This is a genomic window from Streptomyces sp. (assembly GCF_019510245.1).
GTDB lineage: Bacteria > Actinomycetota > Actinomycetes > Streptomycetales > Streptomycetaceae > Streptomyces.
Genome location: NZ_JAEKKT010000209.1, coordinates 1 through 55,645 on the forward strand (window position 1 = coordinate 1; position 55,645 = coordinate 55,645).

General features: G+C 68.5%; 41 protein-coding genes and 5 pseudogenes. 33 read left to right on the top strand and 13 right to left on the bottom strand.

The genetic code is table 11. The features are described 5' to 3' along the window. Nucleotides 1-45: 45 nt before the first annotated feature. A protein-coding gene (locus JF597_RS42175) for an IS3 family transposase (RefSeq protein WP_294009215.1) occupies nucleotides 46-1,286 on the top strand; the annotation gives its coding sequence in 2 pieces (ribosomal slippage) (nucleotides 46-328 and nucleotides 328-1,286; 1,242 coding nt in all). 24 nt (nucleotides 1,287-1,310) lie between these two features. Here JF597_RS42175 and JF597_RS42180 read toward each other — a convergent pair. Next, nucleotides 1,311-1,856: a transposase gene (locus JF597_RS42180; RefSeq protein ID WP_366916518.1), complete on the bottom strand. Its 546-nt coding sequence runs from the start codon at nucleotides 1,854-1,856 to the stop codon at nucleotides 1,311-1,313. Nucleotides 1,857-2,064: 208 nt separating this feature from the next. Continuing rightward, nucleotides 2,065-2,478: pseudogene (locus tag JF597_RS42185) on the bottom strand (transposase); the annotation flags it as partial. A gap of 307 nt (nucleotides 2,479-2,785) precedes the next feature. Between JF597_RS42185 and JF597_RS42190 the strand changes: the two are divergent. Beyond that, on the top strand, nucleotides 2,786-3,064 hold the full coding sequence (locus JF597_RS42190) for a hypothetical protein (protein WP_294009219.1): 279 nt from the start codon (nucleotides 2,786-2,788) through the stop codon (nucleotides 3,062-3,064). Between the two features lie 108 nt (nucleotides 3,065-3,172). Here JF597_RS42190 and gap read toward each other — a convergent pair whose 3' ends face one another. Beyond that, nucleotides 3,173-4,183 (bottom strand): type I glyceraldehyde-3-phosphate dehydrogenase, encoded by a 1,011-nt coding sequence (gene gap, locus JF597_RS42195; RefSeq protein ID WP_294009221.1) that lies wholly within the window; start codon nucleotides 4,181-4,183, stop codon nucleotides 3,173-3,175. A gap of 234 nt (nucleotides 4,184-4,417) precedes the next feature. Between gap and JF597_RS42200 the strand changes: the two genes are divergently transcribed. Continuing rightward, on the top strand, nucleotides 4,418-4,990 hold the full coding sequence (locus JF597_RS42200) for a helix-turn-helix domain-containing protein (RefSeq protein WP_366916519.1): 573 nt from the start codon (nucleotides 4,418-4,420) through the stop codon (nucleotides 4,988-4,990). Nucleotides 4,991-5,589: 599 nt separating this feature from the next. Here the strand turns inward: JF597_RS42200 and JF597_RS42205 are convergent. Beyond that, nucleotides 5,590-7,098 (bottom strand): amino acid adenylation domain-containing protein, encoded by a 1,509-nt coding sequence (locus JF597_RS42205; protein ID WP_294009225.1) that lies wholly within the window; start codon nucleotides 7,096-7,098, stop codon nucleotides 5,590-5,592. Nucleotides 7,099-7,134: 36 nt separating this feature from the next. Beyond that, nucleotides 7,135-8,244: a capreomycidine synthase gene (vioD, locus tag JF597_RS42210; protein WP_294009227.1), complete on the bottom strand. Its 1,110-nt coding sequence runs from the start codon at nucleotides 8,242-8,244 to the stop codon at nucleotides 7,135-7,137. A gap of 131 nt (nucleotides 8,245-8,375) precedes the next feature. Here vioD and JF597_RS42215 point away from each other — a divergent pair, with 131 nt between their 5' ends. The 13 genes and pseudogenes from JF597_RS42215 (at nucleotide 8,376) to JF597_RS42275 (ending at nucleotide 26,256) form a co-directional block, all read left to right on the top strand. Then, nucleotides 8,376-8,927, top strand: coding sequence for a winged helix-turn-helix domain-containing protein (locus JF597_RS42215; protein WP_294009230.1), 552 nt, complete (start codon nucleotides 8,376-8,378; stop codon nucleotides 8,925-8,927). Next, on the top strand, nucleotides 8,924-10,213 hold the full coding sequence (locus tag JF597_RS42220; protein ID WP_294009232.1) for an MFS transporter: 1,290 nt from the start codon (nucleotides 8,924-8,926) through the stop codon (nucleotides 10,211-10,213). Before JF597_RS42215 ends, JF597_RS42220 begins: the two co-directional genes overlap by 4 nt. A 208-nt stretch (nucleotides 10,214-10,421) precedes the next feature. Further along, nucleotides 10,422-11,195, top strand: a complete 774-nt coding sequence (locus JF597_RS42225) for an ArpA protein (protein WP_294009234.1) — start codon at nucleotides 10,422-10,424, stop codon at nucleotides 11,193-11,195. A gap of 124 nt (nucleotides 11,196-11,319) precedes the next feature. Then, entirely contained in the window at nucleotides 11,320-12,363 is a 1,044-nt protein-coding gene (gene gntD / locus JF597_RS42230; protein WP_294009236.1) for a guanitoxin biosynthesis L-enduracididine beta-hydroxylase GntD, read from the top strand. Nucleotides 12,364-12,367: 4 nt separating this feature from the next. After that, nucleotides 12,368-15,127, top strand: a pseudogene (locus tag JF597_RS42235) (amino acid adenylation domain-containing protein); the annotation flags it as partial. Further along, nucleotides 15,122-15,469, top strand: coding sequence for a phosphopantetheine-binding protein (locus tag JF597_RS42240; protein ID WP_294009294.1), 348 nt, complete (start codon nucleotides 15,122-15,124; stop codon nucleotides 15,467-15,469). The pseudogene JF597_RS42235 and the gene JF597_RS42240, both read left to right, overlap by 6 nt. After that, nucleotides 15,466-21,795 (top strand): condensation domain-containing protein, encoded by a 6,330-nt coding sequence (locus JF597_RS42245; RefSeq protein WP_294009238.1) that lies wholly within the window; start codon nucleotides 15,466-15,468, stop codon nucleotides 21,793-21,795. The genes JF597_RS42240 and JF597_RS42245 overlap by 4 nt, the downstream gene beginning before the upstream one ends. A 23-nt stretch (nucleotides 21,796-21,818) precedes the next feature. Continuing rightward, nucleotides 21,819-22,058 carry an MbtH family protein gene (locus tag JF597_RS42250; protein ID WP_294009240.1) on the top strand — a complete coding sequence of 80 codons (240 nt, stop codon included), beginning with the start codon at nucleotides 21,819-21,821 and terminating at the stop codon, nucleotides 22,056-22,058. Continuing rightward, nucleotides 22,045-22,962, top strand: a complete 918-nt coding sequence (locus tag JF597_RS42255) for a 3-hydroxyacyl-CoA dehydrogenase family protein (RefSeq protein WP_294009242.1) — start codon at nucleotides 22,045-22,047, stop codon at nucleotides 22,960-22,962. The genes JF597_RS42250 and JF597_RS42255 overlap by 14 nt, the downstream gene beginning before the upstream one ends. Continuing rightward, entirely contained in the window at nucleotides 22,959-23,228 is a 270-nt protein-coding gene (locus tag JF597_RS42260) for an acyl carrier protein (RefSeq protein ID WP_294009244.1), read from the top strand. Before JF597_RS42255 ends, JF597_RS42260 begins: the two co-directional genes overlap by 4 nt. Then, nucleotides 23,225-24,271 carry an acyl-CoA dehydrogenase family protein gene (locus tag JF597_RS42265; RefSeq protein ID WP_294009247.1) on the top strand — a complete coding sequence of 349 codons (1,047 nt, stop codon included), beginning with the start codon at nucleotides 23,225-23,227 and terminating at the stop codon, nucleotides 24,269-24,271. Before JF597_RS42260 ends, JF597_RS42265 begins: the two co-directional genes overlap by 4 nt. Then, nucleotides 24,268-25,230 carry a hypothetical protein gene (locus JF597_RS42270; RefSeq protein WP_294009249.1) on the top strand — a complete coding sequence of 321 codons (963 nt, stop codon included), beginning with the start codon at nucleotides 24,268-24,270 and terminating at the stop codon, nucleotides 25,228-25,230. Before JF597_RS42265 ends, JF597_RS42270 begins: the two co-directional genes overlap by 4 nt. 6 nt (nucleotides 25,231-25,236) lie before the next feature. After that, on the top strand, nucleotides 25,237-26,256 hold the full coding sequence (locus JF597_RS42275) for an HAD family hydrolase (RefSeq protein WP_294009296.1): 1,020 nt from the start codon (nucleotides 25,237-25,239) through the stop codon (nucleotides 26,254-26,256). A gap of 10 nt (nucleotides 26,257-26,266) precedes the next feature. Here the strand turns inward: JF597_RS42275 and JF597_RS42280 are convergent, their stop codons facing one another. Beyond that, on the bottom strand, nucleotides 26,267-26,497 hold the full coding sequence (locus JF597_RS42280; protein WP_294009251.1) for a phosphopantetheine-binding protein: 231 nt from the start codon (nucleotides 26,495-26,497) through the stop codon (nucleotides 26,267-26,269). A gap of 79 nt (nucleotides 26,498-26,576) precedes the next feature. Between JF597_RS42280 and JF597_RS42285 the strand changes: the two genes are divergently transcribed. The 11 genes and pseudogenes from JF597_RS42285 (at nucleotide 26,577) to JF597_RS42325 (ending at nucleotide 38,664) form a co-directional block, all read left to right on the top strand. Further along, complete coding sequence (locus JF597_RS42285) at nucleotides 26,577-27,812, top strand: condensation domain-containing protein (RefSeq protein WP_294009253.1); 1,236 nt, start codon at nucleotides 26,577-26,579, stop codon at nucleotides 27,810-27,812. After that, nucleotides 27,809-29,482, top strand: coding sequence for a condensation domain-containing protein (locus tag JF597_RS42290; protein ID WP_294009255.1), 1,674 nt, complete (start codon nucleotides 27,809-27,811; stop codon nucleotides 29,480-29,482). Before JF597_RS42285 ends, JF597_RS42290 begins: the two co-directional genes overlap by 4 nt. Further along, the gene (locus JF597_RS42295) at nucleotides 29,469-30,812 is read left to right on the top strand and encodes a non-ribosomal peptide synthetase (protein ID WP_294009257.1); all 1,344 of its coding nucleotides are present in this window, start codon (nucleotides 29,469-29,471) and stop codon (nucleotides 30,810-30,812) included. The genes JF597_RS42290 and JF597_RS42295 overlap by 14 nt, the downstream gene beginning before the upstream one ends. Next, nucleotides 30,809-31,372, top strand: a complete 564-nt coding sequence (locus JF597_RS42300) for a hypothetical protein (protein ID WP_294009259.1) — start codon at nucleotides 30,809-30,811, stop codon at nucleotides 31,370-31,372. The genes JF597_RS42295 and JF597_RS42300 overlap by 4 nt, the downstream gene beginning before the upstream one ends. Beyond that, nucleotides 31,369-32,202 (top strand): TauD/TfdA family dioxygenase, encoded by an 834-nt coding sequence (locus JF597_RS42305; protein ID WP_294009261.1) that lies wholly within the window; start codon nucleotides 31,369-31,371, stop codon nucleotides 32,200-32,202. The genes JF597_RS42300 and JF597_RS42305 overlap by 4 nt, the downstream gene beginning before the upstream one ends. Nucleotides 32,203-32,424: 222 nt before the next feature. Continuing rightward, nucleotides 32,425-32,751, top strand: a pseudogene (locus tag JF597_RS55795) (transposase); the annotation flags it as partial. Between the two features lie 260 nt (nucleotides 32,752-33,011). Continuing rightward, nucleotides 33,012-34,115, top strand: a complete 1,104-nt coding sequence (locus tag JF597_RS42310; RefSeq protein ID WP_294009263.1) for a class I SAM-dependent methyltransferase — start codon at nucleotides 33,012-33,014, stop codon at nucleotides 34,113-34,115. Between the two features lie 605 nt (nucleotides 34,116-34,720). After that, nucleotides 34,721-35,710, top strand: coding sequence for an AMP-binding protein (locus JF597_RS42315; protein WP_294009265.1), 990 nt, complete (start codon nucleotides 34,721-34,723; stop codon nucleotides 35,708-35,710). Continuing rightward, the gene (locus JF597_RS42320; protein WP_294009267.1) at nucleotides 35,704-37,986 is read left to right on the top strand and encodes a lantibiotic dehydratase; all 2,283 of its coding nucleotides are present in this window, start codon (nucleotides 35,704-35,706) and stop codon (nucleotides 37,984-37,986) included. The genes JF597_RS42315 and JF597_RS42320 overlap by 7 nt, the downstream gene beginning before the upstream one ends. Before the next feature lie 74 nt (nucleotides 37,987-38,060). Beyond that, nucleotides 38,061-38,234, top strand: a pseudogene (locus JF597_RS55800) (phosphopantetheine-binding protein); the annotation flags it as partial. A gap of 160 nt (nucleotides 38,235-38,394) precedes the next feature. After that, the gene (locus JF597_RS42325; RefSeq protein WP_294009269.1) at nucleotides 38,395-38,664 is read left to right on the top strand and encodes a hypothetical protein; all 270 of its coding nucleotides are present in this window, start codon (nucleotides 38,395-38,397) and stop codon (nucleotides 38,662-38,664) included. A gap of 915 nt (nucleotides 38,665-39,579) precedes the next feature. Here JF597_RS42325 and JF597_RS42330 read toward each other — a convergent pair. Beyond that, complete coding sequence (locus JF597_RS42330; protein WP_294009271.1) at nucleotides 39,580-40,656, bottom strand: LacI family DNA-binding transcriptional regulator; 1,077 nt, start codon at nucleotides 40,654-40,656, stop codon at nucleotides 39,580-39,582. Between the two features lie 299 nt (nucleotides 40,657-40,955). On the opposite strand from JF597_RS42330, the gene JF597_RS42335 reads away from it, so the two are divergent. Next, the gene (locus JF597_RS42335) at nucleotides 40,956-43,931 is read left to right on the top strand and encodes a Tat pathway signal sequence domain protein (RefSeq protein ID WP_294009273.1); all 2,976 of its coding nucleotides are present in this window, start codon (nucleotides 40,956-40,958) and stop codon (nucleotides 43,929-43,931) included. A gap of 137 nt (nucleotides 43,932-44,068) precedes the next feature. Here JF597_RS42335 and JF597_RS42340 read toward each other — a convergent pair whose 3' ends face one another. The 4 genes from JF597_RS42340 to JF597_RS42355 are packed head-to-tail and all read right to left on the bottom strand — an operon-like array spanning nucleotide 44,069 to nucleotide 48,846. Beyond that, nucleotides 44,069-45,667 carry a family 43 glycosylhydrolase gene (locus tag JF597_RS42340; protein WP_294009275.1) on the bottom strand — a complete coding sequence of 533 codons (1,599 nt, stop codon included), beginning with the start codon at nucleotides 45,665-45,667 and terminating at the stop codon, nucleotides 44,069-44,071. Continuing rightward, on the bottom strand, nucleotides 45,664-46,620 hold the full coding sequence (locus tag JF597_RS42345; RefSeq protein ID WP_294009277.1) for a carbohydrate ABC transporter permease: 957 nt from the start codon (nucleotides 46,618-46,620) through the stop codon (nucleotides 45,664-45,666). The genes JF597_RS42340 and JF597_RS42345 overlap by 4 nt, the downstream gene beginning before the upstream one ends. Further along, nucleotides 46,620-47,504 (bottom strand): carbohydrate ABC transporter permease, encoded by an 885-nt coding sequence (locus JF597_RS42350; RefSeq protein ID WP_294009279.1) that lies wholly within the window; start codon nucleotides 47,502-47,504, stop codon nucleotides 46,620-46,622. Before JF597_RS42350 ends, JF597_RS42345 begins: the two co-directional genes overlap by 1 nt. Nucleotides 47,505-47,520: 16 nt before the next feature. Next, the gene (locus JF597_RS42355) at nucleotides 47,521-48,846 is read right to left on the bottom strand and encodes an extracellular solute-binding protein (RefSeq protein ID WP_294009281.1); all 1,326 of its coding nucleotides are present in this window, start codon (nucleotides 48,844-48,846) and stop codon (nucleotides 47,521-47,523) included. A gap of 265 nt (nucleotides 48,847-49,111) precedes the next feature. Here JF597_RS42355 and JF597_RS42360 point away from each other — a divergent pair, with 265 nt between their 5' ends. Genes JF597_RS42360 through JF597_RS42370 form a run of 3 tightly spaced genes read left to right on the top strand, consistent with a single transcriptional unit; the run spans nucleotide 49,112 to nucleotide 51,416 of the window. Then, a complete protein-coding gene (locus tag JF597_RS42360; RefSeq protein WP_294009283.1) occupies nucleotides 49,112-50,119 on the top strand; it encodes a hydroxyacid dehydrogenase in 1,008 nt (335 codons plus the stop codon). After that, nucleotides 50,116-50,367, top strand: a complete 252-nt coding sequence (locus JF597_RS42365) for a hypothetical protein (RefSeq protein ID WP_294009285.1) — start codon at nucleotides 50,116-50,118, stop codon at nucleotides 50,365-50,367. The genes JF597_RS42360 and JF597_RS42365 overlap by 4 nt, the downstream gene beginning before the upstream one ends. A 5-nt stretch (nucleotides 50,368-50,372) precedes the next feature. Next, the gene (locus JF597_RS42370) at nucleotides 50,373-51,416 is read left to right on the top strand and encodes a LacI family DNA-binding transcriptional regulator (RefSeq protein ID WP_294009288.1); all 1,044 of its coding nucleotides are present in this window, start codon (nucleotides 50,373-50,375) and stop codon (nucleotides 51,414-51,416) included. Between the two features lie 314 nt (nucleotides 51,417-51,730). On the opposite strand, the gene JF597_RS42375 is transcribed toward JF597_RS42370, so the two are convergent. Beyond that, nucleotides 51,731-53,044: an alginate lyase family protein gene (locus tag JF597_RS42375; protein ID WP_294009290.1), complete on the bottom strand. Its 1,314-nt coding sequence runs from the start codon at nucleotides 53,042-53,044 to the stop codon at nucleotides 51,731-51,733. A gap of 134 nt (nucleotides 53,045-53,178) precedes the next feature. Continuing rightward, a complete protein-coding gene (locus tag JF597_RS42380; protein ID WP_294009291.1) occupies nucleotides 53,179-53,448 on the bottom strand; it encodes a hypothetical protein in 270 nt (89 codons plus the stop codon). 229 nt (nucleotides 53,449-53,677) lie between these two features. Here JF597_RS42380 and JF597_RS42385 point away from each other — a divergent pair, with 229 nt between their 5' ends. Both JF597_RS42385 and JF597_RS42390 read left to right on the top strand, forming a co-directional pair. Beyond that, entirely contained in the window at nucleotides 53,678-54,742 is a 1,065-nt protein-coding gene (locus tag JF597_RS42385) for a LacI family DNA-binding transcriptional regulator (RefSeq protein ID WP_294009292.1), read from the top strand. Nucleotides 54,743-55,314: 572 nt separating this feature from the next. Continuing rightward, nucleotides 55,315-55,645, top strand: a pseudogene (locus tag JF597_RS42390) (hypothetical protein); the annotation flags it as partial.

Sequence of the window (55,645 nt, forward strand, 5' to 3'; positions counted from 1 at the left end):
CCGGGTTTGGTCCAGGCTCGATCTTTTTGGAAGGATCGAGTCGTTATGTCGAACAGGAAGCCATACCCCGCTGATCTGCGGGATCGGGCGGTGCGCCTGGTATTGGAGACCGAGGACCAGTACCCGTCCCGGGATGCGGCGGTGAAGTCCATCGCGGCCAAGCTCGGGATCGGGACGGCCCAGAGCTTGCGGAACTGGGTGCGTCAGGCCGAGGTCGATGCCGGTGCCCGGCCCGGGGTCAGTACCGAGGAAGCTGCCCGGATCAAGGCGTTGGAGCGGGAAAACGCCGAGCTGCGGCGGGCCAATGAGATCCTCAAGGCAGCAGCAAGTTTCTTCGCGGCCGAGCTCGACCGGCCACATCGACGCTCGTGAGATTCATCGACGAGCACCGGGACCGCTTCGGCGGCGTCGAGCCGATATGCACCAGGCTGACCACGCACGGTTGCCCCATCGACCCGTCCACCTACTACAAGATCAAGAAATGGCCGGTCTCGGCCCGGACGGTCCGCGACGCCGAGCTGACCGCCCTGATCAAGCAGATCCACGCCGCCAACTACGGCGTCTACGGGGCCCGCAAGGTATGGCACGAGCTGCGCCGGCAGGGCTACGCGGTGGCCCGCTGCACCGTGGAACGCCTGATGCGCGCTGCCGGGCTGGCCGGAGCGGTGCGCGGACGCAAAATCCGCACCACCGTGCCCGATCCCAGCGCCGAACGCGCCCCAGACCTCCTCAAGCGTGCCTTCGTGGCTTCGGCCCCGAACCGGGTCTGGGTCGCGGACTTCACCTACGTCGGCACCTTCTCCGGCATCGTCTACGTGGCCTTCGTCGTGGACACCTTCTCCCGACGGATCGTCGGCTGGTCAGCCGCGACCAGTAAGCGCACACCACTGGTGCTCGCCGCGCTGGAGATGGGCCTGTGGCAGCGCGACCGCGCCGGCCAGGAGCGGGACGGGCTCATCCATCACTCGGACGCAGGATCGCAATACACCAGCTTCCGGCTTGCCGCTCACCTAGCCGGCGAGGGCATCGCCGCCAGTATCGGCACCGTTGGCGACGCCCTGGACAACGCGCTCATGGAATCGGAAATCGGGCTCTACAAGACCGAGCTGATCAAACGCCTCGGCCCCTGGCGAACCCTCGCCGACGTGGAACTGGCCACCGCCGAATGGACCGACTGGTACAACAACCGCCGCCTACACGGTGAGATAGGCCACGTCCCACCAGCCGAATACGAGACAGCCTTCTACCAAAACCAGCCAACACCCCAGCTCACAACCCAACCCTAGAGTCTGGACCGAAACCGGGGCGGTTCAGTCTGTCAAGCGGCGCGGGTCGTAGGCTTGGTGGTGGCGGATCCGGGTAGTGACTTGTCCGAAGAGTCGGCTGTCGGAGTTGAGCCGGCCGCGCTGGATATGACTGTCGCCTCCGCGTGTCCACCCGGATCCGCCGCTCGTACTGTGCGACGTTCGTCGGCGATCATGACGCCAAATGTGGTCGGCCAAGCGGCGCTTGAGGCAGCGTTTGGCTTCCCTCGCGCTTTTGCCTTCAGCCACCTTCCGGTCGTAGTACGCGCGTCCAGGGCTGGCCGGCATGCGGATCTGGATCACGGCGATGGTGTGCAGTGCTGAGTTGAGCTGGCGGTCGCCTTTGCGGGAGAGACGATGGCGTGCCTTGTCTGCACTGGCGACCTCGATCGGCGCGGTGCCGCAGTAGTTCGCGTACACAGCCGCGGTCTGGAACCGCCCGATGCGCCCGGTGCGCGCGATCAGCCGGGCGGCCATGACCGGCCCGATTCCCGGTGTGGCCATCAGTGTGCTGCCGGAGTGCCTCGACATGCGTGCGCAATGTCTCGGCATTCGCCGCCAGCTGTGCGTCCAGGGTGCGAAGTTCGGCTACGAGGTCTTTGGCCAGCTGCTTGCGTACCTGCTCGACCGGCCCGGCAGGTCGGATCCGGCCGAGCATCGCCGCCGCGGTGGAGGCTGTGAGCTGAAGCGGTGCGCCACCGGGCAGCAGGTCGCGCAGCACCGCGTGCAACTGGTTGACCGTGCCCACCCGAGACTGGGCCAGATTCACCCGCTGCCCATCGAGCAGGGCAAGCACCGTAGCGTGGCCCTCAGCTGCCACTTGGCGGGACTCGCCCTGCAACGCGGCGATGGTCGCGGCCGCGGCGGCGTCGATCGCGTCGCTCTTGCGGCCGCCGCCGCGCGAGAGCTGCCGAACGCGGGCGGTGGCGGAGGCGTGCACGTCCACGACACTCTCGCCGCGAGCCAGAAGCCACTGCGCGAGATGGCGTCCCAGGCCGGTGGCACCCTCCACAGCCCAACGTCGCTCAGGCCACCGCCTGGCCCAGGTCAGCAGCCGGCGGTACTCCGGCAGCGTGGCCTCGATACGGATCGAGGCGATCGGCCGGTTGCTCATCGGCTCCACCGCTGTGGCGGTGTGGGTCGACTTGTGCGGGTCGAGACCGAGCAGGATCATCGCGAAATTCCTCTGGGCTAGCCGGCTAGGGACGATCCACGGTCGACATGCCGACTTCCGGAACCGGTCAAATGCCCGGGTCACGCCTCTGTTAAGTCAGGCCGTGGACAGGTCCCGGCCGGAGAACACACTCCGGGAGAGTCAAGGTTCGACAAGCGGTTCACGAGTCACCTCGGCCAGCACCCTACGGCACGCTACGGGCAGCCAACCCGACCACGAACCGCTACCCCTATATAAGTCAGCGGTTCACTCTGATCGGCAACCACGGGAGCTACGGCAGCGGCGGGTCCTGGCCGACGGGTACCAGGTGCACCAGATCGTCGCGCCGTTCGGCTGCGGGAACGTGTGGAAGAGCGATGACTCGGACCTCGGGGGCGTCGGCGGGTACGCCGTCAACGTCACCGGCCAGTCGCGGTACACGGCGGACCCGAACGTGGTCTACAGCAGCAACACCGTGACGCGGGCGGTGACGGGGCTGAGCAACATCGCCGTGACTGCTGGGGGACGATCGGGCCGCGGGAGTCGGGGCCGGCCGGTGGTGCGACGCCACGGCAGGCAACGGCCCAGGTCGGCACCGCGCCGATAGTACGCAAGAGCGCCGGGATCTTCTTCCCGACGCTCCTCCACGCGACAGCCGACAGCTACCAGCCTGTCAGCCACCCACTCTCAGCGACCACCCAGCCCGGCAACCCGGTCAGACGACCGCTCCCCCCACCAGCAACGTCGCGTCCACCAGCCGGTTCGAGAATCCCCACTCGTTGTCGTACCACCCGAACACGTGCACATGGCGCCCATCGATCACCTGCGTCAGCAACGAGTCGAAGATGCAGGACGCCGGGTCCCGCACGATGTCCGCCGAGACGAGCGGGTCCGCCGTGTAGCGCAGGATCGGCGACAGCTCGCCGTCCGCGGCCTTGCGGAACAGCGAGTTCACCTCCTCCGCGGTCGTGTCGCGGGCGACCCGGACGGTCAGGTCGGTCAGGGAGCCGACCGGGACCGGCACGCGGACCGAGTAGCCGTCGAGCTTGCCCTGCAGGTTCGGCAGGACCAGGCCGATGGCGCTGGCGGCGTTGGTGGTTGTCGGGATGGTGCTGAGGTTGGCCGCGCGGGCGCGGCGTGGGTCGGCGTGCGGGCCGTCCTGGAGGTTCTGGTCCTGCGTGTAGGCGTGGATCGTGGTCATGGTGCCGTGCTCGATGCCGAGCCCGCTGTCGAGGACCCGGGCCATCGGGGCCAGGCAGTTCGTCGTGCACGACGCGTTGGAGACGATCGTGTGCCGCTCCGGGTCGTAGAGGTCGTCGTTGATGCCGATGACCAGGGTGAGGTCGGCGTTCTTCGCTGCGGCGGAGACGACGACCTTCTTGGCGCCCGCCTTGATGTGCGCGCGGGCCTTGGCGGCGTCGTTGAAGACTCCGGTCGACTCGATGACGACGTCGACGCCGAGCCGGGCCCACGGCAGCTGCGCCGGGTCGCGCTCGCTGAGCGCCTCGACGACGATGTCGCCGACGCGGATGGTGGAGCCCTCCACCGCGACCGGCTTCTGCAGCGGGCCGTACACGCTGTCGTACTTGAGCAGGTCGGCCAGGCTCTTCGCGCTGGTCAGGTCGTTGACGGCGGCGACACGGACGTCGGCGCCGGATTCGAGCAGGGCTCGGAAGTAGCTGCGGCCGATGCGACCGAAGCAGTTGATTCCCACAGTGATCGTCATGATTCCCGTTCTGATGGTGGGGAGCCTCGTAGCACTGTCTGAGCGGTATGTAGTGCTTCGCAAGCGATGATGTATTCGTTATGAACAGGATATCCACGACCACCGCGCCGGGCATGGAGGTCTCACGGATCAGGACTCTGCCAGCCAAACCGGGCGTCTCAGGCTGTCCTGGTCGAATACTCGGATACCATCCTTGACCTGGGCGATCGGCGCATACGATCATTGCCCGTGGCTATGCGACTGCTGTACCGGATCCTAGTCCAGATGTTGTCCTGGCTGGTGTTGTTGGCCCGGTCCTCAGCGTCAAAGGATGTCGAGATACTCGCGCTGCGTCAGGAGGTCTCGGTACTGCGCCGAGCGAACCCGAAGCCGCGGATCGGCTGGAGTGACCGGGCTGTGCTGGCCGCGCTGTCCCGCCTGCTGCCCAAGGCGCTGCGTGCACACCGAATCGTGACCCCCGGCACACTTCTACGCTGGCACCGTTCTCTGCTTGCCGCGAAGTGGCGCCAGCCCAAGCCGGTAGGACGCCCGCCGATCTCTGACGATGTGGTGGCGTTGATCATCCGGCTCGCCACCGAGAACACCACCTGGGGTGTCGTTCGCGTCCAGGGCGAGTTGCGCAGGCTCGGACACCGCGTGGCCGCCTCCACCATCCGCAAGATCCTGCGGGCACACCGGATCCCGCCGCCGTCCCAGCGCGACGACACCTGGCGCACGTTCCTGCGCTCCCAGGCTGAGACGATCCTGACGATCGACTTCCTGCACGTAGACACCGTCATGCTGAAACGACTCTACGCGGCTGTCTGACGGTCCCCCGAGTTGCCGGAGGCTCAAGATCGTGTGGTGATTGATCCACGTGAGAGGAGCCGGACTGATGGCAGCGCATATGAAGTATCCGCCGGAGTTGCGGGAGCGCGCGATCAAGCTGTATCGCACCTCCCGGGTGTTCACCCGCTCCGCTCTTCCTGTTTCAGGAGCCGGGAGAGTTCGACCCTTGAGGTGATGTTCAGTTTGACGAACGCACGTCGGAGGTGGGTGCTCACCGCGGCCGAGGTGGCCTCCGCGACGGCAGCCGCTGTCGGGCGCACTCGCCGGGCGCGCAGGTCCCGGCGACCGTGGCCGTGGCCGCCAGCGGGTACGCCGGGTCGATCGGACGGTAGTCGCAGCCCTGGACACGTGCCCCCTGAGCGCGTCGTCGGGCCAGCGCGATCCTGGCCGAGCTGCACGACGAATGGAAGGGACGCCGACCGCCGCTTCCTCTGGCGAAGGCTCCATGGACGTGCAGTGCGACCACCGGTCATAGTGGACAATCGCGTTCCCGGCAACCAGCCCGGATCACCCAGTCGGCCCCGGATCCGGGACGCCGTGGCGGCGCGCAGCGTCTTGAGGTGAGATTCGGGCAGCCGTCAGCCCGCCGCACCAAGCAGCCGCTCGAGCGCTGCGCGATCGATCTTCCCGTTCGGCACACGGGGCATCTCGCTGACGACGATCACCTTGTTGGGGATCATGTATCTCGGGAGTCGGTCGACCAGGCGGGCAAGTATCTGCTCCCCGACGGAGGCCGTACTCGTTTCCCCGGCGACGACGAATGCCGTCATGCCCGCAACCGCGGTCACAATGCATGCCGCAGAACGAACGACGGGATCGATGCAAATGGCATGCTCGACTTCACCGAGTTCGACCCGGTTGCCACGTATCTTCACCTGGCGGTCCGTACGGCCCCGGATGGTTAGACCGCCTTCTTCCTCCACGACGCCCAAGTCCCCGGTGTCGTACATACGGGAACCGCTTGTTCCGGTCGGATCAGGAAGGAAGGCCGCCGCTGTGCGGCCGCCTTGCCTCCAGTAGCCGAAAGCGATGCCGGGGCCGGACAGGAACACCGTACCCTCAGACGATGCCTGGAGCGGGGACAGATCGTCGTCCAGTACGTGGAAGGCCGCAGGGGCGACGCTGTTCCCGGCGAATCCGGGCGGCGCCGACGAGGTCGACACCTCCGTACGCGTGATCCACACCGTCGCTTCCGTGGGGCCGTAGACGTTGATCAGCCGGGGACCCGCGTCATCGGGTCGAAGCAGGTCTACAAGTTCGCTCGGGAAGGGTTCCCCGCCGATCATCAGTACCCGGGCTCGCCGCAGGCCGGCGAGCGTCGCCGGGTCGTGGCACAGCAACCGGGCAGTCGACGGTGTCAGGACCGCGTGGGTGACGTGCCCGGCCGGGGTGCCGTCGGCGAATCCGGACTCGAACAGACCCGTGGGGTCGTTGGGCCCGATGACTACGGTATGTCCCCGCGACGTCGCCCAGAGGAAGTCGATGACGGACAGATCGAAGCCGACGCTGCAGACCGACTGCCATATCTGCCGCTCGCCCACACGCTCCGGCGCCTCCTCCCTCACCTCGGCATCCATCATGGCAAGAAATGCCTGGAGCGAGCGCTGCCCCACCGCGACCCCTTTGGGGGCACCCGTCGATCCGGAGGTGTACATGATGTAGGCCACACGGTCGCCGTCCGGCGCCGGAGACCACTCGCGCTTCGGGCCGGGCTGGTCGGCCGCCACGGTCTTCCATGGTCCGGCTCCCAGCAATCCGGCCGACCCCGAGGTCGTCACCAGCAAGTCGGCACCGCTGTCGAGGAGGAAGGCCCGAAGCCGGGACCGCGGCACAGCAGGGTCCAGGGGGAGGAATGCCGCACCGACGGCCTCGACAGCGAGCAGCGCCGCCACCAGGAGCCGTCCGCGTTCGAGGTGGACGCCGACGAGCCGGTCGGCTGGTCTATGACGCGACAACTCAGCCGCGAGCCTGTTCACCTCGTCGAGGAGCCCTCGGCGATCGATGAGGCCCTGCGCGTCCACGACAGCCGGCTGACCTGGGTCTTCGACGGTGTGTGAAGCCAACAGCGCATAAACGGATTCGGTCACTATTCGTCGTCCTCCGGGCACGGTTTACGAAACGTCTCAGCCCCCGAGCCTGAGAGAAAGAAGATCGAGCGCCTCGGTGAACTCGTCGACCGGCCCGCCGAAACCCAGCCGTACCCGGTCGGGATGCCCGAAGGCGGCGCCCGGAACGAGCAGTACCCCATCTGCGGCGCCCAAGAGGCGGCACACGTTCCGAGTGTCGGAGTGGTTGCGCAGACGGGGAAACGTGGTGACGCCGCCTTGGGCCGGTATGTAGTCGACGTGCTCGACATGGCCGGCCGCCCATCGGGTGAGCGACGACCGGTTTGCCGCGGCCTGGAGCAGCCGCGGTCCGATGAACTTCTCCGTGTTCTGCACGACACCGGTAGCGATGCGTTCCAGCAGCGGAGACAGGCTCAGGACATACACGTCCCGGGACGGGATCATCCGGGCGATGACATCCGGGTGGGCCAGACACCAGCCGAACCGCATCCCGGGCAGTCCGAATGCCTTGGAGAAAGTCCCGATCGAGATCGTCTTCGGGTACACCAGGACGGGATCGGGCAGCGGTGCCGACTCGTAGGTCAAGTCCGCCAACGACGCGTCCCAGACGAGGTAGGCGTCAGCGGTGCGAGCGATCTCGACGATTCGGTGCAGTTGGTCCGCGGTGACGGTGGCGCCGGTCGGGTTGTGCGGGAAGTTGAGGATGATCGCCGCCGTCCGCTGCTTCGAGACGAGCGCTGCCAATTCCTCGACGTGTGGGGCGAAGCCCGACTCCGGACGCAATGTCCAAGCCGAAACCTCGCAGCCCAGAACTCGCGGTATCGATGAGTGCGAGTGATACGAGGGTTCGAGGACCACCACATGATCGTCCGGTCGTAACACGGCAAGCAGTGCCGAATAGATCGCCTCGCTCGCGCCGTGCGTGGTGACCACCCAGTCAGGTTCTCCTGCACCCCAGCGGTCGGCGATGGCCTGCCGAAGCGTACGGTCCCCGGTGCAGGGGCTGTCCTTGAAGATCACCGAATCGAGTTCTGCGGAAGTGATGCCGGCCAGTTCCCGGACCGTCCGGAGGGCGTAATCCTGCACGCCGCTGGACCCGATGTCGAACTTGGCCTCGAAGTAGTAGTCCCGCATCCAGTCTTCGAGGAAGGCTGGTTCGAAGCCCATCCGGCACCCCCGTGGCGGTTCATCAGGAATCGAATCTCAACGTGCCAACGTTCCGGCGAGGTGTCAAGGGCGCCGCGGGCGTCACGAGCGGTGGGGTTGCCAAAGTGTCGGTTTTTCCCGATACTTAATGTGTGGCCGACGACCCGTCCGGAAAGCATCCCCAACCACTCGAGCTGACGGACATCATGCAGTTCAAGGCACTGAGCAGCTTGGCCCGGCAGCGCATCCTCGGCGTCCTCGTCCATCGAAGCGCGACCATCGGCGCGCTCTCGACCGAGCTCGCAATGCCGCGCGGAAGCGTCGGATACCACCTCCGCGTGCTCTCCGACGCCGGCCTGATCGTGCCCGCTCAGACCGTTCAAGTGCGCGGCGGGACGGAGATCCACTGGGCTGCGATCGCGACCGGTTTCGACCTGACGGCGTTCGCCGAGCTGGCAGCCCCGGCCGAGCTTCTCAGGAGGGCCGCGCAGGAGCTCGCGCAGGCTGATCACGGCGGCATGGAGTACGCACGGGTCAAGCGCATACGGCTTCGGCCGGAGACCTTCGCGGCATTCGTCGACCAGTTGCAGGGCGCCTTCGACGACCTCGACGCGAACTCGGCCGAGCCCGACGACCAGGAGGGCACGGGCGTGACGCTCGCGATCGCCCTCTATCGGAACCAGCCCAAGGAGGATCGCTCGTGAGCGCCGTCGACAAGCCGGCTGACGTGGTCGCCGAGACCGCCGTCGGGAAGCGTCTTCCGGCGAACTATTGGCGGCTGTGGGGATCCTCCACCTCGTCCAACCTCGGCGACGGGGTCCGCGCGACCGCCATCCCACTGCTCGCGGCGGCGCTGGATCCGCGGCCGATCGTCGTCGCGGCCCTCAGTGCGGTGGGCTACCTTCCCTGGCTGGTGTTCTCCCTCATCGCCGGCGGAGTGGCCGACCGAGTCGACCGCAGACGGCTGATGATCCGTCTGCAACTGGTGCGGATCGCGGTGATGGGTTCGTTCTCGGTGCTGGTGACGGTCGGGCGAGGCGAGATCGTCGTCCTGTTCGCCGTCGCGCTCGTCATCGGTGTCACCGAGGTCTTCTTCGACACCACGGCGGCGACGGCGGTTCCGTCCGTGCTGCCGAGCACCCAGCTCGAACAGGGCAACTCGCGCCTGTACGCCGCAGAGATCACCGCGAACGAGTTCGTGGGATCGCCCCTCGGCGCCGGTCTGTTCGCACTACGGCCAGCGGCGCCTTTCTGGTTCGGCCTGCTCGGGAGCTCGACGAGCGGGCTGCTGCTGTCGCGCATCACGGTGCCGTTCAATCCGCCGAGTGCCGATGACGACACGGCCGAGCAGGACTCGTTCGCCGCGTCGATCCGGGACGGCGTGCGTATGGCTCTGGCCTCGCCGTTCCTGCGTGCCTGGACCGTCGTCCTCTCGATGGCCAATCTGGCCCGGGCCATGACGATCTCCGTGTTCGTCCTCTACGTGCTCGACCTGCTGCATGGCGGGAAACTGACGTTCGGCGTCCTCACCGCGATGTCGGCGGTGGGAGGGCTCGCCGGCGGCTGGCGGGCCGACCTGCTCATCGAGCGTCTCGGCCGAAGGGCCGCGGCCGTGCTCGGCACCACCCTGATGATCAGTTCCAACCTGATCCTGGGCTTGGTGGTGCAGACCGAGATGGCCGCGCTGGCTGGGTTCATGTTCGGTGCGGGTGTCGGCCTGAACAACGTCCTGTTCATTTCGATGCGCCAGCGGATGGTGCCCCCCGAGTACCTCGGTCGGGTCGCCAGCGTCCAGAGATTCGTCTCCTGGGGCTTGCTTCCGCTCGGCGCGCTGCTGGGAGGCTGGCTGGCCGCTTCCTGGAACCTCCGGGCACCGTATCTTGTCGCCGGAGTGCTGGTGGCGGTTTTCGCGTTGCTGTTCGGACGTTCCCTGATGGCGTTCCCCGAGGTGCCGACACCGTCGTGTGACGAGCCTGTCATCGACTCCTGACCCGCGTATTGACAACCCCCCAGAAGTCCGTGCATGGTGAATCGCAGGGGCCTTACTTGCCCATTGCCGAGTCCGCCCGAATGTCTGGGGTGGTGATGGTCCGGTTTGCCGACCGAACCATCACCGGTTGCTCCACTTCGCAATCACTGTGAGCGTCCAAGCCATCCAGTGTCACGAACAGAGAGCAGTATTCAGTATGTCATCACTCTTGAACGTCGCCAACCAGGCTGGAAGTCCTGAGAACGAACTTGCGCAACATCTTGCGCAGTGGCCGGCCCCTGATACGCTTGCTCTGCTTCGCAACCGATTCCGCAGAGACGGGTTCGTCCAACTCAGGGAGCTGATCAACGACCGCATCAGGGACTTGATTCGAGGCGAAGTCCTGGAGCTTCTCGACGGCAATTCCGAGCGGCGTGACCTGTATCTCCAGACGACCGGCGGTACTCCGCGCCACATGAGTGTGGTGCGCAGCGAGACCATCGCCAAGACCAACGGCTTCATCACAGGGCTTTACCGCAGCGAGAGACTGCGGTCCGTTCTCGGCGCGATCGCCGGCGAGCCATTGCACGGCTGCCCGTCGGAAGACGAGGAGTTCCTGATCACGCGCCAGGAACGAAAGGGAGATACCCACGGCTGGCACTGGGGCGACTTCAGCTTCGCGCTGATCTGGATCGTCGAAACGCCGCCGATAGATGTCGGAGGCATGCTGCAATGCGTGCCCCATACGGCGTGGGACAAGCAGGATCCGCGGATCCACCAGTACTTGTGCGATAACAACATCGCGACCTACGGCTTCACCACAGGCGATTTGTATTTCCTCCGCACCGACACGACGCTCCACCGCACCGTGCCGCTGTCTCAGGACGCGGTACGCATCATCCTGAACATGACGTGGGCGGCAGCCAAGGACTTGGCGGCGGCACCCCAGGGCGATGACCGATGGTGGGAAGACGCTGCGGCGAAGGCCAACGTCACCGATTGACCGGCGATTGCCGCGGGGTTCTGCGCGGCGGTTTCCCAGGTCGGCACTGTTCTCCCGCCTGGTATCGGAGTTCAGCCTCTCGCGCCGCGCGTTCCGCCGATCAGGCCCTGCACCTGAGGGTACCGTGACCACCTCCAAGGGTTACTTCATGCCTGTCATCACGCATCAACTCGCGTCAGAGGACGTATCCATCCTCCGCGGCCTGACCGCTGCCGCAGCGGAAGCCGAGGGCCTTACCGTGGAGCAGCGCCTGCGGACCATGGCGCTCCTGGCCCACGCCGCACCGGCGCGACTGCGGCGGGCGATGGTCGAGTTCCGGATGCTCGAGCCGGCAGGAGCCATGATCGTCAGCGGACTGCCGGTCGAGGAATCGGCGCTCGGCCCCACTCCCGGCCACTGGCGGCACGCCGCCATGGAGTGGAGCGATGAGGACCTACTCCTCCTGCTGCTGGGCTCCTTGCTGGGCGACCCGTTCGCCTGGAGCACTCAGCAGGACGGTCGATTCGTCCACAACATCCTGCCCATCAAGGACCACGCCGACGAGCAGCTCGGCTCCGGGACCAGCCAGGTTCTCTGGTGGCACACGGAGGACGCCTTTCATGAGGCGCGGCCGGACTATCTCCTGCTGTTCTGTCTGCGGAATCCGAATGACGTCGCCACAACGTACGCCGACGTGTCGTCACTCGACCTGGAACCGGAGTTGTTCGCACTGCTCAGCGAGCCGGAATTTCTGATCCGGCCGGACAACTCACACAAGCCGGAGCACAACTCGGCGCCGCTGGATTCCAACGCCGAGGCAGTGTCGTCGGCCTTCGACTCGATCGGCAGGAGACAGGCGGATCCGAGGCGGATTCCGGTGCTGTTCGGTGATCCCCGGAGTCCGTATGCCCGGCTCGACCCGTATTTCATGGAAGACCCATTGTCGGTCAGTCATGCCGAAGCGTTCGCATCGCTGTGCGCCCGGATCAACGAGAGCCTGGAGCACATCGTGCTCCGGCCCGGCGACTGCCTGGTCCTCGACAACTATCGCGCGGTCCACGGCCGGGACGCCTACGAGGCGCGGTTCGACGGTACCGACCGTTGGCTGAAACGGGTCAACGTCACTCGTGACCTGCGCTCTTCCCGCGCGCTGCGAGGCGGGGCCGACTCCGCGACGATTTTCGGGTGACGCCGTGGCTGCCTCCTCCATTCCCGCCTCGCCGGGTGTACAGCGACTGTGGCTGCTGGATCAGTTGGGTCTGCGGTCCGCATATAACATTGCGGCGGCATGGCGCGTCGGGCACCCGGTCGAGCCGGATCGGATCCGGATCGCGTTGGACACCCTCGCCGACCGGCATGCCATGCTTCGCGCCGGACTCCACCACTCTCCGGCGGGGCTGCGATTCGAAGTGTCGTCCTCGGCTCGGATCCCGATCGAGGTCGCCGTAGCAGGCGACGGCACTCCCGCGCTAGCCGACGTCATGGCTGAGTTCGCCCTGCGACCCTTCGATCTCACCAGCCCGCCGCTCGCCCGAGCGCTGCTGGTTCCGGACGCGCCCGACGGCGCAGTCCTAGCCCTGACCCTCCACCACAGCGTCACGGACGGGCGTTCCCTGGAGGTACTGGAGAGCGACCTCGCCGAGAGCCTGTCCGGTGCATCGGAACGAATCGTGGTCACAGGCTCGGACCTGTAGTCGCTGCGAGCGGTCGCCGAACGCCTGCTGGTCGTCGGAGCCAGTAGCGAAGGCATCAAGTGGTGGACATCGCTGCTGGCCGGGCTGCCGCACTGCGCGTTGCCCGTGGACCGCCCGCGGTCCGCTCGGCGAGACGGAACGGGCCGCAGGATTTCCGCGCCGTTGCCGAGCCGGTCCGTCGCGGCCGTTCGGAAACTGGCCGAAGTCCACCGCTGTCCACCGTTCGCCATCGGCCTGGCCGTGACCCATGCGCTGGTCGCCAGGTTCACTGGCAACCTACGGCCGGTCGTGGGCACCGTCGTCGCCAACCGGCCCGACCGGGAGACCGCCGGCTTGGTCGGATTCCTCGCCAACACCGTCGTTCTGCCGGGGGACCTGACTGATCCGGCCTTGTCGTTCTCCGACCTGGTGAGGTCGGTACGGCGCACGGTGTTCGACGCGCTCGAGCACCAGGATGTCCCCTTCGACCGGATCGTCGCGGCGCTGCCAGGCGATGTCGATACGAGCCGGAACCCGCTGACCGAGGTCGTCTTCATGGCGCAGGAGCAGCGCCCGGCCATCGCACCGCTTTCGCACCTGGCGATCGAGTACGCGCCCGCCAAGTTCGATCTGGCCCTCGCGCTCTCTCTCCCTGCCGGACCCGCCTCCGACGGGGAAGTCTCCGCGCTGTTCTCCGCGGACGTCCTGGACGAGGCGTCCGTCCGGACTATTCTCGAAGCCTTCGGGACGCTGGTGACCGCGGCGGCCGCCGATCCCGGACGCCGGGTCGCGGCCCTGCCCATGGCCGCGACACTCGATGCGATCAGTATCCTCACACCCACGTCGGGAGCCGGTTCGACCGGTACGCCGGCACCGGTCCACCGGTTGTTCTCCCGACAGGCGGCGCGGACTCCCGGCAAGACGGCAGTCGTCGATCACGTCGAATCGGTCACGTACGGCGAGCTCGACCGGCGCTCAGACGACCTGGCCCAGGCCCTGACCGGCAGCGGAGTCGGCCTCGGTGACGTCGTCGGGGTGCACCTGCCGCTCGGAGTGAAACAGACGGCCGCGATGCTGGCGGTGTGGAAGGCGGGTGGCGCAGCGCTCCCGCTCGATCCCGACCTGCCTGCCGCGCGGGTCGAGGCGATGGTGGCGGACAGCGACGCAAAGCAGATCATCGATGAACACTGGCTCGCAGGGCTCACGTCTTCCGGTGTGAGCGGCTCTGTTCCGCCGCTCTGCGCAGATTTGCCAGACGTGGCGTATGTGCTGTTCACCTCCGGTTCCAGCGGCCGACCCAAAGGCGTCGCCGTCTCCCACTCCGCCCTGACGGGATTCTGCGTCGCGGCGCTACACGCGGTGCCACAGCAAGACGTCGTCGGGGCGGTGGCGTCGCCCTCGTTCGACATCTCGCTCGTCGAGACCATCGCGCCGCTGACCGTCGGCCGAACGGTCGTGGCCGCCGATCGCCGAAAGGACTGGTTCGCCGGGTTCGATGCGGTGCGCTGGCTTCAACTCACCCCGTCCCACGCGCGCCTGCTGCTGCGGGACGACCGGGCCCGCTCCGTGCTCAGCCGGTTGGACACCCTGGCCCTGATCGGCGAGCGGCTGACCCCGGAGCTGGCCGACCAGCTGACGCGGCTGGTCCCAGGGCAGGTCGTCAACTGCTACGGCCCGACCGAGGCGACGGTCTGGGCGACCACACACGCCCTGGCTGCGGACGGCGCCGTCGTCGTTCCCATCGGCCGGCCCCTGGCCAACACGACGGCGATGGTCCTCGACAGCCGCGGTGATCCGGTGCCCCGAGGCGCGATCGGCGAGCTGTATCTGGGCGGGACGGGCATCGCTCTGGGCTACCTGGGGCGGCCTGGACTCACAGCGGAGCGTTTCCTGCCAGATCCCTTCGGCGCTCCGGGAGCACGCCGGTACGGCACCGGCGACAAGGTGCGGGTCCGTGCCGATGGAACGTTGGAATACCTGGGTCGGGACGATACGCAGTTGAAGGTTCGGGGGCACCGCATCGAGGCGGGTGAACTGGAATCTCTGCTCCTGGCCCAGGACGGCGTGGCGGCGGTCGCGGTCGACCTGCGCACCATCGCTGACGGCGACGAAATCCTGTTGGCCTACCTGGTCCAGAACCATGCGACGGCCGAGTCCGTCATCTCCGATCGGCCGGGGACGGCAGCTCTTGAGCGGCGGCTCAGGAGCGAGCTGGCGCGCAGGGTGCCCGTCGCGCTCATTCCGGCCGCTTTCGTCTTCCTGCCTGCGCTCCCCATGACCGCGAGCCGCAAGGTGGACAGGGCTGCCTTGCGGGAGACACCGCTGCCGACTCAGGAACGGCGTTCGCCCAGACAGACCGGAAACGCTTGGGAACAGGAACTGGTCCGGCTGTGGGCAGAGTTGACCGGCGCCGCCCCCGACTTGGACGGGCACTTCTTCGACATCGGAGGCAGCTCGCTGCTTCTGGCCCGGTTCCACGCGGTCCTGGAGGCACGGTTCCCCGACGTCGGGCTGACGATGATCGACCTCTTCGTCGCCACGACGCTCGCGGCTACGGCCGACCTCATCGCCGACCGCAGCGGCGGTCTTGAGAAGGAGCCCACCTTGGACTACGCAGTATGAACGCCGTTGCGACGTCTCCAGTCGAGGATCGTGCCGGCGATCCGATCGCCATCGTCGGCATCGGCGCGGTGTTTCCGGACGCTTCGACGCTCGACGACTTCGGCACCAATCTGAGCGCCGGCCATTGTGCGATCCGCCCCGTCTCCGAGGACCGAAGGCGGTTCACCGGCGCACCTGTCGACGGGCGCTACCCCATGGCCGCGCTGGACCGGGTCGACCTGTTCGACCGCGGCTTCTTCGCGATCTCCCCGGCCGAGTCCACAGCTATGGACCCGCATCACCGCATCGCGTTGCAGCTGGCATGGCACGCGGCCGAGTCCGCGGCGGTCCGGCCGTCCCGACTGCAATCCGAGACGACGGGGGTGTTCCTCTCGTCCGGGGCGTCCCGGTATGGGAACTTCCTTGACCGGCAGTCGTCTCTGGCGTTCGTCGGCACGGCCCCCAGCGGCGCGGCCGGCCGGATCTCCCATCACCTCGGGCTGGCCGGCCCCTGTCTGGCCGTGGACACCGGATGCTCGGGGTCCCTGGTCGCGGTGGGGCTGGCGGTCGACGCGCTCCGATGCCGACGCTGCCGATTCGCACTGGCGGGCGGGGTATCGGTCCGCGTCGACTTCCCCCCTCCGGACGCGAGTCGCCTGTCCGAGGTCATGTCGCGTGACGGCTACTGTCGGGCCTTCGACGCGGCGGCGGACGGGACCGCGGACGGCGAAGGAGGTGCCATTCTCCTGCTCGAACGGCTTTCCGACGCGCTGGCCGACGGGCACCGGGTGCTGGCCGTGATCCGATCTGTCTCGGTGAACCACAACGGCGACCGGTCGGTCGGCATGACCGCGCCCTCGGTGGATGCCCAGATCGAGCTGTTGACGGACGCGTGGCGGAACGCGGCCTTGGACTTGTCTGCGGTGCGTTTCATCGAGGCGCACGGCTCCGGAACCCGACTCGGCGACGCGATCGAACTGACAGCGCTCGACCGAGCGCTGAGATCCTACGGACCGGGGGCCGCCTCGATCCCGGTCGGCTCGGTCAAGTCGAACATCGGGCATCTGGACCATGCGGCTGGGATGGCCGGCCTCTGCAAGGCGGTCATCGGGCTGAGAACTGGCACCGTGTTCCCCACGCTCCACTTCGAGCAGCTGAACCCTGCTGCCGACGTCTCCGGCGATACGGTGCGGATCGCCCACTCGCTCGAGCGATATCCCGCGGCCTCAGGACAGGTCGCGCTCGTGAGCTCGTTCGGCATCACCGGAGTCAACGCCCATGCGGTCATCGAGGCGGCTCCGAAAGCTGCGGCAATCCATCGCACCGACCCCGAGGGCCCGACGGTCGTGACGCTGTCCGCACGCAGCAGCCAAGCGCTCGGCCGGTATCGGTCGGCCGTCGCGCAAGCGCTCGACGAACCGGACCGGACATGGGATCTCGTCGATGTCGCGGCCACGTTGAACCGGGGCCGTGAGGACCTGCCGGTACGCTGGGCCGCAGTGGCCGACAGCGTCGTCGAGCTCGTGGAGCTCTTGCGCTCCGAGGACGGCGCGGACGGGTGGATGCCGCCGGTGTTCAAGGCGCGTCCAGTGGTTGCCGTCTTCCCCCATTTCGAGCCCGCAGACCCGGCCCTCATGGCCTCCTGGTACCGCGCCCTGGCCGGATTCGGTGTCGTTGCGCAGATGCATGTGGCGACAGGCAACGGCCACCATGCGCTGTCCGAACTGGGACGTGCGGTGCCCGGGGCCGACCCCGAATCCCCGTTCGATCCTGCGGCGTTGCGTGCGCTCGCTGCCCAGCTGTCGGAGAAGGAACCCATCTATCTGGTATTCGGTGAGGAGTCACCGCTTGGCGGGGTTCTCGTCGACACAGGCTGCGACATCGTGACGGTTACCGGCAGGCCCGACTCCCGCAGGGATTGCGCTGCCATCGCCGCACGGCTGTACCGGCTCGGGGCGAATCCGGCATGGCCCGATGGCGAGGGCCGTCCGGGATCGGTCGACCTCCCCTTCCATCCGTTCATCGGTGAACGCTGCTGGCCGACGCCTCCCGGTGTCGTGGCGCCGTTTCCCGTCCCCGCCGCGGTTGACGCCATCGGTCCGGCCACCCCGGAGGACGTGCTCGCCTCAGTCGAGGAGTCGGTCCGTTCCCTGCTGGATCTGCAGGACCTCGGACCGGACCCCGACTATTTCGCGCTCGGGGGCAACTCACTGCTCGCCTTGGAGCTCCTCACCCGGATCGAGCGACAGTTCGGCACCACGATCAGCCTGCCCGACCTGTATCAGCACGCCGGGCTCGCCGACTTGGCCGGCTTGGTCATCTCCCGCGCCGGTGCCGGGGATTCCCATACGGACGACGGGATCCGGGCTTGCGACGACCTCGAATGGCCGTTGTCGTTCGGCCAGGAGAGCCTGCTGTTCTTCAACGAACTCGACGCCGACACCGCCGTCTACAACGTCACCGCCGACCTGCGGCTGACCGGGACACTCCACGTCGATGCGCTGCGGCGGGCCCTGGAGCGCCTCGTCCACCGGCACGTGGTGCTCGCGGGCCGCTACGAGAAGCGCGCCGACGGCACTTTCATGGTCGTCGATCCGCGGATGCGCGTGGAACTGCCGATCCACCAGGTACCGCCGGGGACTCCCGAGGAGCGGGACGCGTGGGTCGCGGCCGAGACGCAGAGGATCGCCCTGAGGCCCTACGACCTGGCTGCCGGACCGCTCCATCGCTTCGCCCTGCTCCGCTTCGACGATAACGACAATGTTCTGATCTTCGGTTCGCATCACTCGGTCGACGACGGCTGGAGCCCGGCGATCGTCGATCGCGAACTCACGGAGCTATACGCCGCGGAAGTCAGCGGTCTGCCCGTCGACCTTCCCGACTTGCCGATCTCGTACGGAGACTTCGCCCGCTGGCAGCGCAACAGCGTGGTCGGCCCGCAGTATGAGGCCGGGATCGCGTTCTGGCGTGACTATCTCGCCGGTTGCCAGGCCGCGGACCTGGCTGCGGACCGGCCCCGTCCGGCCCGCCTGTCCGACCGGGGCGAACATGTGGAGCTCCGCCTGACCGCGGCTCAGGCGATGGGGCTCCGCGCCATGGCCAGGAAGCGGCGCTGCACGACCTTCGTCGTCGCCTTGGCGGTCCTGGAGGCGGCGCTGTTCCGTTATTCCAGAACTGGGGACTTCGCCGTGGGCGTGGTCGTCTCCGGGCGGGAGCGCCCGGAGACCCGGGGTCTGATCGGCTATTTCAACAACATGGTCCCGATCCGCGCGGTCGCGGAGCCGGACGCTTCCTTCCATGACCTCATCGACCGGGTCCGTGACAGCTTCCTGACCACCGTCCCGTACCACGGCGTCCCGTTCGTGAAGATCGTCGAAGCGCTCAATCCGCTCCGGGATCTGGGCAGCCACCCTCTCTTCCAGGTCGGCTTCACCTACCAGAACATCCCGCGGCTCGAGGGCCGACTCGGCGGAGTGGCCGGCCGACCAGACGTCACCAAGCCGTACCTGACGGGGCTGCCGCCTGCGCGAGCGCCGTGGGATCTGAACCTCACTCTGTGGGAAATCGAGGGCCTGGACGATTTCAAGCTGGTCTTCGAATTCGCGTCGGATCTCTTCGACCGGGCCACCGGACGGCACTTCGCGGATGAGTTCGTCGCGCTGCTGGACGAGCTGTTGAGGTGCCCTGACACGCGGATGAGCGTCTTGATGCCCGTGCCGACCGGCGGCGGCGAGGCCGCGAGCGAGGTGTCGGGCGCCTGTTTCCCCTATAAGGGCGACGACGAGGAAGGGGTGCTCGAAACCATCGCCCGGATCGCGGCGACCGATCCGGGCCGGGTGGCGGTGCTTTCCCCGGACGGAGGGCTGGACTACCGGGAATTGGTGAGCAAGGTCCGCTCCTTCCGATCCGGGCTGCGTCGATGCGGAGTGCGTGCGGGAGACACCGTCGCCCTGCTCGCGGGCCGCCGCCTGGAGACCGTGGTGGCCATGCTGGGCACGTGGGCGGCGGGCGCGGCGTTCGCGCCGATCGACCCCGCCTACCCTTCGGTCCGGATCCGGGCGATGCTCGACATCGCACAACCGGTGATCGTGGTGGCGGACGAAGGCCCGGTCCCCGAGACCGCCTCGCCGACGATGAAGATCGCCGACATCCCGGTGGCGGCCGAGGACGGCGAACCGATCTCCGACGGCGGCGACGTTGTGCCGAAGTGGCTCATCTTCACCTCGGGGTCGACGGGCAGGCCCAAGGGCGTCATGGTGGGCGGCGCGGCGATCGGACCGTTCGTCTCCGCCTGGCGCGGCCTGGCCGAGAGGGCCGGTGTTCCGCTGCGGGTCCTGTCGACCGCGAGCCCAGCCTTCGACGTCTTCACCGGCGACCTGATCCGGGCGTTCGCAACCGGCGGAGCGCTCGTCGTGGTGCCGCCGGAGCAGACGGGAACGGGTGCCGACCTGGGCAAGGCGATCCTGCAGTACGAAGTGAACACCGCCGAACTGATCCCGGCGCAGCTCTGTTCCGAGCTCGTCGGCTGGCTGACAGACCACGACGCGGCGGCCGGGTCCCTGCGGCTCGTCATCAATGGTTTGTCGTCGTGGACGGGACGGGACAAGGCCCGGCTACTCGAACGCTGCGGGGCCGGCGCGTCCGCCGTGACGATCTTCGGGATCACGGAGGCGGTCATCGACGACGTCGCCGACCTCACCCCGTTCTCGCCAGCCCTCGAAGACGACGCGGCACCCGGTCCGGTCGGCCTGCCGTTCGCCGGGAACGCCGCGTATGTGCTCGACCCGACCATGCGGCCCGTCCCGAGGGGTGCCGTCGGCGAGCTCTACCTCGGTGGGCGGGGTCTCGCGTTCGGCTACCTGGGCGATGGTTCCGGGACCGCGGCGCGGTTCGTGCCGGATCCCTTCTCTGGCGAACCGGGCGCGCGGATGTACGCGACAGGCGACCGGATGCGACGGCGTTCGGACAACCGCTTGGACTTCCTCGGTCGCATGGACCGTCAGCTCAAGGTGAACGGTGCCCGAGTCGAACCCGGTGATGTCGAGGCGGCGCTGCGGACCCACCCGGCGGTAAAGGCCGCCCACGTCGGACTCTCCGGCGACAGCGGATCATCCCAGCTGACCGCTTGGGCGGCGACCGGCGAGTCGATCGCGCCCACACCGCTGGATCTGCGCAAATTCCTCCTGGGCCTCCTTCCCCGCTATGCGATTCCCAGCCGTTACGTCCTGCTGCCGGAGCTTCCGCTGACCGGGAACGGCAAGATCGACGTGGCTGCGCTGCCCGCCGTGACGGAGGACGGAGAGAAGGGACTGCGCTCCGGGCCGCGCACCGACACCGAGTTCGAACTCGCCGTCCTGTTCGGCGAAACCTTGCAGAGCGGTCCGCTCGGCATCCACGACGACTTCTTCCAGGTCGGAGGAAGTTCGCTGGACGCGGTCCGGGTCGTGGCAGCCATCAAGAACCAGTGGGGGGTGCGCGTGCCGCTCAGCAAGCTGTTCCAGACGCCGACCGTCGCGGAGATCGCCGCACTCGTCGACCGCGGCCAGACGATTCGGCCGACGGCGCTGCTGAAGCTTGCGTCCGGTTCCGGTACGCCGCTGGTGCTGTGCGAACCGTCCGGCGGGACCTCGTTCTGCTACGCGCCGCTGGCTCGGTCCCTGAGCCCGGCCCGACCGGTCGTCGGGCTCCAGTCGGCCGGGATCGGCGGCGACCAGCCACCCCAGGCGACGATGGACGAGATCGTGGACCACCACCTGGCCGCGCTGGCGGCGGCGGGCGTCGACGGGCCGCTGGTCGTCTCCGGCTGGTCCCACGGCGGCGTCGTGGCCCACGCCCTGGCCGCCCGGCTGATCAGCGTCGGCGTGCCGGTGGCGCTCACGGTCCTGCTCGACGCGGCCCCGCGGGTCATCGTCCCCCGGCGGCTGCCGCGGGACGACTTCGGGTTCCTGTCCCACCTACTCAGGACGAACTTCGGGTTCAGCGCACCGGCCGGCGTCGCCGAGTCCGGCGATCCGTTCGCCGCCTTGTTGGCCGCGGCGCAGGCCGCCGGACTCTATCCGGCGGAGTTCAGGAGCGACGACGTCTCCGTCATGCTGGCGGTCCATCACGCGAACGAGGACGCGGCAGACGCCTACCGCCCCGGCCCGCTGCCGGGCGAACTCCTGCTGCTGCGCACCGCCGAAGGTCCGGAACCGGAGCACAACCGTCGTGAGGACCTGGGCTGGTCCGAGTTCACATCGGACCTGTCCGTGCGCATGGTGCCCGGCGACCACGCCACTGTCGTGCCCGTCGAATACGCAGAGCTGGGCCGTCAACTCAGCGCCGAACTCCTGGCCCGAGGCCTGTGACCCGACAACGAAGGGATCGGAAGATGTCACCCATGTCCGACACGCCGTTCCTGGTCGTGATCAACGACGAGGAGCAGTACTCGATCTGGCCGGACGATGGCCGCGCTGTGCCGGCCGGCTGGCAACCCACCGGCTACTCGGGCGCCAGGCAGCAGTGCCTGGACCACATCGACGACGTCTGGACCGACATCCGGCCGCTGAGCGTCCGGCGGCGGATCGACCAGGCGCGGGCCGGCCGAGACGCCGCGCATGCCGGCGACTGACGCGGACGTCGTCGGCGTGGTCGGGGCCGGCCAGATCGGGCGCAGCGTCGCCCACGCGTTCGCCGAGCGTTCGCCGGTCGTGCTCGTCGACCGGGATCCGGCCGCGGTCGACGACGCGATCGCCGCGATCCGCCGGGCACACATGGGCCGAGTGCTGCGAGGGGCCACGACGGTGAGTCTGGACACGGTCATGGGAAACCTCCGGTGCGCGACCGGGATCAGGGAGCTGGGCAAGGCGACCCTGATGATCGAGAACATCACCGAGTCGCCCGACGACAAACTCGAACTGCACCGCGAGCTGCATCGCGTCGCGGCCGCGGAGGCAGTGATCGCGGCCAATACCTCGGCGGTGCCTCTCGCCTTCCTCGCCGGGGCCCACGGGGATCGGACCGACCGGCTGCTGGGGCTGCACTTCATGATGCCGGTAGTCGAGATCCGCTGTCTGGAGCTGATCCGGCATCCCGCCACGAGCCCGGCCGCGCTGACGGCGACCAGGGATGTGCTCGAACGGCACGGGCTGAGCGCGGTCGAGGTCGGCGACGCTCCGGGTTTCGTCTCCAATCGCCTCCTGATGCTGCTGGTGAATGAGGCCGCGGCGGTGGTCCGGGAAGGCGTGGCCGGTGCGCGGGAGGTCGACGCCGTGCTGCAGGGCTGCTTCGGCCACCGTCTCGGGCCGCTGGCCACGGCGGATCTGATCGGGCTGGACACCGTCGTCCGCTCGCTCCAGGTGCTCCAACGGTTCGGCGACCCCGTGAAATACGCCCCCGACGCGGCGCTGCTCGACCTCGTGGCAGCCGGCCGTCTCGGTCGCAAGTCCGGCATCGGCTTCTTCGCCTACGGTGCCGGAGCGTCGCCCCCGACCACACACCGATCCGAGTCGGACCAGGGAGCACACAGCAGATGACTGATACAGCCGAGACATCGACGGCTGCGGGACGCGAGACAGCGCTCGTCCGGTCGTTCGTCCACGCGCGCACGGGCGAGGAGTGCCTGGACGACGACGACGACTTCTTCGAGCTCGGCGCCGTCAGCTCGCTGTTCGCGATGGAGCTCATCACGTTCCTGGAACGTGAGTTTTCCCTCACGATCGACGTCGACGACCTGGTCGCGGACAACTTCCGGTCGATCAGCGCCTGCGCGGCGTTCGTGGGGCGGAGACGCCGGCCGTGAGGCGGGAACCGCCGGAGGTCGCCGAACTCGGCGGCAAGCGGCTGCTGGCCCCGATGATCCCACCCCGCTACGGCGGCCTGGGCTGGACCCACGCGCAATTGGGCGACCTGTGCTGCGACCTCGGCTCGGTCGACAGCGCGCTGCGGGCCGCGGTGACGGTGCAGAGCATGACCGCCGCAGCCGTCGTCCGTTGGGGTTCGGCCGGGCTCCGGGACCGGGTGCTGCCGGGGTTGTCTGACGGGTCGCTGCTGGCCGGCTTCTGTCTGACCGAACCGGAGGCCGGCAGTGACGCCGCTTCCGTCCGCTCACAGGCCACCGCGCGGACCGGATCGTGGCTGCTCGACGGAGCCAAGGTGTGGGTGACCGGCGGGCGATGGGCCGACGTGCTGCTCGTGATCGCCGCTACGGCCGAAGGCCCGTTGGCCCTTCTGGTCGAGGCGGGCGGCGACGGCGTCCGGCGCGAACCGGTCGAAGACTCCCTGGCCATGCCCGGCGCCGGACTGGCCGACATCGCCTTCGACCGGGTAGAGGTGCCCGCCGACGCGGTCGTCGGACGACCGGGGATGGGCTTGAGCCACGTCGCCGGGGTCGCCCTGGCCAACGGCCGGCTCACCGTGGCCGCCGGGTGCGCGGGGCTGGCCCGGACGTGCCGGGATCACGCGGTGGCCCACGCCCGGTCGCGACGCCAGGACAGCCGGCCCATCGGCGACCACCAGCTCGTCCGCCGACTGCTCGCCCGGGCCGGCGTCGCCTCGAATTCGGCCGACCTGGTGTACCGGTGGGCCGCAGCCGGGCTCGACGAGCGCGCCGACGACGCCGGTCACCGGGCAATCCTGGCCAAGTACACAGCCGCGCGGGCCGCCGACGAGGCCGCCGACTGCGCCACCCAGGTGTTGGGGTCGGCCGCGTTCCGAGCCGGCCATCCCGTCACGGCCCTCGTGGCGGACGCACGGGTCATGCGGATCATCGAGGGAACCGATGAGATCTGCGAGTCGGTGATCGGCGAGACGCTGCTCAGAAGCAGAGGAGACAGTGGCCGATGACCTCCATCGCGGGCATCGAGTTCGTGGCGCCGCCCCGGCGGCTGAGCCTGGCCGACGTGCTGGCCGTGCTGGATCCGGCCGACGCCGCCCAGGCGTCCCGGCTCGGCGTGGCCGAACTCCACGTCGCCGACGGTCTGGCCGGCCACGTCCTGGCCGCGCGTGCGGCACGGGCCGCCCTCGCCCGGGGCGGTGTGCCGCCGGAGGACGTGGACGTCCTGGTAACGGTTCCGGACCGGGTGCCGACGGCGTTCATGCAGTCCGAGACGACCAGGTTGCAGGCCGCCATCGGTGCCGGGAACGCGCTGGCCGTGTCCGTGGGCGATCTCGGCTGCGCGTCCGGCACCTCGGCGCTGCTGGTGCTCGACGCGCTGCTCGCGCGCGAACCGAGCCGTGGCGTCGGCCTGATCGCGTTCGCGGCGACCGCGCCGACGCCCTATCGCTACCGCAGGCCCGTCGCCCTCAACGGAGACGGGGCGACGGCGGTTCTGGTGAAGCCGGGTGGTCCAGGGCTGATGCTGTTGGACGTCGTACAGGCCACCGACGGGGACTACTGGGACCTCTTCTCGGTCGAGTATCGGAAATCCCCTCCCGAGCTGTGGCGTGAAGTCTGCCGTGACGAGAAGCAGTACTCCCACACCCTCGGCATGAAGAGCATCGGCATGGTCCGGAAGCTCGCCGCCGATCTCCTCGACCGCAACGGAGTGACCATGCGGCAAGTCACCCATGTGGTCATGCAGAACCTGTCGACGTCCTCGATCGAGTTCTACGGCCAGGCCCTGGACCATCCGGTCAGCCCGGTCTGCGCGGCGAACCTGTCTGCCTACGGCCACCTGGGCCCGCTGGACGTGTTCGTGAACCTGCGATCGCTGGACGGGCTCTGCGAGGTCGGCGACCTGGTGCTCGCCCTCAACAACAGCCCGGTCGCGGCGTGGAGCGTCGCATTGTTCAAGAAGGTGTGATTGTCGGTGCGCATCATCAAATGCGTGGTCTGGGATCTGGACCGGACCCTGTGGCACGGCGTCGCGGCCGAGTCGGACGACGTCGGCCTCAACCCCGGCGTCCGTGCGGCTGTGACCGCCCTCGACGCGGCGGGGGTGCTGCAATCGGTGGCGAGCCGCGGCGACGAGGAGCTCGCGCTGGCGGCGCTGGGCAGGCTCGGCATGGCCGACTACCTGCTGTTCCCTCAGATCAACTGGGGTGACAAGGACAAGAGCCTGATTCGCATCGCCGAGAAGCTGAACCTCGGCCTGGACTCCCTGGTCCTGGTGGACGACGACCCCTACGAGCGGGGCCAGGTCGCCGCCGCGTTGCCGCAGGTCGAGACCATCGCACCGGACGAGCTGGGGGCGTTGGTGGCAAAGGTGGGCCGTCAGCCGACGACGCCGGAAGCCGGGAATCGGCGCGCGCTGTATCAGGTCGAGCACTCGCGTTCGGAGGCCGAGCGGCGGTCCGGGCTCTCGCCCCAGGCGTGGGCCGATCAGCTCGGGTTGGAATTCACGGTGCGACAGCTGCGGTCCGAGGACCTGGAGCGGGCCCGCGAGCTGACTGTGCGAACACATCAACTCAACACCACCGGCATCACCTACAGTGCCGGCGAGCTGCGCCGACTTCGCGGCGATCCGGACCACCTGGTGCTGGCGGCGTCCCTTCGAGACCGGTTCGGCGACTACGGCACCATCGGGCTCGCCGTAGTGCAGACAACCTCGGACGTCTGGATCCTGACCTTGCTGTTGACGTCCTGCAGGGTGGTGTCACGGGGTGCGGGATCCCTGCTGCTCGGCGACGTCCAGCGCCGGGCTGCCGCCGCCGGTGCGAGGTTGGAGGCCGAGATGGTTCCCACCGAGCGCAACCGCATGATGACCGTGGCTTTGCGGCTGGCGGGATTCCAGACGTCGACCGACCGGCGCCACGGGCACCTCGTCCTGCTGGCACCCGCGACGCCGCCACAGCCGCCCCGTCACGTCACGGTGCGGAGCGAGCCATGAGTCCGCTCATTCAGAGCCGTGCGAGCAGAACGGCGTACTCAGCGGCGCTCGGCGCGTTGAAGACGGTCCGCACCGACAGCGTGGGGCGGCCCAGTTCCATCCGCAGAATGGCCACCAGCTGGGTGGCCAGCAGCGAATCGCCGCCGTTCTCGAAGAAGTCGGCATCCCCGGTCAGATCAGGGCGATTGAGAACGCTGCGCCACAGCGGCAGCAGGCGGCCTTCGAGACCGTCATCCACCATGAGTCCCTCCCTCAGTCAGAGCAATGATTGTCGCATATTCAGTCCTCATTGGGTAGGGTTTATCATGATAGATCCTTTTTTGGCGACCCTCGCTCAGGCCGCCCTCTGGATCGGGGAGCAGAAGCCGCGAACGAGTGCGGGGCGCAACATCTGTACCGTCCTCGACGTCGACGGTGCCGTCGGCGCCGGGCGGGTGATCAAGGCATGTGCGCACTTCACCGCTTCGACACCTGCCTCGAGGCTGCGGTTCGGCATCGACCGGACGGGACGTGTGGTGCAGTGGCTCGACGAAACCCCTCCTGAAGTGACCGTGCTGGCTCCGTGCGCGGATCCGGCGTCGGATCCTCAGGTGACCGCTGCCGTGCATGCGGCCGCCGCCAGGGATTTCGAACTGGACGGCGGGCCGTTGGCGCGCTTCGTCGTCGCGCCGGGGCAGGCGCGCCATCGCGTGGCGCTCGTCGTGCACCACCTCACCGGGGACGGGGCGTGCCAGCCGTCCGTCGTTCGCAGGCTGGCCGCCGCGATCATGGGCGACTGTCCCGAGGAGCCCGAAGCGGCGTACCGGGCCCTGGTCGAGACAGTTCGCGCCGTGGAGTCGCACGGCATGGCCGAACACAGCCGGTTCTGGGACCTGTGGCTCGAGAACTGCCACAGTCGTGGGCTGTTCGACCGGGCAGCCGACCCCGGGCCGCGCCGGCCGGCCGAGGCCGCCGGCGGCGTGCGCTTCCAGGTGAGAGTGCCGACCCGCGGCCGAGCAGCTTCGAGTGGCAGCCTGTTCTCGGCCGCCGTGCGGCATAGCGCGCGAACGCTGCGGGAGGCCGGCTGGGACGATCCGTTCCTCGCTGTCGCGACGTCGACCCGGCCGCCGGAAGGCGGACCGGACGAGCCCGTCATGGGCTGTTTCGTGAACCAGGTCCCGCTAGCGGTCACCCCTGACGCCGACGAGGAGGTCTGGCGCGAAGGCCTCCGGCATCGGGCGTTCCCCTATGCCCGCCTGGTATCGCTCGCCAGGGCTCGGGCGGATCGGCCGGAGCTGCAACTCGACCGGGTGCTGCTGACCTATCGGCGGGTTCATCCCCGGATGTGCTGGGCCGCGGAGGACGGCACCGGCTTCCAGGGTCACCTGGGCTGGCCCTATCCGGGCAGTCCCAGCGATTTCACCGTCCGGGTCTTCGATTTCGGAACCGGCCTCGACGTGCAGGTGGTTCTCGGCGAACGTGCCGTCGGGCGCTATGAGGGCTCGGCCATCGTCGCCGGGCTGGCCGAAGGGCTGCGCACCTCGGCCGCCGAGTCGGGAAGGAGGGCGGCCGTATGAGGATCCAGCCGGTCACCCGCGCCCAGGCCCGCTTGCTTCTCCGACACGCGGTGGACCCCGCGCACACCGCCCGGATGACGATAGCCTGCGGCTGGGAGTTCCGCCGTACGGCTTTCGACGTGAGCGTGCTCGCCGCGGCGTTGCGCCAGACGGTCGGCCGTCACGACGTGTTGCGTGCGACGTTCGCTGTCGAGCCCGAGCCGCACGCCATCGTCCATGACGAACTGGACGTGACACCGGAGGTGCGCGCGTTCGGCACACGAGACGAGGCGTCGGCGTGGATCGCCGACTGTGCCGATCAATCCTTCGACATCGCCACGGCCCCATTGATGCGTTGTCACGTCGCAGTCGCGGGCGATACCGTGATGCTCGCTGTCGTCACGCACCACCTGCTCTGCGACGGGCGGGCGTTCGAGATCCTCATCGACGAACTCGGCACGGTCGACACCGATCAGGATCACCCGGCGTCACAGTTCTACGACATCGCCCGAGCCGAGGCGTCCGCGCTGGCGGATCCCGTCGCGGCCGCGTACGTCCGGCGCAGGCAGGCCGAATTGGCTGGGCTGGAACCGCTCGACCTCCCGATCGACTTCCCCCGGCCGATGCAGCCCAGCGGCTACGGCGCGGTGGGCCGGACCCGCTTGCCCGACGTGGTCGGCGACCGGCTCGGCGAACTGGCCCGCACCGGTTTGACGCCGGTCGTGGTCGGCCTCGCCGTGTTCGGCGTTCTCCTTGCCCGCTACACCGGGAGCACGGACATCGCCGTCGGCGTTCCGGTTGCGAACCGGTCGTGGCCTGGCAGCTGGGATGCCGTCGGATACCTGGCCAACACGGCGGTGGTGCGGCTGCACATCGATGAGGCGAAGAGCTTCGAGACGCTGGTCCGGCGGTGTCGTTCCCAGGTCCTGGACACGATCGACTACAGCCATGTCCCTCTCGACGAGGTGGTCGCCGCAGTGCGTCCGGACCGGTCCGGAGGCATCAATCCGCTGTACCAGGTGACCTTCGCTGGTAACACGCTGAAGCCTGCGCTCATTGCCGGAGCGCTCGGCACGCCGCTCCGCCTCGATCGCGACATCCAGGTCCTCGACATCTCAGTGACTCTGGTGAGGGCCGAGTCTGGTTACGAAGTGGTGTGGAACTACGACACCGACCTCTTCGAGGCGGGCACCGCCGACGCCATGGTACGGACCTACAGCACGCTGTTGGAGCAGCTCACCGCAGCACCGTACGCTGCTGTGCGGTCTGCGTCCGGTGTGCATCCCCACGACGCGGCCATGCTCGCGACATGGAGCGGTTTCGACCGTTTGGCGGCACCGACGACCACGACAGTCGTGCAGGACTTCCGCCGAGCCGCGTCCGAACGCCCGAACGCCACGGCGATCGTCGAGGGTGAACTGCGGCTGACCTATGCCGAGCTGGACCGGTGGTCCGACGCGGTGGCGTCGACTCTGGCCGAGCGCGGGGTGGGGCCGGGGGACATCGTCGGTGTCGGCGAGTCGCGCTCACACCGGTTTCCCGTCGCAGCGCTGGGCGTCATGAAGTCCGGTGCGGCGTATCTTCCCTTGGACCCGGCATATCCCGCAGCCCTTCTCCACCTGATGGTGCGTGATGCCGGGGCGCGATGCGGGCAGCACGGGGACCCCCAAAGGCGTCATGATCTCGCATGACGCACTCGCCTCCGCACTCGCCATGTGGCGGGACCATTACAGCCTGCCGGGTGGCGGCGGCCGCTATCCCATGGTGTCGAGCAGTTCCTTCGACCAGTCCGTCGGCGAGTTGACGCGGGCTCTGACCCATGGCGGTGAGCTTCACATCTGCTCGCGGGAAGTGCTCAGAGATCCGGATTCGCTGGTGGAGTTCCTACGTCATGCGAATCCCGTCATGCTTGACTGCGTACCCGCAGTCCTCCGGATGGCGGCCGACTCGGAGCGCTTCGACGACGGCCGGAGCGCTATGTCCGCCAGGGTCATGAGCGCGATGTCCACCAGGGTCCTGACTCTGGGCGGAGAACGCTGGTCGCGGACGGAGGCGCGGCGTTTCCTGCGCGGCCTCAGGGGCTCGATGCTCTCCAATGTCTACGGCCTGACCGAATGCACCGTCGACAGTGTCGGCTGGCGCGTCGATCCGGACCATGCCGGGCTCGGCATGCCGATCGGAACACCGCTGTCGAACTCCACGGTCTACGTGCTCGGAGAGGACGGTCGCCCGCTGCCGCCCGGGGCGGTCGGCGAGCTCTTCCTCGGGGGGCGGTCGTTGGCTTGGGGCTACCTGAACCGCCCGGCTCTCACCGCCGAGCGTTTCGTCCCCGATCCCCACGGAGCTCCTGGCGGGCGTCTCTACCGGACCGGTGATCGGGCGCGATTCCGGGCGGACGGGAACCTGGAATTCCTCGGCCGAGCCGACCGGCAGGTCAAGATCCGCGGCTTCCGGGTGGAGATCGCCGAGGTCCAGGCAGCGGTCGGCGAGTGCGGGGGCGTCGAGGCCGTGCACGTCGTCGTCGCCGCCGGACCGCATGGCAGCTCCGTGCTCGTCGCGTACGTCGTCGCCGAGGGCGACGTCGACATGTCTCCCGCGAGGAACCGGCTGCCCGCGCACATGGTGCCGACCCGCGTGGTGCGGGTCGACCGGCTTCCTCGGCTGGCCAACGGGAAAATAGACGAGACGGCGTTGCCGCCGTACGGGAAGGATGGGGCCGCGGCCGACTCCGCGGCGGCGAGTATCGCCGATTCCCTGGAGCTCCAGATCGCGCAGGCGTGGTCGGCGGTCCTGGGGCTGCCGGTCGACGAGCACGGTGCCGATTTCTTCCACGACCTGGGCGGCACCTCGCTGCTCGCGGTCCAGGCGGTCACCGAGGTGCGTCGGGTGACCGGCCGTCATGTGCCGTTTGCGGCGTTGTTCGACCACCCCTGCCTCGACGTGTTCACAGCAGCCTGCCGGACAGCCCCGGCCATGGCCTCATCGGCTCCCCGTCAGCCTGACCAAGGAGGACCGCGATGACCAGCGCGATGATCGAGGCTCTGATCGACGGCGCGAGCCCGGAGCAGCTTCGAGGGCTTCGGCAGCCGACCGAGTACACGGCGGCGTACCTTCGGGTCCAGGACGCGTCGATGTCCACCGGTGTCGTCGACGAAGACGTGCGCAAGTCTCTGCGCTTCGGAACCGTGCCCATGCTGGAACCGTTGCCGGACGAGGTCGTCGTGGCCGTGACGGCCGGCTCCCGTTTCGGCCGCCAGGGCGGGTGGGCCGCGCGCCACGATCTGCCATACCACATCGTCGGCTCGGACGCGGCGGAGGTCGCCGTCGAGATCGGCAAGCAGCTCGGGGCGATCGTGCGCCGCCGGGCCGGGCGCGATCCCGACGTCGTCTTCGAGTACACGGGCCGGGCGACGTTCAGAGTCTCCGTCGTGGATACCCGGGGCGGCGTCGTCGTCAACTGCGGGTCCAGCACCGGCTATCGGCACGAGTCCGACACGTGGTCGTTCAAGGCCGGGCGGGTGGCGCCGACGATCTGCGAGGTCTTCCGGCTGACGGAGACGCCGGGAACGGACAAGCGATGACGGCCTTCACGGACAGCGACTACTTTCGGATCGAGCCCTGCGGACCGGTCATCGGCGCGGAGATATCCGGGATCGATCTGCGCAACCTGCCGACCGGGCCGGTGTTGGGCGACCTGAAGCGGGCGTTCCTCGACTGGAAGGTGCTCTTTTTCCGCGGACTCGATCCGACGTCGAAGGAACACCTCGACTTCGCACGGCTGTGGGGGGAGCCGATCGACTTCCCGACAGCTGAGAAGGCCGACCTTCCCGAGGTGATCGTGATCGCCCACGGTCCCGACTCGCCGGCCTCGGAGAACGTATGGCACAGCGATGTCACGTACCTGCAGACGCCCTCCACCGCCTCAATCCTTCGAGCCGTCGACCTGCCGCCGCTGGGCGGAGACACATTGTGGTCCGACATGGCGGCGGCCTACGACGGGCTGCCGGACGACGTCAAGGAACGCGTCGAGAACCTCACCGCGGTTCACGACTTCCTGACTCGCCATGCCGGGCGTGACTCGGTCAGACGGTCGGAACTGAGCCGCGATCTGTTTCCGCAGTCTGACCATCCGGTTGTCCTCGTCCACCCGGAGACGGGCCGCCGCATCATCTACGTGAACCGGGTGTACACCCGCGAGATCCTCGGCCTTACCGCCTCTGAGAATGAAGAGTTGCTGGAGTTGCTGTGCTCACAGGCGAGCCGGCCGGAGTATCAGTGCCGGTTCCGTTGGACGCCTGGCGCGATCGCCGTCTGGGACAACAGGTCGACACAGCACTATGCAGTCGCAGACTATTCGCCGCATCGCCGGGTCATGGAACGGGTGACGATCGCAGGGGTGCCGAAGCGATGACTGCGGAGTCGTACCACCGGCGGCCGGGCGGGTCGCGGCCGTGCACCGTCTGTTCGTCGGAGGCGGACTCGTCGCGTTGCCGACGGCGATCTCCCTGGCGGTACCCACGATTCGGCACAGCCGGGTATCACAACTCCCCGGACAAGGTCCCCGCCGGCCCGGCTCCGACCGACTACTTTCCCCGCCTGCTCGTGGTGGTGCCCGTCATCCTGCCAGCGTGCCATGCCGCCGGGGCTGCCCTGCGGCGCCTCGGCCAGCCGAACGTCATCTCTGGCATCCTGCTCGGACCGACCCTCTTCGGCTGCTGTGGCCGTCCGCGTTCCGCCGGCTGTCGCCGCATACGACGGCCTCGACCAGGAGAGGAGGCACCGCATCGAGAACCTCACCGCGATCCACGACGCCCTCGCGCGCCATGCCGGACGTCGGACGCTCCAGTCCGACGCCGTCAACCTGCTGGAGCGCTTGCGCGACCGGGCCGGGCAATACCTGCTGTTCACCGAAGACCTGCACGTGGCCCCGACGAACAACGTGGCCGAACGCGACCAGCGGCCGGTGAAGACCTGGATCAGAATCTCCGGCAGCCACGCCTGGCGAAGCCGGCGCCGCGAACTGGCTGACCGTGCGCTCCTCCGTGTCCAGCGCGGTCAAGCAGGGCATGGGGGCCTTCGAGGCGATCTACCGCGCCATGACCGGCAACCTGTGGATGCCACCGATCGCCCTCGAAGGCTGACACCGCCGCCACCGCAGAGATGAATGCTTACCCTGAGCCGGAGGACGATCCGACTCTTTCCTCTCGAAGAGATTGGAACATGGAGATGATCGAGCGAGTTCCTTACGAGTGCCGGCAGGGTGACATAGCGATCGCCATCGACCCCGACCCCGGCTACGGCGAACGCCCGGACCTGTGGCCCTCGGTAGGCGAGTACCCCGTGTACGACCCCTTCCTTTATGCCTCGATGAGCACGGATGCAGTGCGAAACAACGCCTTCCGGCAGGCTCTGCGCACCATGGTCGAGGGCCGCCGAGTGGTCGACATCGGCACCGGTCAAAACCTCCAGTGGGCCGTGGAGGCCGCCGCGCTCGGCGCGAAGCGAGTGGTCGCCATTGAAGCGATCCGGCGCAGCCACGACGCAGCCGCGGCACGACTGTCCGGCCGGCCGGAGAAGGCCGTCATCGACCTCCGCTTCGGCTCGTCATATGACATCGACCTCGATGCACCGGCAGAGGTGTGCGTCGCCGAGCTCATCGGTTCAATAGCCAGCGCGGAGGGGATGCTGGCGGCGATGGCCGACGCGCGTGCCCGGCTGCTCACACCGGACGCGCTGGTCGTACCGGCATCGTGCGAAACCCTTGTCGGCGCGGTGTCACTCCGATCGATGTTCCCGGAAGGCCTGGCATTCAGCGCCGAGTCGCTGCCCTACCTCACGGACATCTTCACTTTGAACGGCGGACCCTTCGACATCCGCCTGGCTGTCGCCAACCCAGATCCCGCTTCGGTGTCCTCGACCTCAGGCGTCGTGGAGAGGCTCCGTTTCGACGGCTGCGAGGCCCTCGAAGCCACGGCCCGCGTCGAACTCGACATCCATCGCGAAGGACCAGTGGACGGACTCCTGTGCTGGATAAGACTCGACGCGGGCGCCGGCGCGCCAGTCGTCGACTCACTGCTGGAACACACAAGCTGGATCCCGGGATACCTCCCCGTCTTCGACACTCCAGCAGCAGCCCGCGTCGGCGACGTGCTCACGGTCGAATTCGAACGCCGGACCGGCGCGGACGGGATCCATCCCGACTACACCGTGCGGGCCGCATTGCGAACCGCGAACGGATCGATTGCCGGTACCTCCTTCTCCCCCTACGGCGGGCAATATTTGGGACTGTCGGCTGTCCACCGTGAGTTGTTCGCACCGGAGTGACCTGATCTCCGATACCGAAGGTCCCTGGCGGCGCACCCGTAGCAGCATCCTGGCAACACAGCTACCTGGGATGTTGTGTTCCCGAGGTGCGCTGGGCGACCCGGGATCGGTTCCGCAGAACCCTCAAGACGCCCGCGCCAGATCCGTCCGATGCGTCTCCGCGCTCTGCGACCGAGTCAGGGCCGTGCATACGTGGCCTGAATGTAGTCGGCGTAGGGCCCATCTCTCCAAGTATAGCCAGCGACGTCGCCAACAGGACCTGGATCATGGGCTGCGGAGACTGGGCAACCCACGCGCCACAACCACAGCTGAGATCACGATCGGCTGAACTGAGATTCGTCCGATTTCCAGCGGATCCCTGGTCCGCTGGAAAATGGCCCCGGCCGCAGTCCGGATCGGCATGATCCGAGCCAGTCTGCTCTTGATCCGCGGGTTCGGGGTTCACGTCGAATGGCTCTTCCTTTGAGTCTGCTGGCTGGTGGGCGTGTCGCGGTGGTCTGGCACCCATCGATATGATCTTGGCGTCTGTTCCGCTTTTGTGACGCTTGAGCACATCAAGAAGAATGCGGGCGCGACCCCGTGCCAGCAGAGCCGGAGGCCGGACTGTGACGATAGCATTCATACCCCCTGCGGAAGCGGGCGACGAACCTTCCTTCGAGATCAGAATCCTCGGACCTCTGGTCGTCACCGCCCGAAACAGCAAGGCGAGCCTCCGCAGCCCCAGGGCGTGCCGGCTCCTGGCGCTGCTCGCCATCAACGCCAACGCAGTGGTGGCCGAGGTGGCCTACGACGCCGACCAGGCCGGAGCGCATCAGCTGCCCGGGCTCAGCGTCGCGTCCACCCAGGTCGTCGAGGTGAGCGACGATGATTGGGCGAAGGCCCTGGACGAGGACGGCGGCGGCCTCGACCACCGACCGGTTGGCCCCGACGAACCGGCCTATCTCATGTTCACGTCGGGCTCCACGGGGACGCCCAAAGGTGTGCTCATCAGTCACGCGAACGTCCTGTCGTTCCTGGACTGTCAAATAGCGGCCTACGGGACGGGTCCCGGCTGCCGACTGTCGCAGACCTTCGAGCTGACTTTCGACCCGTCGGTGTTCGATCTGTTCGTCGCGTGGAGGTCGGGGGCCGCCTTGGTGGTTCCCACCAAGCGGGAGCTCATGACGCCCGGCCGCTTCGTCGCGGAGCGGGGGCCGACGGCCGCGATCAGTGCGCGGCACTGGTACCGCACCGGCGACCGCGTCCGGCTCGAAGACGGTCAGCTCGTCCACCTGGGCCGCTGGGACGACCAGATCAAGGTTCTGGGACACCGGGGTCGAGCCGGGCGACGTGGAGTCGGCCCTGCGCTCGATGGCGGAGATCACCGACGCCTGCGTCACCGTCCGGACCTCGGCGGACGGCGAGCACGAGCTGATCGCGCTGTACACAGGGGAAACCCGGACCGACGACTGGTTCATGACGGCGGTGCGCTGCCTCCTCCCCCTTATAGGGTCCCCATGCACTATCACCGCGTGAAACGGCTGCCACTGAACCAGAACGGCAAGATCGATCGGGTGCAGGCGCTCGGCCTGGCCCAGGAGGTGTCGTCATGGTGAGCGGCGACCGGGGCCTGATCCGGCTGGGAGCCTCCCGATGGTGGATGCATCCCGAGTTCGTCCTGCGCAGCGCGGGCTTTCCGGTGGCGGATGTGCGCGTACTGTGCGACGAGGAGGCCGCCTCCGCGGCGGACTCGGAGCTGAGCGACGCGCAGTTCGCCCCGATCTACAAGCAAGCCGAACAGCGCACGGCCGAGGCGATAAGGCACCTCGCCGGGGACAATACCTATCGCGAAGCCATCGCCTGGCAGAACCCCGGGTTCATCGAGATGGTCGACAAACTGGCGGATGACGCACAGATGTCGCAGAAGCGCAGACGGCAGCGCACGTCCACGTTCGTCAACTACGTCCAGCGTTATTGCACGAAGAACGACACCATCGGGTTCTTCGGCCCGATCGCCTGGTCGTGGATCACACCCGGTTCGAAGGACCTGAGCGTCCGGCCCGGACCCGGTCTCGTGCGCACCAGAGCGGTCTTCTTCGAGTGGTGGGCCATCGACATGCTGGCCCGCATCTGGTCCGACGATCCCGAGGTTGTTCCGTGGCTGCGCCCCGTGGTCGCGGAGCACCTGTATCTGCACGACGGCACACTGCACGGGCCCCGGGGAAGAACACGCGCTTTCGAGCCCGGGGAACGCAGTCTGATCGAGCAGTGCGACGGCACCCACACCCTCGCGGAACTGTCGGCCGCCAGACCCGAGGCTGATGTGCCCGGCCTAGTGCGGACCTGGGCGGAGCAGGGATTCCTGACCATGGACCTCTCCGGGCCGTTCGAGCCGTTCCCGGAGCGCACCCTGCGCGGCAAACTGGCCCGGATCGGTGACGAGCCGACCCGCGACCGGCTGATCGCGGCTCTCGACGAGTTGGCCGCGGCCCGTGACCAGGTCGCCGCCAGTGCGGGCCGGTCCGGTGCGGTGCAGGCCGCTCTCCGGTCCCTCAACGAGACCTTCGAGCGGATCAGTGACACCAGCTCCTCGCGCCGACGCGGTGAGGCATATGCCGGCCGGGCTGTCGTCTACGAGGACACGAGCCGCGACATCGACATCGAACTGGGCTCTCTCGTGCTCGACGCGATCGCGGATCCGCTCAGCCTGGTGCTGGACAGCGCCGCGTGGATCGTCGAGCAGGCCGCCGCAGGCTATGAGGAGCGGTTCCGGCTGCTGTTCGCCAAGTACGCCGCGCGGACCGGCCTGGACACCGCCCCTTTGGACGCCCTGGTCGGGTCTGCGACCCGCGAACTGGACTTCGCGCGCGAATCGCTGTCCCCGCTCGTCGCCGAGCTGTCCGAGCGGCTGGCCCGGAAGTGGCAGGAGATCCTGGCGGTACCCACTGGCGTCTCCCGTTTCTCCATACGCTCGAGCGACATCGCAGAACGGGCGCGCGCAGCGTTCCGGTCGGGTGCGCTGCCGTGGTCGGCCGCCCGGCATCACTGCCCGGACTTCATGATTGTCGCGCCGGACGCCGCGGCGGTCGCCCGCGGCGAGTTCCAAGTCGTCCTCGGCGAGATCCACCTCGCGCTGAACACCCTGGACGGCCGGGCCGTCACCAGCACACACCCGGATCCCGACCGGCTGCGCGGCTACAGCCGGGCCGATCATGGGACCCGGCGTGTGGTGCCCGTCCCGTCGCGTTTCTCCCTCCAGGTCAACTCCCGCACTTACCCGCCGGTCCTGCTGTCGGAGGACTTCACGTACTGGACCATGCACCCGCACTCGACAGGTGCGCCCGGCGACGTGACGCCCGCTGCGGCACTGGAGGTCACGGCGCGGGGCGACCGGATGGTCGTCGTGGACGTGCGGACCGGACGCTGGTGGAACCTGACCGAGGTCGTCGGCGACCTGTTGTCGGCGACCCTGCTCAACGCGTTCGCAATCACCCCTCCCGCACGGCACCGGTCCCGGGTGACCATCGACAACCTCGTCGTCGCCCGGGAGCTGTGGACCTTCGAGACGACGGAGCTGACCTGGTCGGACGTCGGCGCTGAGGGGTCGCGGTTCCGCCGGATCCGGCGCTGGCGGGCTGAGAACGCGCTGCCGCGCCGCGTTTTCTACCGCGTCGCCGGCGAGGTGAAGCCCCTGTACCTGGACTTCGCGAGCCCGGCTCTGGTAAACCTCGCCGCCGCGATGATCCGCAGGGCGACCCGGCACGATCCGCGGAGCACCGTGGAGTTCAGCGAGATGCTGCCGGAGCCCGACGACTGCTGGCTGGTCGATGACCGAGGGCGTCGGTACACGTCGGAATTCCGACTCGTACTCATGGATCCGGATATGGAATAGCAAGTACCGGATAATCCCTGAAAGGCGTACCCATGGAAAACGCAGTGGACGCCACCGACACCATGACCGCGATCATGGAGATTGACGGTGACCTGCTCAGCACCCCGGTACAGATCGACGGCGACTCGGACTTCCACGAGCTGAGAGGCAACTCCCTGCTGACGGGCATCCTGGTGGCGAAGCTGCACAGTATGTTCAGTGCGAAGGTCGCCGTCCGTGAGGCCTTCCGGCGGGCCAGCCCGCGGCAGCTCTCGGAGATCATCGCGACCGCGGCGGGACACGGCGTGGCTGCCGCGACCGTAACCACCGCCCAGCATCGGCCGAACCCGGCCGTCAAGTCCAAGGAACAGCCGTGGCGCGACCGAACGACCGGGACTTCCGGCTACATTTCGCAGGACGCTGGTCTCGGTGATCGGTTCCTACTTCACAGCCTTCGGACTGCCGCTACTCGTCTACGCCCTGACTGTTTCGGCGATGAACCTCGCGATCACGACGGTCTGCTCGTTCCTGCCATACCTGCTGTTCGGGCTGGTCGTGGGCGCGTGGATGGACCGGGTCGACCGGCGCCGCGCCGGCGACGAACGCCGCACGGAGCCTGGTGGGTGCGGTCGTCCGGTGCTGTGGGGGCTGGGCGTGCTCGACGTGATGGTGCCGGCGGCCTGGGGCGGGACGTGGTAACGGCGGGTGCGTCCGGTTTGACGATCAGCTCTTTGCCGCGCAGCTTGCGCAGGTCGTAGGCGCCCTGGCGACAGGTGTAGCCGGTGACGCCGGTCATCGTGTGGACCTTGGCGACCAGGTCGGCGGTGGTGAACCCGCCAGGGGCCGGGGCCAGGGCGATCACGGCGCCAGCGCGGCACGTATGCGCGGGCTGTTCATGTCGATGCCGCCGGTGCGGGTGCGACCGACCATGGTGGGTGCCGGGAGCCGGTCTAGGACTGCACGCTTGACAAACCCGCAGGGACGAACCGGCCGCAGGGACATTGCGTCCCTGCGGCCGGTTTGCTGTCGGCGAACTCTGGCGGCGAACCCGGGGTGCTGCCAGGTGGCCCGCCGGGGTTCGAGCGGCTCCGCCAACGGCGTGTCGAAGACGCGCAACTCGGTGTGGAGCGGGCACCGCCCCTGACGGCCGGCGCCAGCCCCGTCGGCAACCTTCGTGCGGAATGGACAACGGGAACGGCCCCGGCTGAATCTGCCCCGGGAACGCTGGTTCTGAGCCCGGTTTGAGCCCACCCTGGACCAACCCTGGACCATGTAGGTGACGAGTCGTCAGGATGTATAGACCAATGCGTTCGAGAATCGGCGAAAGGCTAGGTCAGGGACCTAGTTGGCCCTGCTCGATCTGTGCCCCCGGCCGGATTCGAACCTGCGACCATCGGATTAGAAGCGGCCCGGGCGGCTGCTTCGGCGTCGTCCTCTCGGTCGGTCATGAGCATCGTGGCGTAGACGGTGCCGGGGGCGTTCATCCCGTCTTCGGACTCTGATGATTGATCACTGATACCGCCAGTCGCTGAATTCGCGAGGCGCCCGGCTGGCTCGTCCAGCCGGGCGCCTCGTTTGGCACTCGTGCCAAGCGGCGGACAGCAAGGGTGGAGCTCAGCCGCGGCCGAGCCCGGGAGCAGGCCCCGCCGATCCCCGGATCACGACGTGCGTGCCGAGCATGATGTGCTGCGGCTCCTCGGGATGCAGCGCGAGCCGCACCGCCGTGCGCCCGAGCTCCTCGGTCGGGATGCGCACTGTGGTCAGCGGCGGCTGCACGTCCAGCGCGAGCGGGATGTCGTCGTACCCGACCACCGACACGTCCTCCGGCACCCGGATCCCCGCGTCGTGCAGCGCCGCGAGCACTCCGGCGGCGACCATGTCGGTCGCGGCGAACACCGCCGTGAACTGCTTGCCGGAGGCGAGGAGCTGCTTGGTGGCGCGCACCCCGACTTCGCGCGTGAACGTGGAGGGGACGACCAGCGCCGGATCGTGGTCCACGCCGTACGCTTCGTGGGCGTTGAGGAACCCCTCGAACCGGTGGGCCTTGGTGGTGTTCGGCGGCTCGCCGGCCTTGTCGGCGCCGATGAACGCGACCCGCCGGTGCCCGCGCGCCAGCAGATAGCTGGTGATCGCGAACGCGCCGCCGATGTTGTCGTACTCGACGACGGTGGCCGGCACGTCGTCGCCCAGCGGTGGCCGCCCCGCCAGCACCAGCCGTGAGCCGGCCTTGTCCAGGGCCTGGGCGAAGGAAGTCATCCGCTGCCGGTATGCGTCGTCCAGCGAGCCGCCGCCGACCAGGATCACCGCGTCGGCGCTGTGCTCGCGCATCATCTCCACGACGGCGAGTTCGCGCTCCGGGTCGCCGTGGGTGGTGAAGACCATGCAGAGCCGGCCCTCGGCGGTGGCCTGCTGCTCGACGCCCTTGGCGACGTAGGCGAAGGACGGCCCGGTGATGTCGTCCATGATGAACGCCACGGTCTTCGTGCCACCCTTGGCCAGCGCGCGGGCCTGCGCGTTGGGCACGTAGTCCAGCTCGCGCATGGCCTTGAGCACCTTGGCCCGCGTGGCCTGCGCGACGGGGTAGTTCCCGGCGACCACGCGCGCCGCAGTGGACGGCGAGACCCCGGCGCGGGCGGCGACGTCGCGGATGGTCGCGCGCTCGCCGTCGCCGGTGATCACTTTTCTCGCCACGGCGAACCTTCCTGCTTTCCTGGACGGCGGTCAAACTCAGCAACCATACAGTGGCACAGACACGTCAATAGACACCGGTGTCTAGCGTAGAGACGCGGACTCGTCGTGGTCAACACTCGCGGTGCATGGTCGATCAGCTTGTCTTTCAGAGCGAGAGTGCTAGAAGGTAACGTATCTGTAACGACACCTTGTGGTGTGCGCCACATTGCTCCTACCGTCTCGCAGAGACCGGTGTCTATACCTCTAGGCGTAGTCCACCCTGATTCTGGCGCGGCCCCCGCCGCGCGGAGAGGACAGCCATGTCCGGAACACCCACTCGGCGCGACGTTCTCAGGTACACCGGCGCGGTTGGTACGGCCGGCGCGGCGGCCGGCGTCACCTGGCTCGCCGAGACCGGCACCGCCGCGGCCGACACCACCCAGACCGCGCCGCCTGACGACAAGCACCCGGCCTCGCCTTATGCCGCCGGACGAGCCGCCCCGGCACCGCTGGACTCGATCACCTTGGGCAATGACGCCTCCGAAGCAGCCCACGGACTCGTCCCGACCCTGTCCTCAGTCGTCGCCTCCGGCGGCCTCGGCCAGAGCGCGCGGATCCTGAACCCCGCGACGCCGGCCGCCTACGAGGGCGGAACGGTCGCGTTCACCCTCGCCTGCGCGCCGACCGGGACGACCTACGTCACGATCAAACTCTGGGGCGACGACTACGACGGCTCGGCGACCGAGACCGATGTCGGCACCCACCTGTGGCGGCTCCAGCTGTTCTGCGAGGGCCTCCAAGTCGGGTACCAGGACCAGGGCGAGGTCGACAACCTCGACATCATCGACACCGCACCGCGCGCGCCGGGCCGCTTCTTCTTCCACACGCTGCCGTTGCCAGAGCACCTGACCGTCGGCAAGACGTCCGTGTCGCTGGAGATCCGCGCCCTCGGCCGCATCTGGTCCTACGGACAGAACGCGGCTCAGCTCTACCGCCCCATGACCACGCCCTCACGCGGCATCTACCGCCTGTATTCGCACACTGATCCGTTCTTCGTGCCGCCGGCCGGGGACGTCCAGGGCCCCGCGCCGACCCCGTCGATCCGGACGTCTCCGGGCCCCGAGGCACTCGCCGCCGTCCGGGCCCGGGTGGTCAAGGACACCGAGACGCTGCTCACCACCGCCGATCCGCACACCCTGGGCGGCTGGTCGATGCAGCACCTGGCCGAGTCCTACTTCTGGCCGGACTGTTCGGGATATCAGCAGGCTTCGACGATCGAGCGCGCGCTGGAGGCGATCGACGGCCGCTACTGGGCCTGGAAGGCAGACTCCGCGGTGCTGACCGCCTCCGACCAGCAGTGGCAGGGCTTCGGCCGGGTCGGGCTGGTGCTGGCGCTGCTTTGGGAGCACCTCGCCAGTGGACTCGACGCGGCGGTCACCGGCTCCCCGTACAGCCTGGCCAATCCCGGCTTCGAGCTCGGCTCGGGGGCGACCGCCACCGGATGGTCGGTTCCGGGGTGGAGCGCGAACGGCACCGCGACTCGCGACACGACGTATGGGCGTTCGGGCACGTATTCGATGAAGCTGGTGCGCAACGCGAGTGGCACGCAGGCCATCGCGGTCGACAACCACACCAAGGTCAGCCTGGATCAGGGCACGTACACCTACGGCGTGTGGGTCAAGGGCCAGGACGTCACCGGCGCGGGCGTCTACCTGGACGTACTCTTCTACGACGCGGCGGGCAAAGTCGTCGGCACCGACAACAAGTGCTACTCGCCGACCGGAACGTTCGACTGGCGGTACCAGTCGCTGACCCTGGCGACACCGGCGAACGCGGTGTCGGCCTGGCTGTTCATCGGTGTGAAGGACGGCGGGACCGCGTGGATCGACGACGTCACCGTCGTCGCACCCGCCGGCGGCGCGCACACCCCGCCGACCCGCCGCGCCGCGTACACCGACATGCTGGTCTCCAGCCGCGACTACTGGCGGCAGCACTTCCCGCACTACTCCAACCAGGTGCAGATCTGCGCCATCGGCATCTACCAGTGCAACAGGGCCCTGCGACTGCTGGGCTCCGGCCTGGATCTGCCCGAGGCCGCCGCCCGGAACTACCTGTACCAGGCGGTCGGGCTGGTGCCGTATCTGGGCCCTGAGGACGCCGCCGGCAACCCGGCCAAGCCGCTGGGCGACTCCTACCACCAGGTGACCGCCGCCGGTCTGACCCGCGAACTCGGCTACGTCGGCAGCTACGGCGAGGTCACCGACTGGCTGATCATGATGTACGAGTCGCTGACCCGCGGTGCGGCGCCGCAGGACGATCCGGTGTTGAAAGCGCAGATCATCAAGATGGTCAAGGCGCGCGGCCACTTCCACTCCTTCGACGTCGACGCCGCCGGCGCGCGCATCGCCCGCGTCGAGACCGTCATCGGCTGGCGCAACGAGGTCTACCCCGGCATCCCGGACTACGCGCAGCGCACGGTGTGGGACTCGCACCCGCTCCAGGCGGCGGTGGTGTTGCAGGACCCGGACATCATCGGCTGGACCCAGGAGATGATGGCCGACGGCCAGTTCCACCCCCAGCTGGACCTGCTGATCTCCTATCCCTGGGACCGGGTCGGGCTGAACGCGTTCCGGCTCATCGCGCGGGACTGGGACGCCTTCCAGGCGCTGCCGCCCCAGCCCGGACGGCTGCCCACCGGCTGGGACGCGCCGGACTTCGTCGTCGCCGACGAGGAGAACGGCGCCGTCGCCGTCAAGCACGGCAGGGAGCTGCTGTACGCCTCGCTGTACTGGCGGGCGCGGCAGGGGATCAACAACTACGCCCGCGTGCACCACCTCACCGAGACCGACCAGCGCTCGGCGACGATCCGGCAGCGGACTTACGGCGCCACCACGACGGCGTTCGCCGTGCAGGACTGGATCCTGTGGGACTACGCCATCAACGACCCGGCCGCCGCCGCCATCCCGCCGGGAGGTTTCCCGCCGCCGGGACCGCCCCTGCACCAGTCGCTGGCCGGGGACCTGTACTACAAGGCGCCGATCCCGGCGGACGTGCCGGACCCGACGCTGGGGGTGCACTTCCCGGGGGTGGAGACGATGCTCGTCGGGAACGCGCCCTTCTACCTCTGCCGGTACGGCGACTTCTTGATCGCCATGAACACCACGGCCGACCGGTCCTTCACCCTGCCGCCCCGTCCCGACTTCGGCCCGGCCCGCGACCTGGTGTCAGGACGCTGCTACACCCCGCACGAGCAGCCGGTGCTGGGGCCTCGTACCACGATCGTCCTGGTGCGGTGAGCGTGGTCGACCGCTCCCGGGATGGCGGTGAACGCCATCCCGGGGTTTCGGGTGTCGGTTCATACGGGGTCCTAGGAGGGTTCCAGGTTCTGGTGGTTCGGCCGACGTCCCCGCATCGCCGCCGCCCGCGCTTCGGGCTACCCCGAACCCTCCCCGAAACGGACTGACGCCAGCCGGAACCCGTGGAAATCGGCGCAGAACACCCCGTCGACCAGATCATGCGCCCGAATCCCGGCGAACGCGCCGGTGAAGCGCAGCTTGCCGCCGGCGTCGTCCGACAACTCGGTGAAGTCCAGGACTGCGCCGATCGGTTCCTCGCGGCCTCCGCCTCCGCTGCGCATCCAGAACTGGGCGTCGGCACCGTCGATCGTCGCGCCCACCGTGACCGGTTGTCCGGCCGGAACCTCCCGGACCGCCGCGCGGCGTAGCCCGCCGGAGTCGCGCGTGGTCAGCATCAGCGCGGTGCGGCCCGGTTCGGTCCAGGTGAGGTCGAGGGCGAGGTACGCCTCAGTGTTGTACCACAGCACCAGGCCCGCGGCCTGAGTGAACGTCGCGGGACGCGCGTCGATCGTGACCTCGACTCGGGCCTGGTGCTCGGTGATCCGTTGCGCGAGCAGGCTCTGGTCCCACAACGACTCCGGGCCGTGCCGTGCGCGCAGTCGGATCCAGCCGGGACGGGACGTCGTGTCCGCCCATGACTCGTTCACCGGCTCGCGTAACGTGCTCCAGGGCCAGCCGAGGTCCGGGCCGCCGCTCTCAGAGTTCTGTGACGCGCCGTCGGGGGAGTCCGGAACGTCGGGCACCTCGACCTCCACAGCGGCATGCCATCCGCCGTGACGCAGTCGAGGCCATCCGTCGTCATCCCACGCGATCGCCTGGATCGCCGTCTCACGCCCCAAGGCGCACCGAGGGCCGTGGGCGGTCGACACCGGCCGCGCAGCGAGATGGCCCATGAACCACTCCCCGCTCGGCGCCCGCACCAACTCGCCGTGCCCCGCCTTCTGCAACGGTTGCGAAGGGTCGTCCCGAGACGTCAGCAGCGGCTCGTCGCAGACCTCGTATGGTCCTGCGATGTCACGGCTGCGCGCGACCAGCACCCCGTGTTCGAACCCTGTGCCACCCTCGGCGAGCACCAGGTAGAACCAACCGTCGCGGAACAGGAGCTTCGGCCCCTCGACGAACCGCTCGCGGTCACGGTCGCGCCGCAGGATCAGTCGCGTCGGACCCGCCGGCAGCAGCGTCTCGCGGTCGAGTTCGGTGAGCACGATCCCGTCGAACCGGTTCCCGCCGGGACGGTGGTCGTTCCGCAGATTCAACAGCCACAGCCGTCCCTCGTGGTGGAACAGCGAAGGATCGAAACCGTGCCCGCTCACCCGGCGCGGCGTGCTCCACGGCCCGGCCGCGTCCGGCGCGGTGCTGACGTAGACCTCCAGATCGAAATACGGCTTCATCACCGACCGCACGATCGCGTAGACCACCCAGAACCGCTCGCCGTCCCAACTCAGCGCGGGCGCCCAGATGCCGCCGGAGTCGGGGATCCCGGCCAGCGAGCCGCCGGGCACGGCGCTCCCGACATGCCCGGCGTACTCCCACGAGACCAGATCCCGCGATCGATGCAACGGGATGGTCGGAAACCATTCGAACGAACTCGTCGCCACGTAGTACCACTCACCGACGCGAATCAGCGACGGATCCGGCGCGAAACCCCGGATGACCGGGTTTCGCAGAGTCCTCACTTCAAAGCGCCCATCGCCACCCCGGACCGCCAGTACCGCCGCATGGCGATCATCATCACGGCCAGCGGGATGATCGAGAGCAACGCTCCGGTCAGCACCAGGCCGGTCAGGTCCAGCCCCGACTCCAGGCGCTTGCCGGTCCAGTCGTACAACCCGAGCGTCAGCGTCCAGTTCCGCTCGCCGCGCAGCATCGTCAACGGCAGGAAGAAGCTGTTCCAGGTCCCCACGAAAGCCAGCAGGAACACCGTCGCGCCGCCGCTGCCCATCATCCGCAGCACGATGCTGAAGAAGATCCGCAGCTCCCCGGCGCCGTCCAGGCGCGCCGCCTCCAGCAGTTCCCAGGGCACGGCCGATTCGGTGTAGACCTTGGCGAGGTAGACGCTGAACGGGTTGACGAAGCACGGCAGCAGCACGGACCAGGGGGTGTCGACCAGGCCGATCTTGGAGAACAGCAAGTACAGCGGCAGCGTCAGCATCGCGGTGGGCACCAGGAACGACCCCACGACGAACGCGAACACCATGCCCTTGCCGGGGAAGTCGAAGCGCGCCAGCCCGTACCCCGCGGCCATCGCCACCACGGTTCCGCCGAGCGACCCGACTCCCGCGTACAGGATGGAGTTGCCGAGCCAGCGCAGGAAGACGCCGCCATCGTAGGTGAACAACTGCCGCAGGTTCGTGCCGAGGTGCATCCCGGAGAACCAGAGCCCGTTCGTCTGGTACAGCCCGGCCTGGTCCTTGGTGGCGGCCACGATCAGCCACCAGACCGGGAAGACGCTGTAGAGGGCGAACAGCAGCAGCCCGGCCAGGACGAAGCGGTCCGAGCGGCGTCGGGCGGCGCCGCTGAAGCTGGACGGCGGTGCGGAGCCCTTGGCGCGCCGGACGGCGGAGCGCTGTGCCGTTCGATCCGCCGGCCGGTCTCCAGGTCGCGTCGTCGTCGGGTGAGTCGTCGACATCAGGCCACCTCCCGAGACGTGAAGCGATAGAAGAGGTAGGACGCGGTGCCGAGGATCGCCGCCAGGATCACCGACAACGCCGCCGCGTAGTCGTAGTTCCCCGCGTTGAACGCCTCGTTGTAGATGACCATGATCGGTGTGAAGCGGGCCGTGACGGTCTGCGGGGTGACGTGCCGGAAGAGCAGGGGCTCGTTGAAGATCTGCAGCATGCCGATGATGGAGAGCATGCCGGTCAGCACCAGCGCGGGCCGCACGGCGGGGATCTTGACGCTCAGGGCCACGCGCAGCTCGGAGGCGCCGTCCACCCGCGCGGCGTCGAACAGCTCACGCGGGACGGCCTGGAGCGACGCGTACAGGATGAGCATGGTGTAGCCGATCCCGTGCCACGTCAGCAGGTTGCCGATGGACGGCCACACCATCGCCGGGGCGAAGAAGTTCCAGGAGAAGCCCAAAGCCTTGCCCAGCGGGGTCAGCGGCCCGACCATCGGGCTGTACAGGTTGACCCAGACGATCGCGGCCACGATCCCGGGAATCATGTACGGCACCAGCAGGACCGGCCGGAACCGTGCCGCGGCCCGGGCCGTCACCGAATCCAGCAGCAACGCCATCAGCAGGCTGATCGCCAGCAGCGCGGGGACCTGGACGCACGCGAACAGGAACACCCGCCACACCGAGCCCAGGAACGCGCCGTCGGTGAATCCGTGTCCGTAGTTGCGCAGCCCCACGAACTCGGTCGAGGTGCCGCCGAGCCCGAGCCCGGACTGCTGCTCCAGGAACAGGCTCTGGTAGATCGCGTAGCCGATGGGGATCAGGAACAGGAAGACGAAACCGATCAGGAAGGGCGCGGTGAAGGCCGCGCCCTTCCAGCGAATCGAACGGACCACGTTCTCTCAGCCCTTCTCAGCCCTCGACGTTGATGCCGCGGGACTTCAGGTCGGCGACCGTCCACTGCTGCATGTGCGCCAGCAGGTCGGTGAGCTTCTGCTGCTTGGACATGACCTTGGCCCAGCCGTCGGCGAGCTCGTCGTACATCGCGGTCCAGTCCGGGCCGAAGGTCCAGTCGGTGGCCACCGTGCCGATGCTGTCGGTCACCACCTTCTGGCCGTCCTGGTAGTCGGGGCCGAGCAGCTTCTCGGAGACGGCGCCGGCGACGTACTTCGAGGGATCGGCCAGGGCGGGCATCAGGCCGGCCCCGGTCGCCGGATCGGCCATGGTCTTCACGGCGCCCGGATCGGTCGACAGCCACAGCGCCGCGGCGGCGGCCTGGGCCTTGGCCTTGCACTGGGCCGTGATCAGCGTGAGACCCGCGCTCTGGTTGGTGCCGGCCGGCGTTTTGGCCGGATCGCCGGCGAAGGCCGGCCACGGGGACAGCGCCCACTTCCCGTTCGACTTGGTGAAGTTCTTCACCATGCCGGCCATCTGCCAGGTGGAGATCTGCCGGGTGACCGTGCCGCCGTCGTCGTAGTTGCGCTGCACGGCCGTGTAGTCGGCGAAGGAGAGCTGCGAGTCCAGGCCGTCGTCGACGATCTTCTGGATCACCGTGGCGGCCTTGAGCGTGGCCGGGTCCTGGAAGTCCACCTTCCAGGAGTTCCCGTTGATGGCGTACCAGTGCGCGCCGGCCTGCATGGCCAGCGTGACCAGGGTGCTGGGGTCCTCGCCGGCGTAGTTGGTGATGTGGACCCCGTGCTGCTTGAGGACTTCGCCGTCGGCGATGAAGTCGTCCCACGTGGCCGGCGGCTTGAGGCCGTACTGCTGGAAGACGTCGGTCCGGTAGATCGTGAAGGCCGGCGCCGAGCTGGTCGGCACGGCGTAGACCTTGCCCTGGACGCCGGCGCCGGCGAAGGCGCCGGGGTTGAACTCGGCCTTGTGTGGCGCGACCCACTGCGTGACGTCGGCCAGCTCGCCCTGCGAGACCAGGGTCGTCACGTTCTCGGCGGTGCCCTGTACCAGGCACGGCTCGTTCCCGGCCTTGAAGGCGTTGTTCAGCTGCTGCACCGTGGGGATGCTGCCCTGGGTCTTCGTGTACTTGAGCTGGACGTCCTTGTGGCTGGCGTTGAAGGCGTCGACCACGGTCTGCAGGCCGTTGTTCCAGCCCCAGAAGTCCAGCACGACGGGGTTCTGCGCCGTGCCGGTCTGTCCGCCCGCGCTCTTCGAACTGCCGCATCCGCTGATCAGGCTGACGCCGACTGACAGCGCCACGGCCGCCCGGCAGGTCCTGGAGATCATGCTGTGTGTCCTGTCTCGACGAGGTGGATCGGGGTGGATCGGGTAACGGGGTAAGGGTGGCGCGAATAGAGACCGGTCTCTAGGACCGTAGAGATGCGTGGCGCGGATCACAAGATGCCGTTACGGATGCGTTACCTTTCACATCGTTTTCAGCTGCTAGCGCGGCTGTCGATTTCCTGGCGCCGGAGTCTTGACCGCCATCAGCGAGCATCCCTACCGTAGACACCGGTCTCTACCACGTATCCATCGGATCAAAGGACTCCCCGTGCCGCCACGCCTGCAGGCGCTGTTCGCCATGAGCCCGGAACACCTGCCGCTGCTGTTCCCGCCGCCGGTCATGGCCCGGCTCACCGGACTGGTCGACATCGATCCCGGGCTGGTCGTCTCGTCGTTCGAGGCCGGCGGTGTCGCCGGCGCCGACGCCGCCGCCACGCTGGCCGGCGCCGACCTGCTCATCACCGGCTGGGGCTGTCCGCCTCTGGATGCCGACACCCTGCTCGCGGCGCCCCGGCTGACCACCGTCGTGCACGCCGCGGGCTCGGTGAAACACCTGGCCACCCCGGCGGCCCTGGCCCGGAGCCTGACGTTCTCCTGCGCGGCGGACGCCAACGCGGTGCCGGTCGCCGAGTACACGGTCGGTGCGATCTTGTTGGCCGGCAAGGGCGTCTTCAGTTTGCGGGAGCGCTACAGCCGCACGCGGGAGTTCGTCATCGGACGGGTCGAACCCGAGGTGGGCAACTACGGCCGCCGGGTCGGGATCGTCGGCGCCTCACGGATCGGCCGGAGGGTCATCGAGTTGCTCCGTCCTCACGACTTCGACCTCTGCCTCTACGATCCCTACGCGCAGGTGGGCGGGGTGCGGCAGGTCGCCTTCGCGGATCTGCTCGACTCCTGCGATGTGGTCAGTCTGCACGCGCCGCTGACCGCGGAGACGACCGGCATGGTCGGCGCCGCCGAGTTGGCCCGGATGCGCGACGGCAGCGTCCTGATCAACACCGCACGCGGCGAACTCGTCGACACCGGAGCCCTCGCGGAGGAGCTGAAGACCGGCCGCCTGTCAGCGATCCTGGACGTCACCCACCCCGAACCGCTGCCGACGGACTCGATCCTGTTCGACCTGCCCAACGTGTTCCTCACCCCGCACATCGCCGGTTCCCAGGGCAACGAACTGGCCCGGCTGGGCATCGCGGCGGTCGACGAGGTCGAGCGCCTGAGCACGGGGCGTCCCCTGGCCTTCCCGGTGGACCTCGAAACGCTTGGCCGGATCGCATGAGCCCCTCTACGCCCGCCGCGCAGCTCGGCGACGTCGCGTATCTCGCGATCTGGCGGCGCGACGCCTCCGAGCCCCGCATCGAGGTGCCCCGGCCGGAATCAGTACACGTCGATCCCCTGTTCCCGGCCGAGGCTCAGGCTCGCTGGGCCGCCGGCGCCGTGCACGCCACGTCGGCCGCGCCGCACACCGCGTGCCTGCTGCGCCTGACACCGTCCCGCGCTCGCAACGGCGGCCGCCCTGCGAGGTGATCGGCATGGCGAAGGGATCGGCCGGGCTTCCGAAGCTTCGTGCGGTGGCCAGGGCCGCCGGAGTGTCGATCTCGACGGTGTCGAAGGTGCTCAACGGGCGGCCCGACGTCGCGCCGCAGACCCGGATGCGGGTGGCGGACCTGTTGGGGCGGGCGGGCTATCCCGTGGTCGGCGGCCGGGGCGCTCGGCGCGCCGGGGCGGCGGGCGCGGGGAATCTGGTGGAGGTGGTGGCGAGTCGGCTGGACGACGCGGTGACGTCGAAGCTGCTGCGCGCGGTGTGCCTGGAGGCGTACGTCCGTGGCGTGGGCGTCATCGTGAGCGATGTCGAGCCGGTGCGTCGGCGGGCCGGCAGCTGTCCGCCGCGCAAGTGGCTCGACGCGATGGACGCTCGCGGAGCGGCGGCGGTCATCAGCCTTCTGCTGGAGTTCTCCGATGCCCAGCTGGCGTACTTCGACGTGCGCGGGGTCGCGGCGTGCACCGTCGGGGCCGGGGAACCGCGGCGCGGGGAACGCGCGGTCCGGGTGGACGAGCGCGATCGCGGACGCGTCGCGGTGCGGCACCTGCTCGACCTCGGTCACGTGCGGATCGCCCTGGTCGCCGGGCCGGAACGGCTTCCGGCGCATACGCGGTTGGTCCAGGGCTGGCGCGAGACGCTGTTCGAGGCCGGTGTGCGTGCTCCGCGGGAGTATCTGGTCCGCGTGTCAGGGCTCGGAGACGGCCGTCGAGCCGCGCTCGAACTGCTGGCGCTGCCCACGCCGCCCACCGCCGTCGTCTTCGCCGACGACCACACGAACTACGCCGGTGGCGCGGCGATCACCGCCACGGGCCTGCGGATACCGCACGACATATCAGTGCTCTGCTGCACGGTTCCCGGCGCCGGTTCGAAGGTGCCCGACTCGCAGGTCACGACCTTGGTGCAGCCCTGGGACGAGATGGCGCGCGCCGCGATGGATCTGGTGTCGGGGGACGATCCCGGCGTCAGGGTGATCGCGGTGCCACCCCGGATCGTGGAGCGGGATTCGACGGCGGCGCCCCGTCTGCCGGGTTAGCGGGGCGCGGCGGGCGTAGCGTTGAGCGCAGGCGACAGCGCACTGCGATCGCCTCGGCGGCTGGCGCATGACCTCGGGCGGTGGCCGGCCGGCCGCGCGTCGGATTCGGATGCGAAGAGCGGCGACACTGTCAACGTGACAACCCCGACATATTGCGCGGGCCTGGGCGGCCGGACATCCTTGGCTGGTAGCGCCAGGGAATCGGGGGGAGGCATGCGCCGCGTTCTTTGTCTCTTTTCGGCCGTGGCGCTCGGGGCCGGGAGGTCGACACTCGCGCTCGGGTGGCAGATCCGCCTACAAAACGGTGGCGCCTTTTACAACGAATACGCCAATGTGCCGAAGCCGAGTTGATCGTACCCACCGCTGTTCGGTCCGTAGTCCCCACCGCCGCCCTCCGGGGCGAGCAGGCCGGCGTAGGCCTTGCTGTATGGCGCGGACAGGCCCTTGAGCCGGGCGTAGTGGTTGTAGACCAGCGCCCAGCACGGCCGGATGTTGCCGCGGCTGCCCGAGGAGATCGTGTTCTGCGATTCCAGGGTCGTGCAGCCGGTGCCGTCGTGCCAGGTGTAGGGGGTGTAGGGGACGTCGTTGCCGAGGTTGTACTTCGCGATGTATTCGCACATTCGCAGGACCCTGTTGCTCTCGTAGCCGAACAGGTCGTAGCCCTGGTTCCACGCCATCTGGCAGAACGCGCCGACCAGGGCGACGTCCAGCATGGTGTGGCCCTGGTCGCGGCCGCTCTCCTGGCACTGCGCCGTCCCGTCCGAGTAGAGGAACGGGGTCAGATGGTTGATCGAGCCGTTGCCCGCGCCGCTGGAGAAGTAGGTGATCGCCTGGTTGACCTTCGCGCTGTCGTCGCACAGGACGCCGATCGCCAGGATCGAGCACATGTTGCACAGGTCCCAGTTGGCCCAGTAGTGCTGGACGCAGGCGCCGTGGTGGTTGATCAGGAAGTCGTTGTTCAGGGGGTAGAAGACGGTGCGCATCATGTTCTGGAACGCGGCCAGATCGAAGCCCGAGTAGCCGCGCATGATCTCGGCCGCGTTGGCGAATTCGTAGCCGTAGATGCCGGCCGCGAGGTAGCCGTCGGTGCTGCACAGGCTGATGGTCCGGAGGGTGGACGCCCAGCGGTTGAGGATGGTGGCCGCGGTGTGCGCATGGGCGGTGTCGCCGGTGATCCGCCAGTACAGAGCGTTCTGATACGCGGCGGCGATGTCGTTGTAGGCGATGGTGTAGTTCTCGCTGCAACCCGAGCCTCGGACGATGGAGCTCTGCGGGTTGGCGACCCAGTTGCTGGACGCGTGGGAGTTGGCGGTGAGCCGGCCCCAGCCGGACGTCCAGGGCTGGGCGCCGGCGGCGACCTTGGTGGCCATCCGGTTGAGATCGGCCTGGGTGTGGAGCAAACCGGGATGAGCGTAGGTGACGGTCGTCGAGGCTGCGGCTGACGTCGTCGTGTGGGCGGCGTCACGGGGTTGAGTACGGAGCCGGGTACGCGGTGAGGCGGAAGCCGGGCCGACCACCGCCGTGGAGGCGGCGATCGTGGTGGCGGCGATGCCGAGGCCGGCCGCGCTGAGGGCGGCGCGCCGACTGAGGGGGAAGGCCGAACCGTGGTCTTCGGGTGGAGCTGTCATGCCGATCATCTCCCTTGTGCCCGATGCCGGAAAGCGATTTCCCGCCATCGTCGAGTCAGGAGACGAGGTGCGCAACGATCTGCGCGGCGCCGATAATTTCGACAGTCGTTAACCTGTCCGTTACGCGTGTGCGCTCACGCCGTTGTCGCCAGGGCGTGTACGACCCGGCGCAGCTGGGGCGCCGCCTGCAGTACGCGCTCGTCCAGGGGCGGGCACCCCCAACTGGTGACCAGCACCTCCGCCTCGGCGAGCGCGGCAGCCCGCGCGTCCTCGGTGAACGACGTCCCGACCAGGTTCGGATCGATGTCGACCAGGCCCGACAGGCGGCTGAGGATCGGTTCCGGAAACAGCATCGGCAGGTGTTCCGGGCTCATGGCGAACAGCGCCTTGGGACGTGGGGACACGTGGGAGTCCTTCGTAGGGCAGCCTAGAAACCGATCCCTAACGTAGAGGCTCACTCGATCGCGGTCAACAAACTCATGACCTTGCCCACCGCCTTTGGCAGGATCCGGCTCTTCAGCGGCTGCCTACTCCGCGAAGAGATCGGTCTCTACTAGATTGATCCCACGTCGCCTACGCGGCGCTAATCTGTGCCTCGCGGGCACATAACGCCGAACGGAGGGATCCGGCCAGGTGGGCACCAACCCAGTGACTTCGTCCCGCTTCGAGGCGTCGACCGTCCGGGACGTGGCGGCGCGCGCCGGCGTGTCGGCGTCCACCGTCTCGCGCGTGCTCGGCGGGACGTACCCGGTGGCCGAGGCCACGCGGGCGAAGGTGCTGCGGGCGATGCGTGACCTGGACTACGTCCTCAACGCGAACGCCCGCGCCCTGGGCAGCACCACCAACAAGACGGTCGCCTTCGTCGTCGACGACGTTACCGGACCCTTCTACGCGCACATCGCCCGCGGAGTCGAGGAGCAGGCCGCGGCCGAGGGGCTGCTGTGCCTGCTGTGCACCACACACGGCGATCCCCAGCGGGTCCTCGCCGTGGTGGAGCGGATGCGCGAACAGCGTGCGGACGCCGTGGTCGTCGTGGGCGGGGCCTGGGACGACAAGGACTACCGAGACCGCATGGACCACTTCGGCCGCGCGCTGGACAAGGTCGGCTCGCGGCTGGCGCTGATCGGCCGGCCGCCGCTGAGCCGGGGCGTCCCGGCGACCGTCGTCGAGTACGACAACGAGGGCGGCGCGTTCGCGATGACGAGCCACCTGCTCAGCGCCGGCCACCGCAGGATCGTCTATCTGGGCCGGGTGCCGGGGCTGTCCACCAGCAGCCAGCGCCTGGACGGCTACCGCCGCGCCCACGAGATGCTCGACGTGCCCGTGGACCCCCGCCTGATCGTCGACGGGACGTTCTCCCGCGCCTTCGGATATCAGGGCACGAGTGAGCTGCTGGCCGGCGGGGTCGGGTTCACGGCCCTGTTCGCCGCCACCGACATGGTCGCGGCCGGTGTGCTCCAGGCGCTGCGCGAGCGCGGGGTGCGCGTGCCCGACGACGTCGCCGTCGCAGGGTACGACGACATCCCGCTGGCCATCGACGTGTATCCGACGCTGACCACGGTCAACATCCCGCACGAGGAACTCGGCCGTACGGCGGTCCGCCTGGCTCTGCACCGGGACGAGCACCCGGAGAGCCAGCACCAGGTGCTGGGGACGCACATCGTCGTCCGGGACTCGACGCGGCGTTCCGGCCGCTGACCGACTCCAGCTTCCGGTCCCGGATAGAAACCGGAGTCTAAAAACCTCTCCGTCTGACGGAAGTCAGCGAACATTTACGTGCTCGACATATTGCCAGGGCGCCGACGCAACCCTATTCTCCCGTAGAAACCGGTCTCTACGAACGCCCTCGCCAGGCTGCCCGACCCGCGCCGCCAGGCCCGGCGGCCGTGCCTTGAATCAAGGACGTGCCCATGAACCGCAAGCAGTTCCGCTCCGCCACCGCGACCGTGACGGCGCTCTCCGCCCTTCTCGCCGGCTGTGGCGGTTCCGGCAGCAAGACGCTCCGAAGGCCGCCGGGCCGGTGACCATCGCGATGTGGGGCTGGACCGAGGAACGCTTGATCCAGCCGGTGGTCGACAAGTTCAACGCACCCACGCCGACATCAAGGTGAAGTACGTGATGCTCGTCCTCATGATCTCCCTTCAGCGCTTCTGGCGGGCGGGGATCACGCTCGGAAGTGTCAGGTAAGGCCACTGACGCCGCTGACACCACTGACGCCACTCGCCATCGCTCGTCCATCGCTCTCCCATCCACCTTTCCTGGAGGACGAAATGCGATACCGCACGCCCCGATACCGGACCACGGCCATCGCGATCTCCAGCGCGCTGGTCATCACCGCCACCACCGCGGCCGTCGGATTCGTCCACGCCGACGACTCCGGCACCACGGTCAGCGCCGCCGCGGCGTCTTTCCCGCTGCCCTCGCTGACGGCTACGACCAGCGCCGCCGGCTTCGCGCACCCCGGCATCGGGGTGACGGCCGCGAGCCTGAGCTTCGCCCGGGACCAGGTGCTCAAGGGCGTCGAGCCCTGGAAGAGCTACTACGCCGCGATGAGCGCGTCGAAGTACGCCTCCACGACGCTGGTGTCCAAGAACGTCAGCC

Bases quoted from the DNA above. Each gene is read 5' to 3' on its own strand.
- JF597_RS42180 (WP_366916518.1), bottom strand. From the start codon at position 1,856: ATGCCGAGACATTGCGCACGCATGTCGAGGCACTCCGGCAGCACACTG.
- gap (WP_294009221.1), bottom strand. From the start codon at position 4,183: ATGACGATCACTGTGGGAATCAACTGCTTCGGTCGCATCGGCCGCAGC.
- JF597_RS42200 (WP_366916519.1), top strand. From the start codon at position 4,418: ATGCGACTGCTGTACCGGATCCTAGTCCAGATGTTGTCCTGGCTGGTG.
- vioD (WP_294009227.1), bottom strand. From the start codon at position 8,244: ATGGGCTTCGAACCAGCCTTCCTCGAAGACTGGATGCGGGACTACTAC.
- JF597_RS42240 (WP_294009294.1), top strand. From the start codon at position 15,122: ATGACCGCGAGCCGCAAGGTGGACAGGGCTGCCTTGCGGGAGACACCG.
- JF597_RS42245 (WP_294009238.1), top strand. From the start codon at position 15,466: ATGAACGCCGTTGCGACGTCTCCAGTCGAGGATCGTGCCGGCGATCCG.
- JF597_RS42250 (WP_294009240.1), top strand. From the start codon at position 21,819: ATGTCACCCATGTCCGACACGCCGTTCCTGGTCGTGATCAACGACGAG.
- JF597_RS42255 (WP_294009242.1), top strand. From the start codon at position 22,045: ATGCCGGCGACTGACGCGGACGTCGTCGGCGTGGTCGGGGCCGGCCAG.
- JF597_RS42260 (WP_294009244.1), top strand. From the start codon at position 22,959: ATGACTGATACAGCCGAGACATCGACGGCTGCGGGACGCGAGACAGCG.
- JF597_RS42270 (WP_294009249.1), top strand. From the start codon at position 24,268: ATGACCTCCATCGCGGGCATCGAGTTCGTGGCGCCGCCCCGGCGGCTG.
- JF597_RS42280 (WP_294009251.1), bottom strand. From the start codon at position 26,497: ATGGTGGATGACGGTCTCGAAGGCCGCCTGCTGCCGCTGTGGCGCAGC.
- JF597_RS42290 (WP_294009255.1), top strand. From the start codon at position 27,809: ATGAGGATCCAGCCGGTCACCCGCGCCCAGGCCCGCTTGCTTCTCCGA.
- JF597_RS42295 (WP_294009257.1), top strand. From the start codon at position 29,469: ATGATCTCGCATGACGCACTCGCCTCCGCACTCGCCATGTGGCGGGAC.
- JF597_RS42300 (WP_294009259.1), top strand. From the start codon at position 30,809: ATGACCAGCGCGATGATCGAGGCTCTGATCGACGGCGCGAGCCCGGAG.
- JF597_RS42305 (WP_294009261.1), top strand. From the start codon at position 31,369: ATGACGGCCTTCACGGACAGCGACTACTTTCGGATCGAGCCCTGCGGA.
- JF597_RS42310 (WP_294009263.1), top strand. From the start codon at position 33,012: ATGGAGATGATCGAGCGAGTTCCTTACGAGTGCCGGCAGGGTGACATA.
- JF597_RS42320 (WP_294009267.1), top strand. From the start codon at position 35,704: ATGGTGAGCGGCGACCGGGGCCTGATCCGGCTGGGAGCCTCCCGATGG.
- JF597_RS42335 (WP_294009273.1), top strand. From the start codon at position 40,956: ATGTCCGGAACACCCACTCGGCGCGACGTTCTCAGGTACACCGGCGCG.
- JF597_RS42345 (WP_294009277.1), bottom strand. From the start codon at position 46,620: ATGTCGACGACTCACCCGACGACGACGCGACCTGGAGACCGGCCGGCG.
- JF597_RS42355 (WP_294009281.1), bottom strand. From the start codon at position 48,846: ATGATCTCCAGGACCTGCCGGGCGGCCGTGGCGCTGTCAGTCGGCGTC.
- JF597_RS42365 (WP_294009285.1), top strand. From the start codon at position 50,116: ATGAGCCCCTCTACGCCCGCCGCGCAGCTCGGCGACGTCGCGTATCTC.
- JF597_RS42370 (WP_294009288.1), top strand. From the start codon at position 50,373: ATGGCGAAGGGATCGGCCGGGCTTCCGAAGCTTCGTGCGGTGGCCAGG.
- JF597_RS42375 (WP_294009290.1), bottom strand. From the start codon at position 53,044: ATGACAGCTCCACCCGAAGACCACGGTTCGGCCTTCCCCCTCAGTCGG.